Source organism: Neobacillus sp. GCM10023253, from assembly GCF_042653105.1.
Taxonomy (GTDB): domain Bacteria; phylum Bacillota; class Bacilli; order Bacillales; family Cytobacillaceae; genus Neobacillus; species Neobacillus citreus.
In genome coordinates, this window is the sequence record NZ_JBHSHV010000026.1 from 1 (window position 1) to 57,671 (window position 57,671).

Consider the following 57,671-nt stretch of genomic DNA (forward strand, 5'->3'; position numbering starts at 1 on the left):
CCCCTTTCCAGGTTATTTCCCTTGTCACTAGTGTAAATAATTTACCATTTTCGTGTCCAATGGATTAAGGGGTCCTAAAAGCAACTCTTCAGTTTATCCGCCATTTTCTCGATATATCCGCCAAACTTCATAAAATATCCGCCGACTTTAAGATGTTATCCGCCAAACCCCTTTAGACAGGTATTATTTTTTCAAAAAAAATGCCTGCTACCGCACAAAAAGCTGGTACCAGGCACTTTACTAAAATATTATCCAATATAAAACCCAATCTTGCCTAACTGCTCAGCCTTTTCCATCCGCTCGAAGGCCGAGCCGAACTCCTTTAATGAATACATCTGGTCAACCACTGGTTTAATTTCATGCTTCGTTACAAACTCAAGCATTTCCTTGTATTCCTCGCCGCTCCCCAATGTGGTTCCAAACAACTTATACTGGCCGTAGAAAAAGTCGCGCAGATTGAATTCGACAACATCACCCGCCGAAGCTCCAAAAGTCACAATCGTTCCACCCGGGCGGAGCTGCTTCAATGACTTATTAAAGGTTGCCGCACCGACGCATTCGATGACAAGATCCACTTTTTCACCGCCAAGCGCCTGTTCCCATTCTTCATTGCTGTCAAACGCCTTATCCGCACCAAGCTCTAGAGCCTTCTGACATTTTTCTAACGAACGGGAAGTCACATACACAACCGCTCCTGCCGCCTTGGCAAACTGCAGTAATAGAGTCGCAACTCCGCTGCCGATGCCGGGGATCAATACCTTCATCCCTTCGCGCACCTGGCCCTGTGTAAATAAAGCTCGGTAGGCTGTCAGCGCCGCTAATGATAGCACACCTGCCTCCTCCCAGCTTAAATAGCCAGGTTTCAAAGCAACGTTATCGGCTGGAACGACTACCTGCTCAGCAAAAGTTCCATGGAACGGGAGTCCAAGAATTTCAAACCCTGCCGGCGGTGCATCGCTCTTTTCCTTCCAGCCAAGGCTCGGGTTGATCAGCACCTCATCGCCCACCTTGACGTCAACGACACCCTCTCCGACTGCATCAACCACTCCGGCGCCGTCCGATCCGATGATAAGCGGGGGGGCTGTCGGGCTATGGCGCACCAGCACGAACAAATCACGATGATTTAGCCCTGCTGTTTTCAGCTTGACCCGCACCTCCCCAACGCCCGGTTTCAATTCTTCCATTTCACGAACGGATAGCCCTTCAATACCTGCCTTGTCTGCATGAACAACTGCTTTCATTTCAATCACTCCATTCCTATCCATTTTAAAAATATGTACTAAATCCATAATACTCTGAAAATGGCATTTTTTAAATAAAATGACCTTTAAAAATGGTTTAATTTGTTGCGTGGACAGGCCCCCATGCCTGTGATACACTACATTGGGAAAAATGGATTTTCGCGGAAAAAGGATGATTGACTTGAACAAAAACACTATAAAACTACAAAAGAATTCCGTTCCTGACCGCGAGTTTCAACAATCAAACTACGATATCCTCTTTGAGAGATTAAAGCTCGTTTCCTATATGCTCATCTTCACCTATCCATGCTTTTTCATTGTTGACTTTTTCTTTTTGCAAAATCTCAATCAGCCTGCCTTTAAATGGACCCTGAAGGTGGTGCATTTTTTTGGTCTAGTCATCTCCCTTGTATTCATCATGCTATACCGGCGCAGTAGGCGCCACACGGTTTCCAAAAGCTTCATTGTAAATTCCTATATTTCGCTGTATCTCCTGATAGGAGCCGTGTCATCCATTAACAGCCAGTTGTACACTGGAAACATTTACGCCTATCTGATTATTTTATTTGCGGCTGCGATTATTTTCCCCATCCGGCCAAAGCACATGCTCACGATGATGCTCGGCGCTCATCTCATTTCTATCGCCGGACTGTCCTTTTTGGGAAAAATTAATTATTCTTTCGTGTTAAATCTTGTCAATTCAACCGGGGCCGCCGTAATCGCGTTTACAATTACGCTAACCTTTTACAGATTTCGAAAAAATGATTTTTTTAACAAGAGGAAGTTAACCAAAAACGAGGAAAGCTTCCGCCGCTTGTTCCAGAGGAATCCAAATCCGTTGATCCTTATTAATCTGGACAACGAAATCCAGTTGGTCAATCAGCAGGCTATCCACTACTATCAACTGGAGGGAAAAGAATTAGCGGCTCTCGATGCTGGTTTCTTGTTTGGCAATCCCGCAGAAAGACAAGATATTATGGAACGATTGTATGAGGAGAAAAGTGTCAAAAATTACGTGACTGAGCAGCAGCTTGCTCCCGATCAAAAGAAATGGTCGCTCTTGCATTTTGAGTTGGTGGATTATCATGATGAAACCTGCGTCCTCATTGACACTACCGATATTACCGATATCAAGAAAAAGGAACAGGAGCTTATGGAGCACGCCTCCATCGATGTGCTTACAGGGGTGCGGAACCGCCGCACCGGTATCGAGATGCTGCGCCAAGAGTTAAGTACCGGGACAAATACCCGCGAGTTTATCCTTTGCTTCATTGATATTAATGGATTAAAAAAGGTCAATGACCACTTAGGACATGCAATAGGTGACGATTTGATCAGGACATGCTGCGAAACGATTGAACGTCATATCCAGCGCGACGATTTCCTGTTTCGTCTTGGTGGTGACGAATTCATCATTGTATTTTTTGAAAAAGAAATAGCAAATGTCGAGCAGGTTTGGATGAATATCGAGGATGCGTTCAAGAACATTAACAATGCTGGACAGAAGCCATACAATATTTCCGCCAGCCATGGGTTTTACCACTATAAGCCGGGTACTCCGGTTACTCTGGATGAAATCTTGGAAATCGCCGATCAGGAGATGTATAAAAATAAATTCAACTATAAGGCGCAAAACGAAAGTGTATATACTTTAGAATAGAGAAAAGGAGGATCTGTGTTAATATGGTACCTGTAGGTAGGACACTCGAAAAAAAGAGTGTTCCACCTGCAGGTATTTTTATATATACTTGAATTTTAGAATATGGGGATTAGAGGACAACATGAGTAAAATAACTTTTTCAACTACAGAGATAAACTCACTTCAAAAGAATCCAAATGTACACCGTGTCAGCGAGCGGTCTATTACCTATACTGATGATTTTAAAAATAGATTTATAGATGAATACCAGGCCGGCAAACTCCCCCGACAAATCTTTGAGGAGAACGGCTTCGATACCGACGTTATTGGCATAAAACGAATTGAACAGTCAGCCCACAGGTGGAAAAAAGCCTATGAAAAGAATGGTCTAATCGGGCTAACAGATTCAAGGAAAACTTCTTCAGGCAGGCCCTTGAAACGGGAACTTACTCCAGCCGAAGTGATTGAAAGGCAAAAGGCGAGAATTGAGCTGCTGGAAGGACAGGTGGAGCTGTTAAAAAAGCTAGAAACGACAGAAAGGAGGCTGCTAAACGAAAGCGAAAATCTCAATCCGAATAAAGCCTATCGATTGATTCAAGAGACCATTGAACAATATAGTTTTAAGGGGATGACCAGGTATTTTTGTGACCTTTTAGAGGTCTCCAGGTCTGGATATTACAGCTATCTAAAAGCATCCTCTATCAGGGAAGCACGGGAGAAATTGGATCTCGAAGCGAAGGAAATCATTTTAAATGCATTTGACCGGCGAGGTTATAAGAAGGGCTCGCGCTCCATTAAAATGATATTGGAGAATGATTTCAACATTGTCTTTAGCCGTAAAAAGATTCAACGAATCATGAGGAAATATGGGATCGTCTGTCCTCACAGGAGGCCAAATCCTTATAAAAAGATCGCTAAAGCCACAAAGGAGCATCAGGTTGTCTCGAACAAATTAAACAGGGAATTTAAGCAAGGAATCCCAGGAAAAGTGTTACTGACGGATATCACTTATTTGCCATATAACGGTAATTGTATGGCCTATTTGTCGACCGTAAAAGACGCTTCTACCAATGAAATCCTGGCTTACCATGTGTCTGACCGCATCACTATGGACATCGCCACCCAGACGATCCATAAGTTGATGAACAACAAGAAAGTTACGCTCCATGAAGATGCCTTCATCCATTCGGACCAGGGAAGCCATTACACAAGCCCACGATATCAGAAGCTATTAAAAAAATTTGGCTTGGGCCAGTCCATGTCACGGAGAGGCAACTGTTGGGATAATGCCCCTCAGGAGTCATTCTTTGGCCACCTAAAGGATGAGGTCGATTACCAATCGGCTAGGACACTGAAGGAATTAAAGTCGAAAATAAATCATTACATGGTTTACTACAACAATTACCGCTATCAGTGGAATTTAAAAAAGATGACCCCTGTTCAATATTAAGCCGTTCTCTTTTGAGGTACCCGCACCTATAAAAACACATATAAAAGCAACTGTAATAGCAGAGTAATTCGCTAATGAATTTGCTCTGCCTTTTTATTGTTATTTCACGGTTTATTAAAGGTATTAGGTTTAAAACCGCAATATAAATCCCATACTGTTTAGCAACTGAATAATAAAAATTATGCTCTTGCTATTTGGTGTGCGATTTTGTATGCTAAAAGAGTTTTTGAGGAAGGAGTGTTAATTTTGAATTTTCTGAAACCTAAAAACCTTAATTCTGAAAGAGTGGACTGGTTGGTGTCTGAGAAATCAAGGACAATTGTTAAGCAGTATGCTGAGTATTCAGAACGCACTGAGAATGAAGTTATTGACTTTTTCTTAACCAACATTCTATTGGATGAAGACTTCATAACTTGGATTAAGAAAAAACGCAATAATAAACGCCTTTTAACCCAGCTCGGAATTGAAGACCCTTCGGAGGATTAAAATGACGAAAATCAAGCGTCTTTCTGCCAAAACAGACAATATTGTCAATGTATTGTCCCCAGTTTCCCAAGAGGAAATTTTGGATAGAATCAAGAACTATCCCTTGATGGAGCCGAAGAAGTTTGCGAAAAGATATCATCATCACGTTTACCTCCCTACGAGTTTTATCTGGAACGGCAAACAATATGACATTGAATATAATTTTTGTATCAATCCTTTTTGCAAGTGGTTTGGTTTACCTCAAAAGAGATTTGAAAATGTTAAGAACAAACCAAGTAGATACAAATTAGGTGGTGCAGGGGATGAAAAGGATTTAGTATGTAACCCTGACCCTGATAAAAATGGTCGAGGAATTTCTTTAGGATGTACATGTAAAACTGTATCGAACTGGTCTGTAGTTGAAGAGATAAAAAGGCTAATTACATTAGAGACATTGCAAGACGTGGAGCCGGATTACGAATTCCATAAAAGCGGCTGCATTTATATAAATGAAACCCCATTTACTAATACGGAGTGTTTCAAGAAAAAAGGAGTAAATAAAGCCAAAGCACAGAGATATCAATGTAAACACTGCTTAAAAATTACATCTGTAATGCCAAAAAGAAAGAATTCGACTACTTACCATCAAAAGCGAAATGATATTCTGTTGGATTTGGCAAAAGCAGTTGTAAACAAGGTTGCGATTAATAGAACTATAGAGGTGTTAGATATCGGTGTGAAGACCTATTATGAAAAACTTGAATTGGTCTACAAGAGATGTCTTGAATTTTTAGAGAGGCATGAACAGAAACCTTTGGGCAAATTGAGCATTGGTGAGTGCTGGTTGAATACGGATAAAATGACCTACCATCTAAGCAATGTAAGAAAAAAAGGACATGGTAGGAAGTCTCCGGCAGAAAGAAGTGAGGAGTCGAAATTTCCAACACACATTGTCATCACATCGGAAATGCAGAGTAGATATGTCTTCCGGGCTGATATAGCTTATGATTGGAATTTCTCTCTTGATGACCTGGCACTGGACACTATACTCTATAAAGATGACTATCTTCATGAATTGGCTAAAAAGAATGCAAGATTTAGAAGAGGCTTTACCTCCTATCCAATGCCACCCACTACCAATGACATTCAAAGTATGGCAGAATACGAAAATGACCTTGCTAGGTTTGAAATCAGAAGCAAGTACGTAGATGGCATTCATGTCAACGCAACTTATACGACTCTTGCTCATTATTGGTTGATTAAGAATGCTTTGAATGTTAAGGAATGGAGAATTGTTACTGATGAGGATTATTCCATTTTAGCGGCAGCTTACAGAGTCTTTGCAGAAGAAATTAAAAGGTACGATGGTCATGTTTTTTTATCAAAGGTTGATAAAGATAAATCATTAAGTCAAGCAATGACAGAATATCATGATGCCAAAGAAGTGTTGTTGGAGTGGGCAGACGTAAATGGTATGAAAACCAAAAACCTTAGAACGATTGCAGTTGAGTATATGTCCGAGAGGCTTAAATACCATAAGTTCCATGAATTATTACCAGATGGTAAGAATTACAAAAGAGCTAATAATCCATTGATACATCCACTTGCTTCAAATGATTCAGGCTATCGTACTGTCGAATGTGTGACAGATGTATCTACATACGAAACAAAAGAATTGGCTAGGATGTTGTTAGATGTAAATCACAATGCAACTGACGCTTTTATACAACTGATTAGGAGAAGGATATCTCCTTTAGAAAGACCTCTCGTTACTGCGAGAGGGGACGGCAAAAGTTATATTTATGCCAATTTTAATCCGGAATATGCCCAGTATGCATTGACAATCTTAAGGGTGTACTTTAATTTCTGTTTGCCTTATAAAACAAAAGATGGGGAAAATCTAACAACGGCACAGAGATTGGGAATAACAGATAGGATATTTGAGTTAAAAGATATTATCTATATGCAATAAAAAAATAGCGGTATTGATGATTTACCGCTGTTTTTTATTGCACTAATGGTGTTGTTTAAGTGCCATTGTTTCATAAACTTAATAAAATATATTTATGTTTTGTATAGCATTCTCTAAAGACAGTATCCTCTTTTTTAACACTTGTTTAGTCTGTAATTTAACAAGAAAATTAATAAAATCGGATTTTGATGGAAGACCTGAGATAACAAAAGAAAAATTATTAGCAGAGTCCTTCTCATGGACATACTTTTCTAAAGCGTGAATCGCAGTTACTTCATGCCTTTCTTCTAATGAGGTCCACCTTTCTATGTTGTCCCACGAAAAATTTGACCTTACGAATAGTTCATCCCAACCTTCTGTCACAGGAAATTTAACATGATTCTCCATCCATAAAATAACATCCCTTGAATAAAAATCGCCTAGATGAGAAAGTGCGTCGTACCCAGTTATCTTTTTATTAGATTCATGTTCAAGGAAATTACATACTAAAGTAAGTCCTTCATTCTTACTTAAACACATTGAAGTTAAAAAGGAACGTAATCTAGTATCCATAGTATCTTGCTTTGCTTCCCACAAACTTCTAACCCATGTCTCGGCGTAATTTCCTAAGACTTTTCCAATAACCTCACATATTATCTTCTGGTCTTTAAATGACTCTTTTTTATCTAGTTCTTGTAAAAGGTAATCAAATAATTCATTTCTATTGAATTTCCGGAAATAGTCGATTGATTCTTCATCTAATTTCTCTCGATAAACAACAAAAGCCATTAGCTGTTCCATGTTATTTTTCACATCATCTATGGTTGTCTCTGAAAATGACTCAAACCAACGCTTCCACTTAGCTGCTGCTGTGCTTGTAGTGTCTAACCCCGTATCGCTAAGAAAATATTCAAACTGCCATTTTTCACTGCCAATACACCCTAGTTCAGTTATCCGAAATAAATAATCGATAAATGAATCTGCAATATAAGTAACCGTGTCTTCTTCATGTTCCCAATAAACAACTGGTTTTTCAGCACCCTCAACAGACATATCAAACGCATATATATCTCCGTTTCCAGCATGTGAAAACTCTAATTTCCCTCTAAGTGTCGCTCCGTAATCTTCCCCATCTTCCATAAGTTCATCAGCTAACATATTTAAATTCTGAAGGGAGTCAATATCCCAATTTATCTCTCCGGAAAATATTTCATTAAATTCACTTGGAATAATTGTATCATCAGAAAATGAGTAATAAAACGCAAGTGACTTTCCTAAGTTACTTAAAATGTATTTATACGAAGGCGGAAATTGATAACCTATCTCTTTTTCTTTAGCTTCAATCTCCTGTATTGTTGCTTTTTTTTCAATTTCAATTTGATGAACTATGCCGTTATTGTTCTCTATTTTTTGTAGTATTTGCCCCCATTTTGACAAAAGGAATGTAATATCCTTCATTCACTTCAACCCCGCCTCGATAACTTAATTTTTATTATAATTCAATATGTATTTTACCATATATTTACTCAGGAAATGCTAAAAGCAGTGCGATTTCTTTTGTGAAATCCACTGCTTTTATACTTGTTTTTATATTCGCGTTTTCCTATGCGGGTACTCCAAAAGAGAACGGCTTAGTTCAATATAGGAATCATCTTCTAGCTGCTTAACCTCTTTTTTTAATGTGTCCTTGACATAGGTGCCAGTTTAGTGTAAGGTCCTCCTTTTTTCAAATTAATTCCCGACAACGTTCGCTTTTTCCACATTCCCATTTAACACATGAATTAAATTGTCAGCCGCCATATGGGCCATCCCCAGTCGCGTTTGGACGCTGGCGCTGCCAATGTGCGGGAGCACTACTACATTTGGTAGGGTTAATAAAGGATTATCAAGCGAAACCGGCTCCTGCTCAAAGACATCGAGCCCGGCACCCCAGATGACTCCTTCTTTCAGGGCATGATACAAGGCGTCCTCATCAACAATTCCACCCCTAGCTGTGTTTATTAGAATCGCGTTCTTTTTCATTAGGGCTAATTCTTCCTTGCTAATGAGATGATGCACCTCGAAGCTGTATGGAAGCATGAGACAGACATAGTCAGATTTCTGCAGCAGGCCTTTGAGGTCTGTGTACTCGATACCAAGTTCCTCCTCTTTCTTCGGCTTGCGCGTCCGGCTATGGTAAAGAACCTTCATATCAAACCCCTTCGCCCGTTTCACGAGGGCTTCGCCAATCCGTCCCAGACCGATAATGCCGAGGGTAGCGCCGAAAATGTCCTGTCCGGTCATTTGCATGAGGGACCATGAACCCCACTTGCCGTTATGTAACACGTCAGATGCTTCCACAACTCTCCGTGCTGTGGCCATCAATAAAGCAAACGTCAAATCGGCAGTCGTTTCCGTAAGAACGCCGGGTGTATAACCCACCTTGACACCCTTTTCAGCTGCAGCCTGGACATCAATGTGGTTATAGCCAACCGAGCAGGTGCTGACCATCTTAAGCTTTTTTGCCCGCTCGAAAACCTCTCTGTCTATTGTGTCAGTGATAAAACAATAAAGGCCATCAACTTCTGCTACTTCCTTCAATAAGATTTCCCTTGGGACAGGGGTTTCTTCTTCTCCCCACATTCTTACCTCAAACTGACTTGAAAGCCTCCTATAGAGTTCTTCCGGCAGTTTCTTCGTCACATAAACCGTTTGCTTCAACCTTCACGCCACCTTTCAAGAGAATCGTATTTACTCCATTCTACTTCAAAATAAAATAATAGAACAAATGTGGGTTTTCGACCCTCATCCGCTGAAATGTTAATTCTTACAAAAAATTAATCTAGTACAAATAGCTTATTTTGGCGAAATATGTTATTATTTATCATAATGTTTTGTAAAGGAATGATAGGATAATGGTACATAATGTTTGGAAAAAAGGAGCAATTGTTGCGGCTTTAGGACTCTCTTTATCTGCATTTAGCCCTATTGCATTGACCGAAGCATCTGCTGCTACAACAGACTCCGCTCAAAAATTGGTAGATTCATTGAAGGCATTAGGTTTGAATCAAGTAGACTATTTATATGCTTATCTGCAATCTGTTAATCTTACAGACAGCGAATTCAATGATATTGTGAAGAATGCTGAGCAAGCTGCAGCAAAATTACAGTCGGTTTCATCACCTGAAAATCTTTCAGATGCTGACCGTGCAGAGGTCGGCCGCTTATTTTTAGACAGCGCCCAAAAAGCCCATTTACAAGTTGCATTTGTTGATAAAAACGGCAAAGCCATTGACCTCAGCAAGCTTAGCCTGGAAAATGCAAAGACATTAAACATTCAGGTTAAAGACCTTAATGGCAACCTATTAGCCGTTATTGATCCAAAATTATCTGATTTCACTGCATCTGCTTTAAACACCAAACTGGTTGCTTTAAAAACAGCGGTTGAAGCAAAGAAGAATCTTGAGGCATCCGGAAAGTTCGTTCCAATGCCGGCTTCTCAATTACCAAACACAGCTACCGACCTTCCACTTGGGATGGCAATTGGCGGCCTCTTGATCGTTTTAGGTGGAATTGCTTTTGTACCTGCTATGAGAACGATCCGCAGAATGGAGAGTCAAGCTTAATCTATGAAATCCTCCAGGAAAAAAAAGAAAAATAGAGTGAAATGGATTTTACTTGGAATTCCCGCATTACTCATCATCACAGGGGCAGCAACGATTGGATTCTTCGGCTGGGAAATGACAAAGGAAACGGCTCTATTAGCGAAAACCGTCATCAAGCCTTACAAGCCTGAGCAAAGCGCCAGGAAATTTAACACCGAGGCATGGCCAACCCTGCCGGAACCGGGCTCAAAATTAGGAGAACTATCCATTTCTTCTCTTAATTTAAGTTATCCTGTTGTTCAAGGAACACATGATAACGAACTGAAAATGGGGGTTGGTCATATGGCGGGGAGTACGCTTCCTGGCCAGGGCGGCCACGTGATTTTAAGCGGCCACCGGGACACTGTTTTTAGAAAACTGGAAAACTTAAAGGTCGGGGATGACATTACGTTCACGACCCCATACGGCGATTTTATCTACGAAACGACCGAGTTTAAAATCGTCGACGCGGCAGATGAAACCATAGCGGTTCCAACCGATTACGAAACACTAACGTTAACGACGTGCTATCCATTTCATTTTATCGGGAACGCACCACAGCGCTTCATCGTTTTTACGAAATTAAAAACGAATCCACTTTTACAAAGTGCACATTCATAAAGAAAAGGACCGTTTCAGCTAAACTGGCACCTATGTCAAGGACACTATAAAAAAAGAGATTAAGCAGCTAGAAGGTGATCCCTATATTGAATGGGGGTCATCTTCTTTAAATTCCACTGATAGCGGTAATTATTATAGTAAACCATATAATGATTTATTTTTGACTTCAATTCCTTCAATGTTCTTGCCGATTTAAAATCTACTTCATCCTTAAGGTGGCCAAAGAATGATTCCTGTGGGGCATTATCCCAACAGTTACCTCTTCTTGACATGGACTGGCCCAGTCCGTATTTCTTTATAAGCTTTTGGTATCTCGGGCTTGTGTAATGACTCCCTTGGTCCGAGTGGATAAAGGCATCCTCATGGAGTTTAACTTTCTTATTGGTCATCAATTTATGGACCGTCTGCGTTGCGATGTCCAACGTGATTCGGTCGGACACATGGTAAGCTAGGATTTCGTTGGTGGAAGCGTCTTTTACGGTCGACAAATAAGCCATACAATTACCGTTATATGGCAAATAGGTGATATCCGTAAGTAACACTTTTCCTGGTATGCCTTGCTTGAATTCCCTGTTTAATTTATTCGGGACAACCTGATGCTCCATTGTTGCTTTTGCGATTTTTTTATATGGATTAGGCTTTCTGTGAGGACAGACGATTCCATATTTCCTCATGATTCTCTGTATCTTTTTACGGCTAAAGATAATGTTAAAATCATTCTCCAATATCATTTTTATGGAGCGTGAACCCTTCTTATATCCACGACGGTCAAAGGCCTTTAGTATAATTTCCTTCGCTTCGAGGTCAAGTTTTTCCTTTGCTTCCCGTACTGAAGAAGCCTTCAGATAGCTGTAATATCCCGAACGGGATACCTCCAGGAGGTCACAAAAATAACTGGTCATCCCCTTAAATCCATTTTGTTCAATGGTTTCTCGGATCAATTGGTACGCCTTATTCGGATTTAGATTTTCGTTTGTGTTTAACAGCCTCCTTTCTGTCGTTTCTAGCTTTTTTAACAGTTCCACTTGTCCTTCCAACAGCTCGATTCTTGCCTTTTGCCGTTCAATTATTTCAGCTGCTGTAAGCTCTCGTTTTAAGGGCCTGCCGGAAGCTGTTTTCCTCGAATCTGTAAGCCCGATTAAGCCATTCTTTTCATATGCTTTTTTCCACCTGCAGGCTGACTGATCGATTCGTTTAATTCCTATAACATCCACATCGAAGCCGTTCTCCGCAAAGATCTGACGTGGTAATTTGCCGGATAGGTATTCATCAATAAATCTATTTTTAAAATCATCGGTATAGGTAATTGACCGCTCACTGACACGGTGTACATTTGGATTCTTTTGAAGTGTGTTTATCTCTGTAGTTGAAAATGTTATTTTACTCATACTTTCCCCTAATCCCCAATTCTGAAATTCAAGTATATAAAAAATACCTGCAAGTTGAACACTCTTTTTTTCGAGTGTCCTACCTACAGGTACCATTTTAAGCTGAACGGTCCTTTTCTTTTCTCCAGTTTAACAACTCTATGAAACTAAAATTAACGAACCTCAACATACTTATCATTTTGAACCCGTTCAATCTCTTCCTCTGTTAATTGAAAATAGGAAGCAATCTCATGATTATGGGCAGGCTCAGGAAAAGTCCTCCTATTGAGGGAACCATATTTCCATTTATTATAGGTACTCCACCATAGTAATGACAACGTTATTAATACACTGTACAAAATGGTAAAGTTCACAATAGCGTTAGCATTGGAAATACTCAACCAATAAAATCTTAGACTAAATTCCGAACCAAAGTGGATTATAAAATAATAAAGAAATATTAAAAGAAAAAGCCAGCCCAAAATGGTTAATAGAATATCCAAGCACTTTCTTGCTTTAGACCTATTAAAATGAATAATCATGCGCTTCTCCTTTCTTTTTTATAAGTGCAACCCGCGATCTGGACTCTCCCAGGTGGCATACTCGGTTTTATTTTCCTTTAAAATTCTGATTGCTTTAGGCAATGCCATGATGACTAACAGTGCATTAATATGCCAGTAAATGATTGGATACCAAATGCCCCATACTAAATAGAATAAAATCCCTTTCTCGTACCTGCTTTCAATAAAGAGAGCAACCAGAAATTGCAGCAAACAAATAATGGAAAGATAATTTCCAATCCACATGATAGGGATTAAATTATTTTGAAGAAAAATAGCTCGGTATAAGAAAATAATAGCCGAAATAAACCAAATAACTGACCATAGGATACTTAACACTTGTTCAATATAGATTGGATAAAGCCTTCTCTGCCGCCAGTCTAAAAAGATGTCCCGATGACGCAAAATAACTTCAATCCCACCCTGTGTCCATCTTAGACGCTGTTTACATATTCCCTTGATTGTCTCGGGGACCAGCATCCAACAAAGTGCCCTTGGTTCATAGCGTACATCCCAAAACCTTCTTTGCAACTTCCAGGTTACACCTATATCATCAGTAATTAAATCGGTATCCCACATTCCAGAGTCCAACAATGCTTTTTTGCGAAAAACAACGAAAACACCGGACACGGTCATCACTTTTCCAATTATTCTTTGGGTCCTTTTGATCAACCCAATAATACTGGAATATTCAACTAGTTGAATTTTAGAAAGCAAGCTTGTCCGATTTCTGATTCGAGGATTACCGGTTACAGCACCGACCCTTTCCCCATTATGCGGGGTGATAAAATGAGGGATAATATATCTTAGGGAATCCTTATCCAGGATAGCATCACTATCAATGGTTGCAATGAGTTCCCCTTTCGAAGCTAAAACGCCCTGTTTTAAGGCATTAGCCTTTCCTTTATTGTCGACAACATTTACGACACGTAGTTTTGGATTCATATGCAATAATGATTTTAAAATTTCAAGTGTTCGATCTTTACTGCCATCATTGATGACGATTACCTCGTAATGGGGATAATTCAAATGTGAAGCATAGTTTATGGTTTCTTCAATTGTTTTTTCCTCGTTATAAGCAGGGATTAATAAAGATACAAATGGTAATTCCTCATCACGATAATTTGGAAAATCCTGATTTCGCTCTTTTTTTACAAAATATATTAAACTGCCAATAATCCACACTACTCCCATAGCTAATGGATAATAAAATAGGAAAAGAACTAGTACTGTTTTCAACGTATCACGCCCTAAAAGTAGGTAATATTTAATAGATATAGTACCATGGATATGGATAAAGACCCTTTCGTATAGTTCTATCGACATATTTCTACTTATTATTATAGAAAATTACCTATATAAGAGCAATTCACAACTTTCGACACGTTTCTACGTCATTTCTTATTTTTTAGCAAGTTTAGCGCAATAAAGCGCCGGGTTCCTGACCGGGCGCTTTATTGCGTTGATGGCGTGGGAGTTAGGCCCCTAACAGTTTGTTCAGGTAGGAACGTGTGGTTTCAGGTGTGTTGAAGTGGACGCCGTATTGGTATAGCTCGTTTGACAGTTCTTCTTTCCAGATGACAGTTCCCGGGAGGAGGATTTTGTCTTCTAATACATCTGAGTTAAGGGAGTAAATGACTTCTTGGTCATTCCTTAAGTTTAAGTTTGAAATAAATCTTAACCCTCCTGGGCCTACGTTCTCAACGATGACGATGACATTTTCCAAATTTGCTTCAACATTAATAAGAGTCAGTTCAGATTCCAACGGAAAATGGATGTTGACCCTGAAATCCTTCTCTTTCGTTTTTAAAGCCATTGTAACCTAATCCCCTTACTTACGATTTTTATATGAAATGAATAATACTATTAACGACCGTTTTTCATCCGGCGTTGAGTCTTTTATCCTATTTTTTATATAAAAATCGATGCATGGGGACGGTTCTAGTGCCTCACTGAGGCACTAGAACCGTCCCCATGCATCAGTTATACTCCTTTTCAAAAGCTAGTTTTAGCTTTTTTATGATTCTTAAGTGGAGTTGGGAGATTCGTGATTTGTGTAGGCCGAGGATTCTGCCAACTTCGCTCATGCTTAAGTTTTCTTCGTAAATAAGGGACATGATTATTTTTTCCTTTTCTGGCAGCTCATCGATGAGGGAGGAGAGGATTTGGCTGCGCTCTTTCTCTTCTACCTGCTTTGCCTGGTCAACAACGGAATCATCGGAAAGAAAATCCCTTTTGAGAACAGTTTCCTCCCCACTCTCGACCGGCTCATCCAAAGAGGCTTGTTTTTCAAAAGAAGCCTGCGTAAGTATATCCTTGCACTCTTTCACACTCATCTTTAGAAATTCGCTTACTTCTTTTAGGGTTGGCTGCCTGAACAGCGTTTGTTCTAATGTTTCGAAGGCTTTCATAACTTCTCTTTCTTTTTTCCGCAATGTTCGTGACAGCGGGTCGTTTCGGCGCAGTCCGTCATAAATTTCGCCGCGAATCCGCTGGGTCGCATAGGTTTCAAACTTGATATTGTCACGCTGGCTGTATTTCCGGAAAGCATCTAATAGACCCATCATTCCAAACGAAACAAGCTCGTCTTCCTCAACATGGCGGGGCAGGCTTCTTTTCATAGCTTTGACGATTTTATAAACTAATGGCAGATAGCGATTAAATAACTCTTCTTCATGCTGCTGCTTCAACGGTACCTCCTCCTCTCCCCAAGATACTGTTTATTTTTTCACCACAAATTGAGACATCTTTTGGATAAACCCTTTGATTCCGGTGGCGCCCTGGCATTTGCCTGCGTCTCCATGCAAATAAATATTTACCATTTCCTTCATCCACTTAGCCGCCTGGGACTTCGGATAGTTAAGGTAAAATGGCGTCTGCTCAAGAACGGATTGAAATACAAGGGAATCATTCGGCATAAACCCAAGAATCTCAATCTCTTTATTTAAAAATCGTTTCGTCACCGTCCGCACCCTGCCGGCAATTGCAATTCCTTCCTTGGAATTGGCGACACGGTTAACCACTAACCGAACGTTCAAGCTCGAATCCTGGTGATGGAGAATTTTTATCACCGAATAAGCATCTGTAATGGCTGTCGGTTCCGGCGTCGTCACTAAAATAATTTCATCCGCCGCCAGATGGCAGCGCTGCGACTCCTTGGAAAGACCCGCTCCTGTATCAAACAGGATAATGTCGGCATACCCCTGCAGCCTTCCAAGTTCGGCAAATAAATAATCAGCATTATCATGGCTTAAATCCAAAATTCCCTCAAAACCGCTCCCGCCGGAAATCAGTTCTAGTCCGTTCGGGCCTTCTTCAAGGACCTCCCAGATGCTTTTTTTCTCCTTCACCATATCGATGAGATGGTGTCTCGGAGTCATGCCCAGTAAAATTTCCAGGTTGGCCATACCAATATCAAAATCAATTAGGACCACCTTTTGTCCGGATTCGCTCAGGCTGAGGGCAAAGTTTAGTACAAAATTGGATTTGCCAACCCCGCCTTTGCCGCTGGTGACGGATATGACCTTTGTTGCTTTTTCGTGTTGTGGAACTGCATCGGTTATTGGTGTTATTTCGCGCCGGGCAAGAATTGCCGCTTCTGATGCTGCTCCACTACGGGCCTTTATCGCCGCTTCAGCAGCTGGTTCCTGCTCCCTGCCATTAAAACGCTGATACAATTCTCTCAGTCTCTGCGCCTGATCTTGCACGTTCATCTACTCCCATTATCTTTTTCGCCATATATTGCGCCTCTGCCAGCATGATGTCCTCGGGAACCCCCTGACCCAAACAAAGGAAAGATAAAGGGTAGGGGTAGTGATAAACCAAATTTAAGGCCGACCCGAAACAAGTACTTTCATCCCACTTCGTCAGGATGACTTTGTCGATTTGCAGCGATTTCATCTTTTTCACAATCTGCTTCATATCTTTCCACCTAGTGGTCATGCTGAGCACAAGGTGGTTTTCCTGCGTTGACGCTTTGGAGAGAAGCTCATTCATTTCCTCAATATATTGCTCCTCCAGATAATTTCTGCCTGCCGAGTCCATAAAAATCATCTGGCAATGCTCTAGGCGCTCCATCGCAAGCTTTACCTGTTCTGGACTATCAGCGACCTCAATCGGTACATTTAAGATATTTGCGTAGGTCCGCAGCTGCTCCACTGCTGCAATTCGAAACGTATCCGCGGTTAAAAGGCCGACTTTTTTGCGTTGATATAACACCTGCCTGGAAGCGAGCTTCGCAATCGTTGTCGTTTTGCCAACCCCTGTTGGACCGATCAGCGTAATCATGTTGATCTCAGAATCCAACCCTTCCGATGCGATACCGTCCTGAAACAGTCCCGTTATGGCATCTTGGACCATTTCCCCCACTTGTTGTTCGCTTAGTTCCTCTAACGAAGAGGATTGTGTGGTGATTTTCTTTTCAATAAAACGGATGACTTCCTCGTCAACCTCCTGCTCCTCTAACCGCTCCCGCCATTTCTGAAGCTTTTGGCCCGATTGTTTAGACTCCACAAGTGCTTCATTTTTCGAAAAATTCTCCAGCAGCTTCTCCACATTCTCCAACCGTTTCAGCACTTCCGATTCTTCCGCTTGCGGCTGTTTTGTCACCGGAAGCTCCTCAGCCTTCTTCTCCGCTACCTCCGAAGCCGCAATCACTTCTAACTGCTTTCGTTGAAAAAGACCGAAAATCCCGCCCGTTTTGATTTCCTTTGTGTTTAGAATGACGGCATTCTCGCCCAGCTCCTGGCGAATCAGCTGGATCGCCTGCGGCAGGGAATCGACTATATATCTCTTAATCTTCATTAGGCAACCACTCCTGCATGTTGAAAATGAACGACACCAATATTTTGCACTTCAACATCAGATTCCAGCTCGTTAAACGATATAACGGGCATATCGGCATTAATCCGCTCGACAATTTGTTTGAGATACATCCGGATCGCCGGGGAAGTCAAGATGATTGGCTGAATTCCCACGTTAACCACCTGTTGTACAGTATCATTAATGGCATGAACAAGCTGCTGAATCGTTTGCGGATCCAGCGTCAAATACACGCCTTGCTCCGTTTCCTGAACATTCTCGGAAATCACCTTTTCCACATTGGCATTCACCGTAATGACTTGAATCATTTTATTGACGGCCAATTGGCTGGTAATTTGCCGTGCGAGTCCTTGTCTCACATATTCGGCCAAATAGTCCGGATTTTTTGTAAAAACAGCCCAGTCGGCAAGCGTCTCAAGAATAACCGGCAGGTTCCGGATGGAGATTTTTTCTTTTAACAGCTTTTGCAAAACCTTTTGAACTTGCCCGACCGATAACAGCTGCGGAACCAATTCCTCCACCAAGGATGGGTAATGTTCCTTGGCCTTATCAAGCAACTGCTTTGTCTCTTCTCTTCCCAAAATTTCATGGGAATACCGCTTGATCGTTTCCGCGAGATGGGTAGTAATAACGGATGAAGCATCGACAACAGTAAATCCGAAAATCTCCGCTTTCTTCTTCATCTCCTCCTGAATCCATAAAGCCGGCAGACCAAACGTCGGCTCGGTCGTTTCAATTCCCATAATGCCATGGTCCTCATCCTCAGGCGACAGCATCAGGTAATGGTTTAGAAAAATTTCTCCTCTAGCAATCTCGTTTCCTTTTAATTTGATGACATACTCATTGGACTCCAAATTGACATTATCGCGAATCCGAATAATCGGAATGACCAACCCCAATTCCAACGCGACCTGCTTACGGATGGCAATCACCCGGTCCAATATATCCCCGCCTTGGGATGTGTCGGCCAACGGAATCAGCCCTAAACCAAACTCAAATTCAAGTGAATCGACATGAAGAAGGTTAAGCACATTCTCCGGACTATTTTCTTCCGCAGGAGGAGTATCACTGATCTCCTCCTGCGCTTCTTCCTCTTTTTCCTTCGCTTTTTGCATTTTATAAGCAGCAAACGCAAGCAAACCAGCAATGCTCCAGGTCAACAAGATGCCGATTGGCGTCACCAGTCCGAATAAAGCGATACAGCCGGCTACCACATAAATCAGCTTCGGATAAGCAAATAGCTGGCGGGTCAAGTCATCGCCGAGGTTTCCATCTGAGGCTGCGCGGGTCACGATAATACCGGTTGCTGTTGAAATGAGCAGGGCCGGAATTTGGCTGACAAGACCGTCCCCGACAGAAAGCAGGGTAAACGTGCTTGCGGCCTGAGCAAAATCCATCCCCATCATCGTCATCCCGATGATGAAGCCACCAATAACGTTTATAAACAGAATAATGATACCGGCGATCGCATCACCTTTAACGAATTTACTGGCACCGTCCATGGCCCCGTAGAAATCCGCTTCCTGCCCGACCTTTTCCCGTCTCGCCCGGGCATCCTTCTCGCTGATGAGTCCGGCGTTTAAATCGGCATCAATGCTCATCTGCTTTCCCGGCATCGCATCCAAGGTAAAGCGCGCCGCTACCTCTGCGACCCGCTCGGAGCCTTTCGTAATAACGAGGAACTGGATAATAATCAGAATTAAAAAGATGATAAAACCGATCACAGGATTCCCGCCGATGACAAACTCCCCGAAGGTAGCCACAACTTGGCCTGCATGCCCATGTGACAAGATAGCCCTGGTTGTCGATACATTCAACGCCAAGCGAAAAAGAGTCGTGATCAGTAAGAGAGAAGGAAAAATAGAGAAATCTAAAGGCTCTTTGGTATTCATTCCTACTAATAAAATCGTGATCGATAACGAGATATTGATAATAAGCAAAATATCTAAGAGAAATGGCGGCAATGGAATGACCATCATAACGACAATCAGCAATACCGCAAGCAGCACGGAAATATCTTTAAATTTCATCTCTTCACCTTCTTTCTTCAGAATTTTCTTTTTAACCGATACACATAGGCGAGAATCTCCGCCACCGCTTTAAATAAGTCTTCCGGGATTTCCTCGCCGATTTCCACGTTTGCATATAACGCCCGCGCCAACGGCCTGTTCTCTGTCATGATAACGCCATTTTCTTTAGCGATTTCTTTGATTTTTTGCGCCATGAAATCGACACCCTTAGCCACGACTATCGGGGCCGATGCTTTTGCAGCATCATAGGAAATCGCAATCGCATAGTGAGTCGGGTTGGTGATGACAACATCCGCAGTTGGTACGTCTTGAATCATCCGGTTCATCGACATCTCCCGCTGCAACTCTCTGATTTTCCCTTTTACTAACGGGTCCCCTTCACTCTTTTTATGCTCATCCTTGATTTCCTTGATCGACATTCGCAGCTTCTTTTCATGGTCATATTTTTGAAAAATAAAATCGGCCACTCCGATTACGACATATAAAGTGGAAGTAATCAGCCCCAGTTTGATGATGAAGGTAAACAGATAGGAAATCATTTGTGCGGCTCCCATTTGCGAAAGCTGCAGGATGGTTCCTATTTCTTTTTTTAAAAGCCAGTAGGAAACCCCACCAATCAAGGTGATTTTCAGGATATTTTTCAGCAACTCCACCAACGAGCGCATCGAAAAGATGCGTTTCGCCCCTTCGACGGGGTTTAATTTTTTCAAATTAAATTTAAGGTTTTCCGTTGTAAACAAAAAGCCGATTTGGATGTAGTTTGAAAATAACGCCGCTACGAACGAGACGAGCAACACCGGCAAGACGATTTTAAAACAAAGCATGGTCAGGTCTGCGAATAGCTTATGGATGCCAGCCGGTGACAGCTCTCCTATTAAATAGGAGGAAAAAAGTTCGCGGAACAGAAAAAGCAGCTGAGTCCCTAGATATTTTCCGTAAATAAGAAGAAATAAGAAAAAGGCAGCAAGCATCAAAGACGAAGAAAGCTCCATACTTTTGGCCACTTGACCTTTATTTCTCGCTTCCCTTCTTTTTTGCGGGGTCGCTTTTTCCGTTTTTTCCTCAGAGAAAAATTGCAAATCTAATGTCAGGTAAAATGAACCCTTGACCTTCATGATGACGCCCCCATGATGCGAATCATCTGGCTGAGTGATTCCACCATTTCTGAAAACAACATATTTAATAATAAGAAAAAGCTCGGCAATGCGATAAGCAGAACAAGAAAATGAACCCCTATTTTCACGGAAAATCCGACCACCATTAGATTGATTTGCGGGGACGTTTTCCCGATGATCCCTAACACCAAATCCACCAAAAATAACGTAAACACGATGGGCGCTGCCAGTAAAAAGGCAATCACAAACGAGCTTTTGAAAGTTTCCAGCATAAACGTTGAGATTCTTCCGTCCGTAAAGGCAGGCACAAGCGCATTAACCGGAATCCAGCGGTAGCTTTCCAATACTCCTTGGAGCAGCAGATGATGGCCGTTCATCGACATGAGAAACAGGGTCGCCATTACATTTTTCAGCCTGCCTGTTAAATTGGCATTTGTACCCGATTGCGGATCAAAGACCGCGCCCATTGAAAAGCCCGCCTGCAGGTCAATCAGGGTGCCTGCCAATTGGATGGCGTAAAAGAGAATCGATGCGATAAAGCCGAGTCCCAAACCTACTAAACTTTCTTTAATAAGGAGCACGATATAGCCGCCTGAAAAAGCCAGTGGTGCATGTGACGGTTCCACTGAAATGAATACAATGACGGCCATGAAAAACGACAGTCCAATCTTAAAGGGTGCCGGAATTGTTCTCATCATAAACACCGGTACAGTGATGAAAAAACAGCTAATCCGCGCCAGGATAAGCAGGAAGTCGGGAATTTGATTCAACAATTCCATATTGCACTACCCTGTAAAATGGGACAGATTGCCCAAGATATTTTGCGTAAAGTCCAATAGATGCTGGAGCATCCACGGACCGAACAGCAGCAACCCGACAAACACTGCGATGATTTTTGGAACAAACACTAGAGTTTGCTCCTGAATCTGGGTTACCGACTGAAAAATGCTGATGACAAGGCCGACCACCAACGCGATTCCCAAAACCGGTGCAGCAACTAATAGAGTGGTATAAACGCTTTGTCTGGATACTTCAAAGACCATTTCCGGTGTCATGATGAAGAAAACCTCCGTTACTTGAGGGGGTCAGACCCCCGGTACTTTAATGCGGTGAACCAGCGGGGGGCTGACCCCCTAAAAGCTAGTAAGCAAGGATTTGACAATCAGATGCCAGCCGTCCACCAGGATAAATAATAGAATTTTAAATGGCAGTGAGATCAGGACGGGCGGGAGCATCATCATGCCCATCGCCATTAAAATGCTGGATACGATCATATCAATGATTAAAAAAGGCAGAAAGATCATGAAGCCCATTTGAAAGGCTGTTTTTAACTCGCTGATGGCGAACGCCGGCACTAGTACATGCAAGGGAATGTCCTGGATTGTTTTTGGTTTTTCTGATTTTGTATAGTCCAAAAAGAGATTCAAATCCTTTTCTCTCGTTTGTTTTGCCATAAATTCCTTTAGCGGTTTGCTGGCGGTATCAAATGCCTGCTCCTGTGTGATCTTTCCATCCATAAACGGCTGCAAAGCATGCTGGTTGATGTCCGAAAAAATAGGCCCCATTACAAACATTGTCAGAAACAGTGCCAGACCAACGATGACTTGATTGGGCGGCATTTGCTGCGTACCAAGGGAAGTGCGGACAAACGACAGCACAATCACAATCCTCGTAAACGACGTCATCAGCAGCAAAATGGCCGGGGCCACCGAAAGAACCGTTAATAAGAGAATGATTTTAATCGACGAGGCCACTGCCTGGGGCTCGGATGATGTATTAATCCCAGGAATAGGGGAATTGAGAGCAGCAAAGCTGACATCTTGAAAAAGAAATAAGAATATTGGTATGAAAATGAGAATTTTTTTTGCCAACTGAATCTCCGCCATTTTGTCTAGTCTTTTAGTTTGTTAATTGGAATACTCGTTTGGTTCACTTGATTGATTTGCGAAAGAAGGGTTTGCTCCCAGTCTTCCGTCTGTTGGGATTGTTTCTCAGCCCCTTTTTTAAAAAACTTTCTAATGTTAATGGGCTGTTTTTTTTGCTCAGTCTGTTCTACAAGCGATTGCATGATAAGGTCCTGTTCCTCACCTGGTTCGATTGTCTGCAGGAGGCGGACCTCGTTTCCGATGCCTAAAATGTACAAGGTTTTGCCAATCATGACCATTTGTACGGACTTACTGCCCCCTAATGGGTATCCGCCCAGCGAATGGATGGGACCTTGCGATAATATTGGTTTCGATTTCGATTTTAAAAATTTCAAGCATAACAGCAGCAGAATGATGATGGCTGCAAACGAAAATATAAATTTAATAAAGGATGGGACAAGGGACGGCTGCTGCGGCACTGTGGCAGATGGTGTCCCTTGTACGGTTTTGGTTTGCTGATCCTTGGAATAGGCATCGTACACTGTACGGTTGCCCTGTCCGAACACGACTTGATGATTATTAAATGAAGAAAAGAGGAATACAATTGCAAAGGCAAGGCTGATTTTTTTAAAAAAAGGAACTATCCGCAACTGGTTCACCTCTAATCGTTCATTCTTTCTTCACGTTCCTGCTTGGAAACAATATCGGTTATCCGGATGGCAAATTTTTCATCGACGACGACAACCTCTGCCTCCGCAACAGCCGAACCGTTAATGACGACATCCACATGTTCCCCAGCAAGCTTGTCTACCGGAATGATCACGCCCGGTTTAATCTTCAGGATGTCCTTCACCTTCATATGGGTCTTGCCTAGTTCAACGATGAGCTGTAGGTTTACATCTTCAATCGAATTTAGTTCATTTCCTACTCCGGAGGACTTTGCTTCATCAAAAAGAGGGGCAAATTGGACTGCTTTGATCTGTTTGATTTGTTTATCGTTCATTGGATTGCACTCCCTCTTGGTTTTTAGACTGTTTTCGTGATTTAAGCCCATTACAGGTCGGTTTCTTCATGTTAAATTCACTCTATCGGCGAATTTTTGAGTTCTATCAGCGAATTTCCGCATTCTATCGGCGAATTGAACAGTTCTATCGGCGAATCGAAATCATCTGTTGTGAAAATACCGAATAACCGCCATCTCATCTAACATATTTTGCTCGTCCCGTTTCACTTTCTCAGAATATTCATCAAAGGACTTTTCCCGCCAGGTTGACCAAACCTTTTCTTCCTGATTTTTCGATAGCAGCAGCTGGTTTTTTAGATTGAAATCCCTCGTCAAATCCGCTACCTTTCTCTTAACCCTCTCGATTTGCTTATCCAAAAAATAAAGGTATTGGTCTCTTTCCAGCATTTCCGTCACTCGAAGTGATGTCTTCTGCTCGAAATCTCGTAAATAACTTTCTTTCCGTTCCACAAGCTCAAGCAGTTCCCTCTCGGCTACTTCCTTCTTTTTTCGTGCGACATTCATCTCATTTAGAGCCGATTCTTTTTCTTTTTCCTTCATATTTAAGATCTTTTCAAACCGGAACTGAAAACTCATCTAGCCATTCCTCCAAATTGTTGAATCATCGCTGCAACCGCATCATCTAAATGAGAGGTTTCATTGACGCCCTGCTTCAAAAAGCTGTCTATCCAAACCTTGTACTTAATGGACAAATCAATTTCGGCATTCGTTCCTTGTTTATAGGCACCAATTTTAATTAGATCCTCTGCTTCTTTGTAAATAGCCATATGCTGCTTCAGAATTTCCGCGCTCCGCAGATGCTCCGGGTCCCCGATATCCTTCATCACCCGGCTGACACTGTTTAGCACATTAATCGACGGGAAGTGTCCCTGTTGCGCAAGCTTTCGGTCTAACACAATATGTCCGTCGAGGATTCCTCTAGCCGTATCAGCAATCGGCTCATTCATGTCATCGCCGTCCACCAGCACTGTGTAAAAAGCAGTGATTTCCCCGCGCGGTCCGGTACCGGCCCGTTCGAGCAGCTTCGGCAGCATCGCAAAAACGGAAGGGGTATATCCTTTCGTTGTCGGAGGCTCTCCGATTGCCAGCCCAATTTCCCGCTGCGCCATCGCATAGCGGGTGACCGAATCGAGCATCAGGTTGACACTCAACCCCTGGTCCCGAAAAAATTCCGCAATCGTTGTGGCGATGATGGCGCCCTTTATTCTCACCAAGGCAGGCTGGTCGCTCGTTGCCACAACCACGACCGATTTTTCCAAACCTTCCTTACCAAGGTCCCGTTCGATAAAATCAAGCACCTCCCGGCCGCGTTCACCGATTAGGCCGATGACATTGACATCCGCGCTGGTGTTCCGGGCAATCATCCCGAGCAAGGTACTTTTTCCAACGCCGCTCCCGGCAAAAATGCCGACTCGCTGGCCTTTCCCAACTGTGAGCAGCCCGTCAATCGCGCGGACCCCGACATTCAAAGGCGTATGTATTCTCGGCCGCTTTAACGGATTTGGAGGATTATTGTTGGTGTCGACCTCGACCAAACCGGACGGAAGCGGACTTTCATCCATTGGCTTGCCTAAACCGTCCAACACCTTTCCTAATAATTCCATGCCCACTTTGACGGTAAGCGGCTTCCCTGTTGAGACTACTTCACAACCAGGACCGATGGAAACAAGTTCCCCCAATGGCATTAGCAGAACCCGGTTTCCTTTGAAGCCTACGACTTCTGCTTCTAACGGCTTCTCTGATGAAGACGGATAAATAAGGCAGACATCGCCCAGCTTTACATCAGGCCCCTGCGATTCAATCGTCAAGCCGATGACTTGGGTGACTTTTCCGTTAAACTTAATCGGGTTGATGGTCTGCAGCGTTTGCAAGTATTTATCAATTTTCAAGAGCTTGTTCATACGTATCATCCCTCAGCGTCTTCAGGAGTGCCTGTTTGATTTCCTTCAACTGAACATCAATCCGGGCATCGATGCTTCCGTATGATGTGCGGATCACGCAGCCGCCTTCTTCAATCGAATGTTCCGGCAAGATTTTCACCTCTACCTGCCCTTCCACAGATTCGAGGATTTGCTGGCGCTGGTTTTGCACAAACTCATAATCATCTGGACTGACACAAATCGAAATCGTCGACCGCTCATTCGAATACAGTAGGCTCTGCTTGATCAGATGAAGAAGCACCTCCGGGTTTGCTGCCAATTCCTTATGGATTACCTTGGCCGCAGTTTGAATGGATAAATCAATGACAAACGGCTCGGACTCCTTAATAATGGCCTTTTTCTCTTCATACGCTTTTTCGAGCACTTCCTGGGCCAGCTCGATTCTACCGGAATAGTCGTGATGAGCTTGCTGTAAGCCTTCTTCATAGCCCTGCTGGAATCCCTGCTGCTTGATTTCTTCCAGCTGTGCTATCACTTTTTCCTGCTCTAATAGCTTCCACTTCTCCAGCTCTTCGGCCGCTTGTTCTTTTTCCATTGCCGCCTTCATTTGGGCTTGGAGGACAATTTCCGCCGCCTGCTGTTCCGCTTCCTGGATAATTTCCTCGGCGCTTTGATCCGCAAGAGGGAAATAAGCGTCCTTTCCTTTATGCAAAGACAAATATTTCGTCTCAATAACAGGCGAGATGAATGTAGCTTTAAAAAGATTAGATGACAATTTCCTCCACCCCTCGCTCTATGATGATGGAGCCTTCTTCTTCGAGCCTGCGAATGATGCGGACAATCCGTCCCTGCGCTTCCTCCGCTTCCTTTAAGCGGACAGGACGGTCGAATTGACTTTGTTCCTCGAGCGCCTCGGCACGTCGTTTGGAGATATTTTTAAAAATAGCTTCTTTGAGGTCTTCGCTGGCAATTTTCAATGCCAAGTATAAGTCTTCACCGTCCACATCCCGTAAAATCCGTTGAATCGAATGATTGTCGAGTAGAGCGATATCTTCAAATACAAACATTTTCCCTTTGATTTCTTCGGCTAGACCCGCATTTTGCCTGCTCAACGATTCTAAAATATGCTTTTCCGTGCTTCGGTCCACCCCGGTCAGGATATTGACAATATTGTCAATCCCGTTATTGACTGAATAATCCTGCGAGGTCGTCGTGGACAGCTTTTCCTGCAGCACTTCCTCGACCTGCCTGACCACCTCAGGCGAAACTGTGTCCATCAAAGCAATTTTTGTGGCGATTTCCGCCTGCTTTTCCGGTGAAAAAGAAGACAGAATCGCGGAGGCCTTTTTCGGCTCCAAATAAGAAAGAACGAGTGCGATGGTTTGGGAATTTTCATATTGCAAAAGGTTGAGTATTTGAACTGGCTCCGCCTTTTGCGCAAAGTAAAAAGGCTTCTTTCGATTCTTTTCGGAGGAGCGGTTCAGCATCTCCTTCGCCTTTTCTTCGCCAAAGGAGAGTGCGAGCACATCCTTGGCAAAGTGCTCACCGCCTGTCGACACGACCTTCCGCTCAGATGCCATTTGGTAAAATTCTCTGAGCACATCTTCCTTCACCTTGGCATCGATCCATTGAAGATGGGCAATCTCCTTTGTAATCAATTCCACTTCGTCTTCCTTCAGCTGTTTCAAAATTGCTGAAGACCCCTCTTTCCCCAAAGCAACCAAAAGAATCGCAACTTTTTGAATTCCCGTTAACTTCCGCATGTTATCCCTCCTTTTCTTCCTTTAACCAGTACCGTAACAGGTCGACAAATTCATCCGTATTTTTACCAGCCAATTGATTTAATTCGTTTTGCACTGATTCCTTTTTGTTAATGATAGGCTCAAATTCGGTAAGCTTTTTCATTTCTAAAAATTCTGAGGCTGACTCCATGTCCTCTTTCTTTCTCCTTCTAAGCAGGGAGGCAAGAATTAAACCACCGACCAAAAGGAGACCTAATGCTGCTGCTCCAATCCAGATATAATTCATATAAGTTGCCTTTTGACTTAAATCCGTCTTGGCAGGTGTCAAATCCTTTTTACCGGCAAATTCTCTCGGGAATACGGTGATGCGATTGTTGATATCGGCATCCGTTAGCCCTTTATTGTCCTTAATCGCTGTCCGTACTACGTTGGCAATAATATTTCGGATATTATCCTGCGTATCCGCTGTTAAGGATGCAGGATTTTTCGGATTCGGCGGTTCCACTCCGACGTTAATGGTCAAATCGTCAATCGTATACGGACTTTCGACCATTTCCTTTGTAATCCGGTTGAATTCATAGTTGACGCGATTAACTTTTTCCTGGTAGTCATTTTTTCCGCCGCTTCCTTCAGCAGCATAGGCAGGCACATCGCCTTCACCGGTGCCGTCTACACCGCTCGGAACGGCCCCCTCGCCGCTGTAGGATTTCGTGACCTCTTCAACACTAACGGCCATTCCCTTATCGGAATTCGGGAGCGGTTCGACTAAGTTTTGCTGCGTCTTCACCTGGTCGAAATTCAGCTTCACAAAGGTCTGGACCAGCACCTTATCCTGCCCAAGCATCGTGCCGAGCATCTGCTGGATGCTGCGCTGAATGTCTGCCTCTACCTTTTGCTTGATTTCCCGTTGGCTTTCATAGCTATCTACCCCGGCAAAGGCATTATCGCCTGACTGCGGCAAGGAAAGAAGCTGGCCATTTTCATCGGTGATGACGATGTTTTCTTCAGGCAGATTCGGAATGCTCTTCGATGCCAAATGGTATAGAGCTTTAATCTGCTGTTTTTCCAATTGATAGCCGGGCTCGAGGTCAACAATAATCGATGCACTGGCTTTCCCTTCTTCCTCGGGCCGAATAAACACGCTGTCCTTTGGAAGAGTAATCATGACCTCCGCATTTTTGACGCCGTTGATTTTCGTCATCAAATTGGCCAGCTGCCCTTGAATGACCTCTCTCTCGATGGCATCAAGTTCGCGATCAGTGACGCCGAATTTCAAATCCTTGGTCTGTTCTGAAAAACTGATCGGACCGCTTTTTGGAAACCCTTCTGCCGCCAAGTTGACGATCAGATCTGCAGATTGCTCTTTTGGAACGAGAATTTGCGTGCCATTGTTGGTCACTTCTATGTCCGTGACCCCCTGCTTTTCCAAGACGGCCTTAATCTCGCCAATTTCTTTTTGACTCAAACTATTGGCATACAAAGGAACAAGGCTGGGCTTGGAAAAATAAAAAATACCAAAGCTGAGCAGGGCCACTAGTAAAATAAACGTCCCGATATATAATGTTTTATTTTTCTTGCTCGCGTTTTTCCAAAACTGCGAGAGTTTTTCCTTGAAATCATTTAATTTCTGATTCATAAGCCCTCCGCTATGCTAGCCAAGAATCGACTGCACCTTTAAAACCTGCATTCTCATGACTTCCTGATAAGGTTGTGCAAAGGAACCAACCCTTTGCTTCTGAAAAGTGATGCACAAGAACCGTCCCCATGCCTCAAACTTGCATTCTCATGATTTCTTGGTAGGCTTCGACTACTTTGTCCCTTACTTGGGTTGTCAGCTGCAGGGCGATTTGTGCTTTTTGTGCAGCTATGGTGACGTCATGGATATTTTTTATTTCACCTATGGCTATTTTTTCGGACATGTTTTCCGATTGGACAATCGTTTCATTTGCTTTCTGTAAGGCCTCGCTTAACGAGTTCGAAAAAGAGGTGCCTGACACGGAAGCGGGCTGCGTATTTTGCGCTTTTCCCACCAAAGAGGTTTGCGCCGGAAACAGCTGATCAATTCTCATTTTTTAACACTCCTTATCTGCCAATATCTAAAGCTTTCAGTGACATACTTTTTCCGACATTAAAGGCTGTGATGTTCGCCTCATAAGTACGGGAGGCAGTCATCAGGTCGACCATTTCTTTTGTAATGTCAACGTTTGGCATCATCACGTAGCCTTCATTATTGGCATCGGGATGGGTCGGGTCATAAACCGTCCGAAACGGAGTCTTGTCTTCTACGATTCTTGTAACCTTGACCCCATTTGAATTCATTTCATTTTGCAAGAATTGGCTGAACGGAGTTCCTCCCGTCCCATTCGCTTGCACCTCGACCATCTTCCGCCGGTAAGGCATCCAGACCCCATCCACCAATTGGCCCCGAGTGGTCGTCGCATTGGCGATATTGGAGGAGATTGTATCCATTTTTAACCGCTGGGCGGTTAGGGCTGAAGAACTAATATTTAAGGGTTGGAACATCGACATTATGAATCACCTACCTGCTCTTAATTGCTGTTTTGAGTAAATTGAATTCTTCGCTTATCTGGTACGATAATGTTTGGTACCAAATCGAGTTTTTGGTCAACTCCGTCATCTCACTATCCATATCCACCCCATTGCCGCTATTTTGCAACACAGTAGGTTCCTGGGTAATCAAAGGCTGGCTTGAAGCAGCTATGCCGATTGGGATATGCTTGGCATTGGTTCTCTTCCCGTCAAAGCCAGTACCGGAAAGTTCTTGTTTTAAAATGTCTTCAAAAATAACTTTTTGGGGTTTATAGTTTGGGGTGTTCACATTGGCGATATTGTTGGAAATGGCATTATGTCTTAACACAGAGGCATTTAAAGCACGTTGCACTAGATTGATGTTTTGAAGTATCGACATGGGTCAGCTCTCCTATAAAAATTCAGAATATTTAAATTTTAATTTTTAGGACATAAAAAAGACCATTCCGAAGAATAGTCTAATAGGGTAAACTATGAGTCTCTTCGGCAACTGGCTGGCGTAATCCATTAGGATCCTTAGCCCCTATAGCTTTGCGTCGCTGGGTTTCCCCAGGTTTGCTATTATCGGATTGTATTTGTCGATTTTTGGAAAATCATATTGTCGAATTTTTCCTACAAAAATAATAATACAATGGTTTTAGTCAGTTGACAACAAATTTAATTAAAAAGGCCTACTTAACTAAAATTAGTTAAGCAGGCCGTACTATTTTCAGCGCTTCTTTCCAGGTATCCTGCAGTTCTGTAAACATTTTTTCCACTTCGATTAACAGCTGCTCGTCCTTTTTGATATTCGCCTCTATTAACTTTTCCTTCATGTAATCGTAAAGTACTACAAAAGATTTTGAGATTTCGATATCCATATTCAGGGTTACCATTAATTCGGAAACAATTTTTTGAGCCCGCTGGATTCGGTCATTCGCCCTTTGCCAGTCTTTTTTCTCCATCGCTATTCTGGCCTGAAGGATAAATTTAATCGCCCCGGTATATAACAAAAGGGGCAACTCTTCTTTTTTCGCATATAGTACTTGATTATTTTCGTAAGATTGATAGGCATTGTTCAGAGCCAAAAGTCTCACACCTTCCCTTTATTTTCGCTTATCGTAAAAAATCCCGCTTACCGAAGCAGCAACCGGTTCTCCGTACTGCTGTTTAATGGTTTTCTCTTTTTGGAGAGAACCAATCACCGCAAGAATCGTTTGCTTGGCCCTAGTTAATTTTTCCTGAAGCTTTCGTTCTAACGGGTGAATGCGCCGGAGCTCTTCCTTGATGGCTTCGCTCATGAGGATGGCTCCGTTACGTTGATCTAGCTCGTTTACTTTCTCAATGCACTGGTCCCGTTCTTGGAGCAGCTGTTCAATAAGTTCTACTTCATCCGTTTCTAGTAGATTGCTTGTCAGCTGATAGTACTCTTTTAAAAACTGCTCTTTTTGTTTCTCCATCGATTACATTCCACCACCCATTTGCTGCATCAGCCAGCTGCTTTGCGTATTCGATTTCTGGATGGCCTGCTCCATCGCAGTGAACTGCTTCCAGTAATAGCTTTCCTTTGTCTGCAGGCGTTTCTCCCAGGAATCAATCTGATCATCCAGCCGCTTTAATGCCTTGGAAAGGTAAGTGTCACTCGAATAACCGGCCGTCTTCGTTATGTCCTTCATCGTCTCATTTAGCTGGTCATACAACCGCCAGGCGACCCCGCTGTTTTGAAACTCTTCGGCATTGTTTACCGTGTTGTTGGTGGAAGCCCCTATGTCGTATTTTTTTGAAAAAAGCTGGGCGACTTGGTCTAGATTATTTTCCAGTGCCGCTTTCAATTTCGTTTCATCGATGACGAGCTTGCCATTATCCCGGTAGTTAGTACTTGAGGTGATGCCGATTTCCGCCAGCGTATCGAAGTCACTGTTCATTATGGCAGGGTCTTTGTCACTGACTTTGGAATAGAGGATGGACCGCATTTTGTCGAGAGCGGAGGCAATCATCTGGTCATTTGATAGTAGGCCGCTCTTTGCTTTTTCCTCCCACAGCTCGATTTCTTTGTCCTTCATATCCTTCTTCTGGTCATCTAACAAAGGGGTATAGTCTTTATAGCGCTTTTCGCCCAATTTGTCGTGAAGGGTTTTGATTGTTTCGTTGTATTTGTCGACGAAGCCTTTGATGCTGTCAAAAATCGCATCAACGTCCGGTTTCTTCGTAACAGTGACATTGCTTCCGGCCGGCAGTTCGGTTTTTAGGTTAAACTGGATGCCGTCGTAGGTAAATTGGTTGCTTTTGATCGTGATGATCGTTCCGTTAATGGTGACCTCGCCGGGTGTTGATGAGACGGGCGAGGTACCGACGGCCCCGCTGGCGTTTCCTGCTGGGAAGTCATTCTGCTGGCTGCCCACCGTACCCGCTGCAATCTTAAGCACGTTTGAGCTGTCGGATACATTGGCAATGCTGATACCCATCTGGTCATCCTTTGAGGTGAAAATAATCGCGTTATCGCCGCTGGAATACGTGGCCGTCACCCCTGTTTTCGCGGATAAGGCATTGATTTTTGTAATCGAGCTTTGGATTGTATCCTGTGCAGTAAAGCTGATAGGTTCGTTGTTTAGGGTAAAACTAAATCCCGAACCTAGTTCGGCTTTATCATTGGCTACTCCTGCCTGTGCGAATTTGACAGAGGAAGGTGTACCCGGCTGATAGAGTTTTGCCGAGGAAATCACATATTCGCTTCTGCTTGGGGTGCCTGTTAGGGACGCGTCGACCCTGGCCGAGTCAGAAGATGACAGCTTGCTTTTTTGAAAAGTGGACTCCAGCCTTAGTGCTTCCATCGAAGACCGCAAATCCAGAAATTTGGTATTCAAATCGCGGTACGCATCCATTTTCCATTCCGTCATCGTTTTATTTTGGATTACTTTGTTTAAGGGGATTTTTTCTGCGTTCATTAATTTGGTCACAAGCGCCTCGGTATCCATCCCGGACGCAAGACCGGATAAGCGAAGATCATTTGAAATCATTTGGAAATCCTCCGTACCATCATTTCTTTGCTTTTAATAAAAATAACGGCAGGTTTTGGGGGAACGTTTAGTTTTTTTGAAAACTTTGGGGAGTGGAGGGGCCGGATATAGGATTCGCGGATAAATTTTAGAATTCGCCGATATATTCGGAAATCCGCGGATATATTTAAAAATTCGCTGATATATTCGGAAATTCGCAGATATCGGTAAAAAATCCGCGGATATATTTAGAATACAGAAAAATAGAAAGGCCGCGACAGCCTTTCTGGAGGTTAATTGATTGTTTTATTTAAAATTTCCGTGATTCTAATCCCAAAATAATCGTCGATGACGACCACTTCGCCTTTTGCGACAATTTTTCCGTTGATCAGGACATCGACTGGCTCGCCGGAGACACGGTCCAGTTCGATAATTGAGCCTTGTGTGAGTTCGAGGATTTCGTTAATTTTCTTTTTCGTCCGGCCCAGCTCCACAACCAGCTCCAACGAAATATCCATGAGCAAATCCAAATTAACGGAGTCATCCGTTTCCCGCTTTTGCGGTTCATCCGGCAAGTCTTGAAAAATAAACGGCTTCGTTTCCTTTTCGGTATCGCCTAATAGAGCTTCCAATTCTTCTCTTGAAATTTTCCCCTCGTTACTCATCTTATTTTCCCTCTTTTTCTAAAACAGTTTCGATTTCGGCTGCCAGCCGTGTCTTCTTCACACCCGGTTTGACAAAGAATTTCACTTCTTTTCCGACCTTCGCCTTTAACGGTTCATCATACAACTGATTCAACTGGATGACATCCCCGACGTTTAACGATAAAAACTCTTCAATCGAAATCTTCGAGCGCCCCAGTTCAACGCTTAACGGGATCTCAAGTTCTTCAATTTTGGACTTTAACAGCTTGGATTCCTGCGTGCTTTTGGCATGGCTTCGGGTCGAGAACAATTGATAGGATGATAGCTTTGGCAAAAACGGCTCCAAAATGATATACGGAATGCAAATGTGCATTTTTTCCGTCACATCACCGATTTTAATCGTAAAGGCAATCACAATCACGGTTTCATTCGGGATCGCGACCTGTAAAAACTGTGGATTCGTTTCTATCTCAAACACCTTCAAATCGACGTTCATGAGATCTTTCCACGATTTCTGCAAGTTTTCTACAAAGCCCTCGAACAGCTTATGAAGAATTTTATTCTCAATTTGCGTTAACGTTGTTTTATCCCCGGAGGCTGCCGAAAGCTCCCGGCCGCCGAGCAGACGATTGAGGATGGCATATGCCATTTGCGGCTTTAATTCCATAATCATGCGCCCTTTTTCGGACGTTTCAAAAACGTTTAAAATTGTATAAGCCGGCAGCTCCTTGATGAATTCCTCGTAAAGCATTTGATTGACCGACACCACATCCACTTGCACGATCGTTCTTAATTGCGTCGAAATCGAGGAAGCCAGTTGATAAGCGAAATTATCATGGATTCTTGTTAACACGCGAACCTGCTCCATCGATAGACGAAGCGCTTTTTTAAAATCATAGACTTTGACATCTTGGCTGTTTTGAATGATTTTTTCTTTCATTGCGTAGGTTCCACCACCATAAAAATGATGCGAAGGGAAAGCAGAAATACTTTCCCTCCCTTATAAAAATTCGAAACTATTAACGCTTTAAATTTACCAATTCTTCCAAAATCGAATCGGACACGGTAATCACCTTGGCATTCGCCTGGAAACCGCGCTGTGCGGTAATCATTTCGGTAATCTCTTCGGATAGGTCCACGTTTGACATTTCCAGCTGGCCGGAAACAATTTGCCCGGCATGGTTATCTGAACGCTTCGCAATCAGATTATCGATATTGGTTTCTGTATCGGAATTTCCTGTTAATTCATACAGGGAACCGCCCACTTTTTTCAAGCCGCCTGGATTGGAAACAACAACCGTGCCTAAAGTGGCAATCTCATCGGCGGTGCCAGCAGGAGTGACCCCTTTAATAACCCCATTATAATCAATGGTGTAGGAAACATAAACATCTGAATTAACTTGGATAGGATTTCCAACAGAATCCAGCACTTTATATCCTTGTGGATTCACGAGGTTGCCGGCGCCATCCCGGTCAAAGTTGCCGGCCCGTGTTAAGTACTTTGCCCCGCTGTCGCTTTGCACCACGAAAAATCCATCCCCATCCATGTACAAGTCGGATGATAGATTCGTAGTCGTTGGACTTCCAGCCATGTGAATCGTGTCAATTGATGCCGTTTTTACACCTAACCCAATTTGCACAGGATTTGTTCCGCCCGATCCCCCGACCGGATCCGGTGATGAACTGCCGCGGACAGTCTGGCTTAACACATCTTGAAACATGATACGGCTTTTCTTATAACCAACCGTATTCACGTTGGCGATATTGTTACCAATGACATCTAATTTGTTTTGGAACGCCTTCATACCAGATACACTTGAATTTAAAGAACGAAGCATGTTACCTACCTCCAGAGTTTGTTAGTTTTGGTTTTTTGCAGAAATGATTGATTCGATCGGAATCTCTTGGTCATTTATTTTATAAAAAAATTGATTGTCTTTTTTGATGACCCCATTTATGATGCCGCTCGCCTGAAGACCTGTTTCGGCATCCAGCCAGGACGCTTCCTTGCTGATCATTTGGGAATAGTAGCTGATATCTTTCGTGTTTGAGTTGGCGAATTGGGCAAAGGCCTGATTTAAATTGGACATCTGTTCAAGGGTGCTAAATTGGGCCAGCTGAGAAATAAATTCCCGGTCCTCCATTGGCTGGGTCGGGTCCTGATTCCGCAATTGGGTAGTCAGCAGTTTCAGGAAAGCATCCTTGCCTAATGAATTTGTGGCTTGGTTTGTCTGTTTCGTACTGAACGTATTCGAGAATGGTGTTGTTGTATTTACCGATGTCATGTTCTTCATCTCCTTTTATGCAAGAATATTAATCGTCGTATCGGACTCTCTATGCATATATGTGTCAATCGTGTTATGGCTTTGATAAAACTCATCACGATTCACTTTCTTTTTGGGCTGGCGCTGCTGCGATTGGTCCTGCTGCGACCGACTCTCCTGCTGGGATAAATTATGTAACATCTGGCCGCTTTGGGCGACTTCAATTTTATCCACTTGAAAGCCTTGCTGCTGCAAGGAAGCCTTCAAAAGTGACATTTGCGAATCTAGCATTTCTTTTCCATGAGCGGTGTCCGCCAGAAATTGCGCCGTTACCTGCCCCTTTTGAATAACAATTTTTATATCAATCTCCCCAAGGTGCTCCGGCGTCAGTGAAAATTTCGCTTCGATGATGTCAGAGCTCTTTTGTAGATTGGTATGGTTCTTTAATAAGCCCATCACCTCTGCTGCCAGTTGTTCCTTAGAAACCTTTGTTAAGTGGGTAGGTTCATTCTTAGCAACTGGCTGGTCTGCACCTCCCGGGCGAGTTAGGGATTGAAAAATAACTTCTTTTCCGTCGAATTGCTGCTGTTTGAAATCAGAATCGGGTTCAATTTTAGAACCAGGTGGATTTTGCTGTGTCTCGACCGCATTCTGTGGCAGGCGAACTTGCTCCCGCACAAATTGGATTGGTTGTTGAAGCGGGTTTTGCACCTGAACAGTGTTTTGATTTGATTTAAGCTGTTCCTGAAATGACTTTATTAATTCTTGAGCTTGCTTCTGGCCCAATATTCCTTCTAGCTCCGTTTGCAGCGCCGGTAATGCTTGCTTCCCTTCGTTGTGGGCAGCCCCCGCAATCGTAGTTTGAAGAGGAGCAAGTGCAGGATTCGTCTTTTCAAAAAATGAACTGATAAAAGCAAGAAAATCATCTCGAGTTTGTTGCTCGTTGTCTTGGTCCTGTTCCTGATTTGATGCGTCAGGCTGCTCTAAGACCTGGTCAACCATCGAGATAAGATTCTGAGGTGAACCTGTCCCATTTTTCAATGCATTCAACAGCTCCATAAATGAACCTGGCTGTTGATTTTCCGGCTTACTGCTGCTAGTTTTCTCTGATAATTTGTGGCTTGTGGAACTCATCGAAGTGGATGGAATCACAAATTATTCTCCTTTCCGGCGAAAGTAGTTTAATCATAAACAAAAAAATTTGTATTTTCTATCATTTAAATTTTTAAAAAAATAGAGTAATATATATTAAAAACGGTTATTGTTTCCAATTACCAATTAATTCGCAGAGGTATTTATCATGAGTTATAGTCCAGTTTCTTCTGAGTGGTTTAAAAATATGGCCCTGCTTTCGATTTCAAAAAGCCTTAGTGGAAAGGGCATCAGCAGTGAAGCGAGCCTTTTTCCGACAGGTAATATGTTTACGAATTTGCTGCAGGCTGTTTTGAGTGGGCAAGACCAGCAAAATACGTTTGTCCCTAAGAATTCGAGTGGGTCCTTTATTACGAACAACTCTCCTATTCTGAATGGGATGAAAGATTACTCACATTTACTTGATGATAATATGACATTAGGTTTTACTGATGTTTCAACTGATAAATTAAATAGTGCCCTTAAAGGCAAATTGAGCAATATGGGCGAATTTTTTGTTGAAGCCGGACGAAGATATAATATCAATCCTAATCTGCTGGCATCCATCGCCGTTCATGAATCTGGCAACGGCAAGTCCCATGCGGCCAATGTAAAAAATAATATCGCCGGCATGATGGGCAAAAATGGCCTGTGCCAATACGAATCTGTTGCGGACAGCATTGCTGACATGGCCCGTAACCTAAGACAAAATTATTTGGACAAGGGCTACGATACGATTGCCAAAATCGGTGCCAAATACGCTCCCGTCGGCGCCGCGAACGACCCAACCGGGTTGAATAACAACTGGGTCAAGGGTGTTAACAACTTTTTCTATTCGTTTACAGCGTAATCTATAAAGAGGCTGCCCCTTTCTAGGCTTTGGGGCAGCCTCTTTTTTAATTATTTAATAACCTTTACAGTTGTGCTGCCAACGACAAGATAGCCGTCAACCATCGCCCGGAATTCTAAAAATTCTTCTTTGTCATCCCAAACAAAATCTTCACGATTAAATTTGAATTGACCCTTTTTGGCTTGGTTTTCTAAGCCTTTGCTGTCGTTATTAGCTTGAACGCCATTCAGTTTTGCTGTTGATAAATCAACATTTGCGAAGCTATATGGCTTCGGCAGTGACACCTGAACCGTGAAAACGCCTTTGTTGCCGTTCATGACTTTTGGTAGAACTTCAATCGTTGCCGGGATATAAACGGAAACCGTCTTTGTAACTGTCGTTTTTAGGCCGGCATTATCAATGGCAGTGATTTTGAGCGTATAAGTGCCTGGTTTATCGAGTGTAACTTTACCAGTCGTGTTCACTACACCATTGACTTCCACAGATGTCTCTTTAATGCCAGAGAGATTGTCTGTTGCTTGGTAGCTTAGGTCTAGAACTGTACCAAGGGCATATTCCTTTGAAAAATCAGCCGTAATCGTTGGTGCTGTTTTATCGATTTTAACCGCTGCTGTCTTCGTTTCTTCAACATTGCCTGCTTGATCGACGCTGTAGAAGGAAACCGTATGGAGGCCTTCGTTTGCAACAGTGAAGCTTGTGCCTTCAGCGATTTCAGAACCATCGATAGAATAATAGGTTGACTTGACGCCGCTTAAATTGTCGGTTGCAGTTAACCCTACATTCACTGTGTCTGTATACCATTTATCCTCAATATTGCTTACAGTTGTTGGAGCAGTTTTATCTGTTTTCACTTCAACCGTCTGACTTTCTTCAACATTTCCAGCATTGTCGATGCTATAGAAAGTAATCGTGTTGAGACCTTCTTGATCAAGAACAAAGCCGGTACCTTCTGTAAAATCAGAGCCATTGATAGAGTAGTAGGTGGCTTTCACTCCGCTTAGGTTATCGTTGGCAGTAAGCTCCACATTTACTCCGTCTGTGTACCACTTGTCCTCTACATTGCTTACTGTTGTTGGAGCGGTTTTATCCACCTTAACCTCAACAGTTTGTTTTTCCTCTACGTTTCCGGCGTTGTCCACGCTATAGAAAACAATCTTGTTGACGCCTTCTTTTTCGACCTCAAAGCTGGTACCTTCAGCTAACTCAGAACCATTGATAGAGTAATAGGTTGCTTTCACTCCGCTTACATCATCGGTCGCTGTTAACCCTACGTTCACAGTATCTGTGTACCACTTGTCCTCAACATCGCTTACTGTCGTTGGAGCAGTTTTATCCACTTTAACCTCGACTGTTTGTTTTTCCTCGATGTTTCCGGCATTGTCTACGCTGTAATAAGTAACCGTGTTTACACCTTCGTTATCAAGCACAAAATTATTGCCTTCGGCAAACTCAGAACCATTGATTGAGTAGTAGGTTACTTTCACGCCGCTTAAATCATCGGTGGCTGTAAGCTCTACGTTCACTGCCTCTGTATACCATTTGTCCTCGACATTACTTACTGTTATTGGAGCGGTTTTATCTACTTTAACCTCAATGGTTTGTTTTCCCTCGATGTTTCCAGCATTATCGACGCTGTAAAAAGTAATCTTGTTGACGCCTTCTTTATCGAGTACGATATTGCTGCCCTCTTGGAAGTCAGAACCATTTACGGAATAGTAAGTAGAATGAACGCCTGATAGATTGTCAGTTGCTGTTAGTTCAATCGCAACATCCTGGCTGTACCAGTTTCCAGTTGTATTAGCAATAGTTTGCGGTGCCGTTTTGTCGATTTTTACTTCAACTGTTCTTACTGCCTCAACGTTGCCTACATTGTCAACGCTGTAAAAAGAAACGGTGTGGACGCCTTCTTTTTCAAGAGGAAAGCTGGTTCCTTCCGTAAATTCAGAGCCATCAACAGAATAATAAGTTGCTTTCACGCCGGACAGATTGTCGGTGGCGGTTAACTCAGCTTGTACGTCCTTGTTGTACCAATAAGCACTAGTATTGATCACGGTTTGCGGTGCCTCTTTATCGACCTTAACTTTTACCGTTTTCACTTCTTCCACGTTGCCAGCGTTATCTACGCTAAAGAAAGAAACAGTGTGGACACCTTCTTTATCAAGAACAGCATTGGTACCTTCTACAAATTCTCCAAGATCAATAGAATAGTAGGTTGTCTTGACTCCACTTAGGTCGTCCGTTGCAGTTAACGTGACGCTGACATCATCTTTTGACCATTCTAGGTTGGTTACAGCGGTTGTTACAGGCGGTGTGACATCGGAAGGTTTGTCGATGTCTACTGTAACGGTTGCATAGTCGATAGATTCTGTGCCGTCTGCTGTTACTGGGACGATTTGGTACTCGTGGGTGCCTGCATCTTGAGGAGTTTCCACTGTATAATTTACATCAGTAGTTGTTCCTACAAGGATACGTTCACCGTTTACCACTTCATAAACGTTATATTTGTCCGCTTCTGGAACTGCTTCCCATGATAGGTTTAATGAATCTCCATTAACTTCGGGTTGGCTTGCTTGAGGTGCCGGTAATACAGGAAACACTTCTACTACAACAACATTTGAAAAGGCTGATTTACCGAAACGGTCCGATTTGGCAATGACGGTGTATTCGTGTTTGCCTTGAGCTAAATCAGTTGCATAATAAGAATTTTTTGTTGTTGTTTGGATTAATACAGGTTCACCATCTACTAATTTATAAACTTCGTATTCAGTTACATAAGGAGCAGTAGACCAGCTAATAAATGCGCTGTTTGGAGTATCCTTCTCAATGGAGGCTTTTGGTGCCTGCATTTCCGGGAATACAACTGATACATTGTAAATTTTCGGGACAGATTCGCCAAAACGATCGCTCACTGATACGATCTCAAATGTATAGTCACCTTCCGGCAGATTACTAAAGTAATACGAACGATTAGAGGTGGTTGTTATCAATTGTTTTTGGCCATTGATTACTTGATAAAGTTTATATGTGTCGGCATATGCCGCAGAAGACCACATAAGCAAAAGATCGTTCCCATTATAGAAATATGGGTAAACTTGATTAGGCGGAAGCATTTCCGGGTAGGCAATAGTAACCGTAATTGTGCTTACAACGGTTGATTCACCATATTTGGAACTATAAGAGGTGACTTCATAAACATTTACACCTTCTGGAACGTTAGTTACATATTGTTTTGTATCAGTTGTAGTGGTTATTAACTTTCTTTCACCATCGACAATTTGATATATACGATAGGAATCAGCATATGTTACATCATTCCATCTTAAAATAACATTACTAAAATCATTGATATAAGAAGTTAAACCGCTCGGTGCGGCCATATCTGGAAAAACAACATTAACAACTAAGGAAGTTGGGGCTGATTCTCCATACTGTGTATTAAAAGACGTGATCTCATAAACGTGTTCACCTTCAGAAACATTAGTAAAATATTGATACCCTTTTGATGGTGAAGCCAGTAATTCCCTTTGGCCATTTTTAACTTCATAGACTTTGTAGTTTGTAGCAAACTCAACTAGGTTCCACTTTAATGAAACATCATTGCCGTTCATAATATTTGAAGTTACGCCGCTAGGTGCTTGCATATCAGGATAGTTAATTTCAACATTTAATAATGTTGAATACGGAGACTCTCCTGTGCTATTATAAGCCGTTACCGTATACGAGTGAGTTCCTTCTGATACACTTGCCACGTACAAATAAAGGTTTGTTGTTTGTTTCTTTAAGACATATTCTTCCCCTACTTTTTCATATACGCGGTATCCACTTGCGCCGGTTATCCCGTCCCATCTTAAAATGATATTATCTATACCATCGAGAGAGTAGCGCAAATTTGCTGGAGCCGTAGTTAGATTACTCGCTGCAAATGCCGATGTAATCGGTGAAAATAATTGCAAAAACAATGCAAATAATACAAGGAAAGATAATTTCCTTCTTACTTTTCCCATACCTTTTCCTCCCAAAAAAAATGTGAAAACATATGCGAAAAAGGCACTATAATGCGGCAACCCGGCTGACATACTTTTGGCAAAAGGTTAGTCCCGCAGCTTTGCGTCCTACAGTTTCCTGTAATTTGCCCTTTTTCACGAAAGAAAATATATATACCCGTAGCTTAAAAAGAAGTCCCTTCAAACAAGAGACTTCTTTTTAATTGGAATAATCAGCTATTAACCACGAAGAAGCTGTAAAACGCCTTGAGGCTGTTGGTTAGCCTGTGCAAGCATAGATTGAGCTGCTTGAGAAAGGATATTATTTTTCGTAAATTGCATCATTTCATTCGCCATATCAACATCACGTAAACGCGACTCAGCCGCTGTTAAGTTTTCGGAAGAGGTTCCAAGACTGTTGATTGTGTGTTCTAATCGGTTCTGAATTGCCCCAAGTTTAGAACGTTCAGAAGAAACTTTGCTGATTGCACCATCTAAAACTTTTAATGCATCCTCAGCACTTACTTCACTCATTAGTGAGATATTTACACCATCTTTCTTAAGACCTAATGCGACTGAGTCCATTGCATTTATACCAATTTCCAAAGTTTGACCAGAATTTGCTCCTACATGAATTGAAACTGTGTTGTTAGCTGACCCCACTGTAATGGTAGATTGATCAGCAGCATTAATAGTATCCTTAAATGATAATTGCAGATTGGAAACTTGAACAACAGAGTTGGAACGAACCGCAATTCTTCCATCTCCAGTACCCGCAGCGTTATCTCCATTAATATCTACCTGAGCGATGAAGTCATCTTTATTCCCCGCAACTTGAAGCTGTTGTAGTCCACCATTTAGGCCGCCATTCATTTCATCATTGAAAGATGAGCGTGAGATTCCTTCTGAAGAAGTCGCAGTTATTTTTAAGGAACTAATATCATTGGCAGCACCGGATTGGCCAGAAATAACCAAAGAGTTTGCAGCAGATTTACTATCGTCCAGACCTTCAGCACCAGTATCAGCTAGGAAATCCCCAACACCTGCACTCATTGATACATCGGCAGCACCTAATGTATTTTTAACAGATGACATAAAATCATCTAATGTACTTTCTGCTGTTACAACATATACAGAAGTTTTTACTTCACCACCAACAACAGCTGAAAGAGTGATTTCATCTCCCACTTGTAGACCATAGTTGTTTGTACCATCACCAATGTCTGTCAATTTTGTTTTTCCATCTACTGGCGCAGCTGTTGCACCACTTTGATTCATTAATACACCCGTTTGCCAAATGGCTTCTGTGGCATCGAGTAAAGGACCACTTGTTGTGACAGTAGTTGTTCCAGCGGCTGCAGTTGATGAAGCAACTACATTAGCCACTGAACCACCTGTTGATTGTGCAAATTTAGCAGTTTTAGAGATATCACCGTTTAAGATTTTAAAGCTATTGAATTCTGTATCGCTAGCAACACGATCAATCTCATCAATCAGTTGATTGACCTCTGTTTGGATGTTTTCCTTATCTTGAGTTGTTGAAGTTCCGTTTGCTGCCTGGTTTGCCAGTTCACGAACACGTTGCAGAATACTGTGTGTTTCGTTCATTGCACCCTCAGCAGTTTGGATTAAGGAAATACCATCTTGAGCGTTGCGGGAAGCTTGGTCTAAGCCGCGGATTTGCGCTCTCATTTTTTCAGAAATTGCAAGACCTGTAGCATCGTCTGCCGCACGGTTGATACGTAAACCTGAAGATAACTTTTCTAAGTTCTTAGAAGCCGCGCTTGAGTTTGCACTTAATTGATGATAAGCATTTAGTGCTGAAATGTTATGGTTAATTCTCATCTCTTTTTTCCTCCTAGTGTAGGTAAATTGGTTTATTGCCTTTCTACTATTCTTTAACGACATTTTTTGTGGAGTGGAGAGAGGATGAGGATTATTTTTTATTATTTTTTACTTATTTGGAGAAATTTTCGCAAAAAAAGGATGCTCCCGGCCCCCGGGAACACCTCTAAAAATATTATCTTAAAAAATCCACTAGCGTAGGCTGGATTGACTTTGCACCGGACGACAGCGCTGCATTTAGAATCGTTTGCTGATTGGTCAAATCAGTTATCACCTTAGCCATGTCAGCATCTTCATTTTTAGAAAGAATGCTCTTAGTGGTTATTTCTGTTTCGTCCAAACGGTTGACCATCATTTCTAAACGGTTCACATTGGTACCGACTAAGGAACGATGGGCCAAAAGATTGCTTAACTGCTTATCCAAAGTGCCTAGCAGTTGTTCAGGATTGTTGCCCATATCCAGTTCACCGGCAATTTTTTCAATAGTTTCAGATAAATTAAGTCCATCGGCTTGAAAATTAAAAATTTCCGTCCCGTTGACATTGACGTTCATATAGATGCCTTGGCCGACGTTCCAAGACAGAGAGTTCTGATTGGTATTCACAAACTTTCCATCCTGAAACGGCGCCGTGTCCGTATCGGTTCCAGCAAACAGATAGCGGTCGCCGATTTTAGCATTGGCGATATCGCCGATTTCACCGATAAGCTCCTTTAAACCGATTGCGATGGATTGCCTGGCTTCCTGGTTATTAACGCCATTTGCGCCTTGGACCGTCAACTCGCGCGCTTTTTGCATCACCTGCGTCAAGTCGTCCAAGGATTTATCCGTGGCCTCCAACCAGTCCAGCCCGTCTTCAGCATTCCGTTTAAACTGTCCTGTTTCTGCCAGCGCTGAGCGGTAGGACATGATTTGAATAGATTTTACCGGATCATCTGAAGTCTTGTTGACCGCCTTGCCCGAAGCAATCTGCTCCTGATACTGACTCAAGGAGCGGTAATTCTGTTGAATATTCCGGATCATTTGCGTACTTAACATCTTTTGTGTAACACGCACTTTACTCACCTCCGCCTATGACTAAACCCCTACACGACCCGTTCCGTTTATTAATTTATCTAATACCTCGTCCATGACCGATATGTATCGTGATGCCGCATTATAGGATTGCTGGAACCGGACCATGTTCGTCATTTCTTCATCAATCGAAACGCCTGATACTGACTGGCGGCGGTTTTCTGCCTGCTGCACTAACATGTCTGCGTTATTTTCCATCTGCAGTGCCTCTTGCGTTTTTATGCCAATCTCTCCTGCCAGCGTCCGGTAAAATTGATTCAAAGTAGTAGACTGATTGGAAAAAGAAAGAACCTTAAATTTTAAGTCATTTAACTGATTGGCGTTTTGTGCGTCCCCTGCGCTGGCCTCTTGTGCCGCCGCGATTTTATTCAAGGAAGCTGTAATCAGTGGGTTAACCATAATGTCACCTGCCGTAGTCGGAGAGGTACCAGCCTTCGTCACAAAAAACGGGATTTGCTCCAGAGTGGCGTTTGGATCTATTTTTCGATTTTGAATATCATCCAGATTCATGGCATTGGCACCGGCATGGATGCTGTTTACTTGTGAACTGAATACCGTCACCATTTCATTGATTTTTGCCATATAAGAAGGAATATCCTGCGTTAAAGAATCCACCATGCCGGCCAACTCCCCAGATTTCAAGGAAATGTTCTGCCCGTTCAGCAATGGTTGGTTATTCGAGCTATCAAAGGATACTGTGCTGCTTTGATCACCATTGACCAAATACTCTTGGCCTATAAAAATATCAACCATTCCGCCCGCCGCAGGCTTCACTTCAATGTCAGCCAATTTCGAAAGCTGGTCAATCATCAAATCGCGCTTGTCCATTAAATCGTTAGGCTCTTGTCCGGAAGCCACCATCTTTGCAATTTGCGTATTTAGTCCGCTGACCTGCTTGGTAAGGTTATTCATTTCCGTCATTTTCGTCGAAATATTATTTTTTAAATCTTGGCTTAAATGATCGATAGAATTGGAGATTTGATTGAAACGGTCCGCCAGCGCGGTGCCGTTGGAAAGAACCACAGCGCGTGCTGATAAGCTGTCCGGCTCCTTCGACAAATCCTCCCATGATTGCCAAAAGCGATCGAAGACTGCCTGCAATCCATTATCGGAAGGTTCGTTTAAAGTCTGTTCGATTTTTGACAGTGTATCCTGTTTCACGTTCCAATACCCAAGCTGCTCGTTTTGTGTCCGGAACTGTCCGTCCAAAAATGAATCCCGGATCCGGGTGATTTCTGTCGTATCTACACCTGTTCCCAACTGATAGGGGCCTTTTCCCGCACTCATGGCCGGATATGTAAGCGGATTGGAGGCTGCGGTGACGGCCTTTTGCCTGGTGTAACCCTCTGTATTGGCATTGGAGATATTGTGCCCGGTTACGCTGAGGGCTGTGGATGAAGCAAAAATAGCCCGCTTTCCGATTTCAATTCCATGAAATGTTGAAGTCATCTCGCACCCTCCCCTTACACTTTTGCATCGAAAAAGCTTCTCGATGTGTTGGCCTGCATGTAATTTTTCGCCGAATAAGTCAGTGGCTGTTCTTGTTTTTGTGTAAATAATGAAAGCATGCTGTTAATGTATTCTAGTGAAGACTGCACTAACTGGCTGTTCAGCTCATGCTGCTTCTCTAATTCTGTTAATTTTGCTTTAAGTTCGGTTTGATAGGTTGAAAGCTCCATGGATGAATATTTTTCGATTAACTCACTTAAAGTCTCCGACTGAAGGGAAGCCGTTTCCTGCTGGCGCCGGTCCTCTAGGTGGCTGATTTCTTTGATTAAAGCAGATTCCTTTGGAAAAATAGCAAGCAGCAGCTCCGGGTCACCTTTAATCAGAGCCGCCTGCTTTTCCCTCCCAACTGCGAGCAGTTTTTCATAGACGGTAATCATTTCTATGAGGACTGTTTTTAACGGCTCAACCGATTTCATTGATCCGTCCCTCTGTCCCAAGAATCCAATAATTTCTCAGCAATTTTTTTGCTGTCCACCTTGTAGGTGCCGCTTTCAACTTGCTTTTTTAATTCTTCAATTCTCTTTTCTCGTTCCGCGCTTATTTTTTCCTGTGCTGTAGGTGAAAACTCCACCTTATCTACCTGAACTTTTTTATTCACATCCTGCTGCGGCGTCTTATTAACCTGATTTTTATACGACTGATAAACCTGCAAACGGCTAAAATCATTAATCTTCATACGACCGGCTCCTTTCCGGGTGAAGCATGGGGACGGTTCTCGTGCATCATTGAGGCACGAGAACCGTCCCCATGCCTCATTCTTTATAATTTATTAACGGCCATTTCTTCAAAAGTGTTTAGCCCCTTTTCAGATTTGGTTTTGAATGGTAAATTTTTATTATTGAGAAAATATTAAGGGGAATCATAGTTGAGTACGACACATATTATCCTTAGCCTAAGTATAGTGGTATTGATTATTATTTTATATGCAGGGAGAAACTTTTTTCAAAAAGAAAAACATGTTGTTCCGAAAAAACCGAATCGCCGGACTGCGTTCCGGCTTAGCTTGCTGGATCAGGATTGCTGGTTCTATCCTTCTTCTTCAGGGGAACCGGAATACAAAGGGCTGATTCGCGATATCAGCATCACCGGAATGAAGCTACATTCTTTGGTCGATATTGGTAAAATCGATGAAATAACGATCGAGTTTGCCTTCTTGCGGGAATCCTTCACGCTGACCGGTCAGATCCGCAGAAGAAAGATTTTGGAAAATGATTTTTATGAATACGGGGTTCATTTTCATCCGCTAGATGAAAAAACAGAACAAAAGCTATTTAAGGTCCTCTGGGAGAAAAGTAAAGAAAAAATCGTGATTTAACTCGAAAAGAGCCGCGGAAAACGGCTCTTTTTTTGTAAAGATTAACTTCTAATAATCCCATTAGCAATCCCCATCATTTGGTCGGCAAAGGAAATCGACCGGGAATTAAACTGGAAGCCGCGCTGTGTTGTCAGCATGTCCGTAATTTCTTTGCTCAAGTCGACATTGGATGCTTCAAGATAGCCCTGACGAATTTGCGCAGCCGGATTACCTAGCACTTCATTCGCTCCACCTGTAAACCGATAGACATTTCCACCTTGTTGGATTAATTGCTGAGGATTCACAAAGTCCACAAGCGAGATTTGCTGGTTCGTTGGTGAAATGACGCCATTTTCATTAACGGCAAACGCCGCTCCTTCTGGGATTTCCACCGGGGCCCCGTTTCTGTCCATAAGGTAACAGCCGTCTGCGTTTACCAACCGGTATGTGCCATTGCCTGTCGGGCTCTGCTGGAATGACCCGTTACGGGTATAGAACACATCGTTCCCTTTCCCCACTTGAAAAAATCCTTTTCCATCGATCATAAAATCCAAAGGGTTGTTGGTGGCTTTGGCTGCCCCCTGTTCCAAATTCAACTGTGCAGCAGTGATGTGCACCCCGAAGCCTGTGCGGATCCCATTCGGAGTCAATCTGCCGACTTCACGACTTGCGTTCTTCTGATTATCGATGGAGATCGCCAAATTTTCTTCAAAGGATGCCTCTCTTTTCTTGAACCCTGTAGTTTCGGAATTCGCCATATTATTGGCGATTGTATCTAACTTTTTCTGATAGGCATTTAAGCCACTTGTGGCGATATATAGCGATGTATTCATGAGATTCATCTCCTTTGCTTGTGTGTCCATGAGGGGCAAGGATGAAGGACATTTTTTTGATTGCCACGGCCCCATTTGTCCTTCATAACCTCGATGAAGAACATTTTCTTGATTGCCACGGCCCCGTTTGTCCTTCATAGCCTCGATGAAGGACATTTCCCTACTTGCCGCGACATGCTTTGTCCTACATCAAAAAAACGCCACATCCCCATAAGAAACCAGTGTAAATTATACTCTACCAATCGAATTCAACAGCTCCAGAGACTTGTCATAAGCCTGCAAGACCTTCTGATTAGCTTCGTAAATACGGACGTTTTCCATCATGTTCGTCATTGTCATCGTAGGGTCAACATTCGATTTTTCAATCATCTTATGGCGCAGTTGCACACCGGCCGGCAATTCGGTCAATAACGGCGGCGGGTTTCCGCCTCCCTGCAGCTTGAACAGACCGTTTCCTTCCTTGATCAGGTCATTAGGATTTTGGATCAAAACAAGCCCCATCCGATCCAGAACCGTACTCCTAGAAAGGTCATCCGGATAAAGAATAATCTCCCCGTCCGCACTAATAGAAACATCACCGCCGGCCAATTCCGCACTCGTCCGAACTGGCTGGCCATTAGGGTTTAGCACCGTATATCCCTCCGTCGTTCGAAGCTGTCCCGCCTCATCCACCGTGAACCTGCCATTTCGGGTATAGCGGACTTCACCAGCACCGTTCATAACAGCGAAAAACGCACCAGGCTTTTGCCCATTTTGCACCGCCAAAGCCCTGTCATCAATGGCCACATCCAAGGGATTATCAGTGGTCACAAGGTCCCCTTGCGCAAAGCTTGAGATATTTTCCTGCGCATAGACCCCCTGCTGCAGCGACCCGACTAAGGAGAAACCTGTCGGATTCGAGCCATTGCCATTCCCAGAGTCATGAATCCGTTCAAGCAAAACCTCCGGGAAAGAACGTAAGGTTGTATCCACTTTTTTATAGCCTGGCGTTTCAATATTGGCTAAGTTATTCGTCAATGCCTCCTGCCTTCTTTGCAAGGCAATCATGCCGGACGCCGCCGTGTCTATCCCTCTAAGCATCGTCATTCTCCTTTTTTAAAAATTTTACTGAATCAACAGTTCCGTTGTATAAACGTTCATAATTTTTCCATCAGAGAACCGCTCGTTAAGCTTGTCTTTGATTTTTCCCTCGAAGGCCGTGATATCTTTAAAATCGTCTTTATTTGATTTAGACAGAATCTTGATAATGTCGCTTTCAATGATTGGCTTTATTTTTTCTGATTGCTTCAACGTTTTCTTGGAATCCATTTCAATCGAAAACTGAACTTGAATTAAGTTTTCCGAATTAAGGTTGGTGCTGATTTGCTTCGTTTGAATGGTCTGATTAGCGAGCTGATCAAGCGTCTTATCCTGTGAGCTTACAGGGTTATTTTTTTGATATTGATAGTAAAAAAGACCGCCCGCGATGATTAACACGAGAACTACACTTAGCGTTAGGATTTTTTTCATCATTTTCATCCTTTTGGTGTCAAAATTACAGATAGAGGTCGATTAACAGGCCTTTGATTTCCCCTATCTTATCAAGCAATTGAATATTTGCATCCTCTTTTTCTAAAATTTCCTTCGACAGCTCCAACAAATTTCTATCAATCTCTTTAATAATTTTTAGCCTCCTCCCCCTATTCATCGACGTGAAAGAATCCGTTATTTCTAAAGAGAGGCCATTTTTTACAACTTCCTGCAAAAAAGATTGAATTAATTTTTTATATTTTTGAAGATCAGCGGCCGTTCGTGACTGAACCAATCGCTCCCCTTGCTTTTGAATCCCGTCTAAAAGGGAGTTGAGCTGCTCTTTTACCAAATTAGTTTTTGAATCTGTCAAAATCTGTTGAAATGAGGATGATTCAGCTTGCTTCGTTTCTTTTTGAAAAAATATTTTATCGTTCGTGACACCAAATCCGTGACTAACTTTCAAGGGAAAACACCTTCCAAACGCTTAAGTTTGTGATTGTCGATATTTGTAAAACTAAATTACAATAAATTATTAATTTTAGCAATCATTAGAAAAGGAGAAATTTATGACGACATTTATCGGTTTGATTCTGGCTATCGTTTCTATCGGTGTAGGGATGGTATTAAAAGGCGCGTCGTTTGAAGCACTGGCGAACCCTGCTGCCTTTTTAATTATTTTTGGCGGAACGATCTCTGCCTTGTTTATCGCATTTCCCTTGAGTGAAATAAAAAAAATTCCGATGCTGTTGAAAATTGCTTTTGTCGAACCAAAGCAGCCCAGCCAAGATGAAGTCATCGAGATGATGGTGGATTGGTCGATGGTGGCGAGGCGTGAAGGCGTACTCGCATTAGAGGAAATTGCCGAGTCCGTCGAGGATCCTTTTTTAAAAAATGGTCTAGAAATGATTATTGATGGCAGTGACCGGGACCAAATGGAGGAAATCTTGTTCAGTGAACTGGAAGCAGCGGCCGATCGGCACAAGGCCGGCAGCCTCGTCTTCAGCCAGGCGGGGACGTACGCGCCGACACTAGGCGTTTTGGGTGCTGTGGTTGGTTTAATTGCGGCGCTCGGAAATCTTCAGGATATGGACAAACTCGGACACTCGATTGCCGCCGCCTTTATCGCGACGCTGTTAGGGATTTTTTCCGGATATGTCCTTTGGCATCCGATCTCCAATAAGCTAAAGCGCATTGCGAAAAAAGAGCAGGACCTGAAGCTGATGATGATGGAGGGACTTCTTGCCATCCAGGAAGGGTTAACACCTAAATTGATCGAACGAAAGCTGGCTGTTTATTTGCCAACAAAGGCACGTTTGAAACAGGAGGAAATGGTTGTGAAAGAGGTTGAAAGTCTGTAAGACTGTGAGTTCAAGCTGGAAAAATAGAGGCTGCGTTTTAACTAGGCCATCTTGTAAGAAAGGAGGAATAGAACGGTGAGGAGGCGGAAACTGCAAGACCCTGAAGAGCATATGGACGAAAGCTGGTTAATTCCTTACGCGGACCTTTTGACCCTGCTGCTTGCCCTGTTTATCGTCCTATTTGCTTCGAGCAGTATCAATTCCGAAAAGCTGCAGCAAATCATGGTTTCGATGAATTCAGCTTTGAGCGGCAAAGGAAGCAGTTTGATTTTAAAAGAAAATGCCAGCTCTCCTGCGGTGAAGCCGCTCGAAAAAACTGCCGGCGAGGAAGAGAAACAGGAAGAGAATGAAAAATTGCACAGCCTGATGGAGAATATTCAAAGCTATATAAAGGCACGCGGCTTGGAGAAGGTCATAACCGTTCAAGACGAGCCTAAGGGAATCAAGCTTTCCCTAAAGGATGTCATTTTGTTTGAGTCCGGCAGCGACGAATTGAAGGGAAATTCCCCTGCAATTTTGGGTGACTTGCTGGATTTGATTAAAGGAGTGCAAAACCCTATCAGCATTGAGGGCCACACGGATAATGTCCCGATTACCGGGGGCAGATTCAGGTCGAACTGGGAATTGTCGTCTGCCCGTGCTTTGTCCGTTCTTTACTTTTTCGAGCAAAATAGCATCTCTTCTGATAAATTGCAATTTGCCGGCTTTGGCGAGCAAAAGCCGCTGTATCCGAATGATACGGTGGAGCACCGCCAAGCTAACCGAAGGGTAGATATCATGATTCTGAAAGTCCAGGAATAATTTTTTCCCAATATAAAAAACGCGAAAACACTTGCTGAGACAAGTTGTTCATCGTCAAAATAGTAGTAATTCCATAAATCGTACGATAAAGGCAAACCCATTGAAAAATGGCGACGCAAAGCTACAGGGGCTAAGGTCATTGGTCATTCCGATCATCATGCTAGCCAGCTTCCGAATACGGACTCCTGCGATTTATGACAATAGAAGAGGGGTTGAAAATGGAATGAATACATTATTAGCTAAATTCAAAAAAGAGTGGCACTTGTTTAGGGTGAATTACCATGAGCTGTTGCTTGCAGACTGTCTTGACTATGAGTTGCAGTGCAAGCTCGAACAAAAGATTACTTACCATAAAATGAGATTAAATAGTTATTGTTGAGAATTAATTCCCTCCCTTGATTGGTTTCGGACATGGAAAATAAAGGTCTTCGAATTTTGAACAATATCTGCGATAATAGTAATAGATTCGTGAGAGTTCAATCAAAACACCATCAAGGAAGGAAGCAGCAATGAAACAATCCATAAGTTCAAAGTCTATCAGCCTGGCGCTTACTATATCTATTATCGCCATTTCGTTTTCGGCCATCTTTGTAAAATGGTCCGATGCGCCAGCTTCAATTTTAAGTATGTACCGAATGTTGTTTGCTAGTTTGTTATTGGCACCGATGGTTTGGGTGAAACGCAAGGAGTTTAAAAAAGTGAGTCCAAAGAATGGCGCCATGCTCTTTTTTTCCGGAGTCTTTCTGGCCCTGCATTTTGCTCTTTGGTTCGGCTCGTTAAAGTTAACCACGGTTGCAAGCTCGACCATCATTCTCGCCCTACAGCCGCTCATTTCACTTGTTGGCGGATTTTTTCTTTTTAAAGAAAGAACCACAGCTTCCGCACTGGCTACAATGGGGATTGCAATCATCGGAGCGATGATGATTGGCTGGGGAGACTTCGGTTTAAGCGCTGATGCCATCCGTGGCGATCTTCTCTCCTTTTTCAGCGTTATCGCGGTGGTCGGTTATTTATTTATTGGGCAAACCGTCGTGAAAAATATATCCCACTGGATATACAGCTTTAGCGTGTTCCTTTGTGCGGGGATTGTGCTTGTTGTTTATAATCTGTGGGCCGGAGTGCCGTTTCTCGATTATCCGCCTAAAGAATGGGGGATTTTCCTGCTGCTAGCCATCGTTCCGAGCCTTAGCCATGTAATTAATAACTGGTTGCTAAACTATGTGAACGCCACGACCATTTCAATGAGTATTCTCGGCGAACCGGTCGGCAGCACGATTTTAGCTGTCATTTTACTCGGAGAACGATTATCAGGCTGGCAAATCGCCGGCGGCCTCCTCGTCCTGCTCGGCGTCTTCTTCTTCATGAGCAAAAAACAAAAAGCCGCCCCGCCAATGCAGAAAGCAGCTGTGTGATGCATGCGAAGCACGGGGACGGTTCTTGTGCCTCAAAATTTTGAGGCATGAGAACCGTCCCCATGCTTCATGTTTATTTAAAGGAAAAGCCGTTTTGTTCAAGAATTTGTTTTAGGTTTTCTCGTAAGCTTGCTGAGGCCGCGATGGTTTCCGGTCTTGTGCATCTTCGTGCCGTGTGTTCGCACCATCCGTAATCCATCCCGTGCTTTTCAGGTTCTCCCGCCAAAGAGACCCTTCTTCCATCATACGTTCTCCTTGAAATCATAATTTGATCATATTCATTCAAATAAGTATCAACTTCTTCTATTGAATAAGTTTCAGCATGAACCGTGACTTGTTCAGGAAGCCGTGGTTTTACACCCCTTCTCATCCCCTCTTTCTCGAAACCAATCGCTAAACCCGCGACTGCATAAACACCCTCCGGCAAACCTAGTTCCGCCATAACTTCCTTTGGATTGTTCCGAATAGACCCTACCGGGACACTACCGAGTCCCATAGATTCAGCCGCTACTAAAGCATTTTGCAGTGCTAAAGCAGCGTCTACGGATGAAAGCAAAAACATTTCTAGCGTCTTGGCAGAAAACGTATAGCCCTGTCTTTCAGTAACATATTTTAATCGGAAGATATCTGCACAAAAGATGAGAAAAACGGGTGCTTCCTTGATGAAACTTTGGTTTCCCGATAATGCAGCTAACCTGCTCTTTCTTTGCTCATCCTTTACCACGATTATGCTGTATGCCTGAAGATTGGAAGAGGTTGGGGCGCTTCGTGCGGCAGTAGTAATAGCCTGCAAAGCCCCCTCCGGAAGCGGATTCGGAAGAAAACCTCGTACAGATTCATGGGCTGTAAGTACTTCAATCGTTTCGTTGATCAAATCTTTTGAAAGTTTAATTCCCTCTAATGCCAACCTACTTGAAATCTTCTCTTTCAGCATGAAAATATACCCCCTATTGAAAAAATAGCAGAGAGAAATGAAAAATCCCCCTGCCTTACTTTAATGAATTACTGTTTTATCAGAATGGGGCTCAGACCCCCATTCATTGCCCCCGATTACTGCGAAATGATGCACGAGAACCGTCCCCATGCATCACTTTATATTATGATTTGTTTGCCGTCGATGTAGAAGGCTGGGTTTTTGACGACGCCGTCGATGTGGACGCCGGCTGAGATGGTGCCGCCGAAGGTGTTGTTGCTGCCGAAGGCGACGTGGATGGTGCCATAGACTTTTTCGTCTTCCAGTACAACTCCTGTGATCCGGGCTTTGTCGTTGGTACCGATTCCGAATTCGGCCAAACATCTTCCATCTCCGTCTCCCAGAATCTCCAATAATCTGCCAGCGTCATCCCCTTCAGCATTCACAATCCGCCCTTCTTCAAGGGTTAATAAGACCGGCGTTTCCAAACGGCCGATTCCCGCCAACGAACCATCAATCAGAATTTGACCACGCGCACTTCCTTCAACAGGTGCAATATAGGCTTCTCCCGATGGAAGGTTCCCGGACTCACCTTTATTCAAATACATGCCTGTGCTCGGAACCCCATTACGCCCTTCAATAGAGAAAGATAAGCTATACCCGTCCTTCTCAATCAGGACCTCGCGCCCTTCCGTCAAAAGCTCCGTAACCTCTTCAGTAAGCTCTTTAACCTTTGTATAGTCAGCAGAAATGGCGCCTTCTAAAAACATATCCTCCGTAATCCCCGGCATCGTAGCGATTCTTGTACCAGCTGCTGCCGCTTGTTTGCGTGCCTGGGTATGGGTTAAGGAATGCTGCGTAATGCAGACCGCCACATCCGCTTCCACCATCGCGGCCGCAATCGAGACAGGAGGCTCTTCCCCTGACTTCTGCCGTTCCTTCATCACGACAATCATTGCTTCTGCGCCTAGCTTTTTACCTGCTTCATATAACGCCTCTCCAAGCTCTTTCTTGACATCGTCAGTGACAACAAGAAACAATTCCCCCTCTTGCAGTCCTAAACATTTTTCCAATACACTTTGGCTAACTTCTACTAACTGCTCTTTCATTTATGATCATCCTTTTTTTATTTAAATCATTTCTGATACTAATTTTGCCATAATTGCGTTTGAAAGGATAACTGGCAAGCCTGAAGCCTTCACCGCCAGTTCCCGCGCTTCCTCTGTATAGCCCATGCAGTCAAGCAAAATGATATCCACTTTACCTTTTAGTTCAATTGCCGCTGCCTCGTAGCCCGCAGGATCATTTTTATAAGGAGAAGCTACCGCAAATACTGGATCAAGCCCGAATGGAGTATATTTTGGTTTCAAGTTCGCCTTTTGTTCAGGAAGCGGCACGATGACACCAAACCGGCGGCCGCCAACCATCGCTTTTACCGCAGGCGGAATAATATGGTCCGGCTCAATCAAATAAGAAGCCTTCGTTGTTAGGCCGGGAAACACACCTGTACATAACAGAAGAATTTGCTTGATACCCATTTCCTCAAGCTCATCAATTTTCCTTTGTAAAATCGGTTGTATTTTTTCCCGAGACATCACAACAGATTCACCTGTCACTAATCGCGATGTCAGCACATAATCATCCGCTTCCGGAAATAAATGCTCTTCCACATACTCCTTGGTCATTCCGTCTAAGACGCCAACCTGGACGAGTTCTGCCCGATTCTCTAAATATCGTTCAATGATTGGGGCTACATCAGTCCTTGGTGCCTGCCCAATCGTAATCATACCCAATCTCTCCATCTCTTCACCCCTAAAGTAAAAATAAAGGAGGGCACTCGCCCCCCTTCTCTAACTTAAACCTGAGAAGCCTTCTGCCCCATGGTCTGCAGTTGTTTCATTGAACCATACAACTCTGTGATTTTTGCAAATTCATCCTTGCTGTACAGCTCACAGGTTCCGTTTGTAGCTTCCTTGGCCACTTCTACAGCAAAGCGAACGGCATCGGCAATGTCCGTTTCGTGGCTTGCGCCTGTACCGCAGCCAGGCACGATGGATTGAGCCGTAATCGCCACACCGACAACCGGAGCTTCTGTTGCGACAGCTGGCTGCAGGATAGAATTAATATGGTATAAATCATTGCCATATGGCGTAATATCCTGGGTCGTAATTGGGAATGTCACAGCCAATTGACCTGTTGCCATCTCCATTATGCGTAATAGATCATCGCTCACCCGCAGGATATAACCCTCTTTAACTGTTGGAGAAATAGCAATCCCCTTATGATTAATAACGCGATTACCCTTTGTTGTATCAATGGATAAAATAGCTTCCATTTCCGGTACCACTTCATATCTGTTCATGGTTAAAATATCAACCGGTGAATCCATAAAATCAACCGGTGTATGCGGGCGTGTCGGCGCATTTGGGCAAATATGTGTGGTGACAATCACGTCACCGACCAAGGTGTCCCCTTTTACCTGCATGTCCGCAAGCTTTAATGCAGAGGCAACCGCTGATACCGCTCCGTCCGCATCAGATACAAGACCAATTCGGTTCGGACGGGCGCCGATTCCGCCGAGGCGTCCAACGATACCAAAGGTTAGTGCGTCTCCACCATTGCTTTTTCCATTTGATCCTGGAATCACAATTTTAATAAAATCAGTGCTGCCCTTTTCACCAGTCACCGTTTGAACCGTAACGGTAACGTTTGGATACGGCTGGAATAACTCCTTTACCGTTTCTCCTGTCACATATGCATTATCCATTACATCAATCGCTGTTAAAGTTTGTTTTAGTACCACTCTTGTAACCTCCCAATCTATTAAAAGCAATATTGCAGAATTGATTTTTTCAGCACGTCCTCAACCGGCTTCATTAGCTTCTCGTTTCGCATCGTGCTGCTTAAAATTAAGTTTTCTTTAGGAACGGCAATAACCGCTATTTGCTTCCCTTTGGCCATTGCGGCAGAAACAATCGGCTCCGCTGTTCTTGCATCAAGGGTCATGATTAAATCAGGGAATGTCGCAAAACGCTCACCATTTTTCTCAATCGTCATGTACTCATTCCAAAAGGTTAACTCATAGGAATCATTGATGATGACAGTCCCGACATCAAACCCGCCTGTTGTTTCGAGTGTGAAATCCGTGACAATCCCTTCAGTGACAACCCTGCCTCCAAGCTTTCTGACCACAGCATCGATCGCTGATTCGCCTATATGGCTTAACAATGCTTCACCCACCTCGATAGCTTGGCGAATCGCACCAGGTGCCCCGTTCGCCTTTGCATAGGCAACTGTTACCGGGTTTCTGGCAACAGCTACCAAGCCGCCA

60 protein-coding genes and 3 riboswitches (1 of these 63 running past the window's edge) are annotated in these 57,671 nt (G+C 43.1%); of the genes, 12 read left to right on the top strand and 48 right to left on the bottom strand.

Annotated elements, in window-relative coordinates; all coding sequences use genetic code 11:
* Window positions 1–248 precede the first annotated feature (248 nt).
* Entirely contained in the window at window positions 249–1,241 is a 993-nt protein-coding gene (locus tag ACFPA1_RS22680; RefSeq protein WP_378585844.1) for a zinc-binding dehydrogenase, read from the bottom strand.
* 181 nt (window positions 1,242–1,422) lie between these two features.
* Here ACFPA1_RS22680 and ACFPA1_RS22685 point away from each other — a divergent pair, with 181 nt between their 5' ends.
* The 4 genes from ACFPA1_RS22685 to ACFPA1_RS22700 all read left to right on the top strand — a co-directional run bounded on the left by ACFPA1_RS22685 (window position 1,423) and on the right by ACFPA1_RS22700 (window position 6,767).
* Window positions 1,423–2,901, top strand: coding sequence for a GGDEF domain-containing protein (locus tag ACFPA1_RS22685; protein ID WP_378585847.1), 1,479 nt, complete (start codon window positions 1,423–1,425; stop codon window positions 2,899–2,901).
* Between the two features lie 121 nt (window positions 2,902–3,022).
* Window positions 3,023–4,330 (top strand): IS3 family transposase, encoded by a 1,308-nt coding sequence (locus ACFPA1_RS22690; protein WP_378585849.1) that lies wholly within the window; start codon window positions 3,023–3,025, stop codon window positions 4,328–4,330.
* A gap of 246 nt (window positions 4,331–4,576) precedes the next feature.
* Window positions 4,577–4,816 (top strand): hypothetical protein, encoded by a 240-nt coding sequence (locus ACFPA1_RS22695; RefSeq protein ID WP_378585852.1) that lies wholly within the window; start codon window positions 4,577–4,579, stop codon window positions 4,814–4,816.
* Window position 4,817: 1 nt separating this feature from the next.
* Window positions 4,818–6,767, top strand: a complete 1,950-nt coding sequence (locus tag ACFPA1_RS22700) for an insertion element protein (RefSeq protein ID WP_378585854.1) — start codon at window positions 4,818–4,820, stop codon at window positions 6,765–6,767.
* A 78-nt stretch (window positions 6,768–6,845) separates the two neighbouring features.
* Here ACFPA1_RS22700 and ACFPA1_RS22705 read toward each other — a convergent pair whose 3' ends face one another.
* Both ACFPA1_RS22705 and ACFPA1_RS22710 read right to left on the bottom strand, forming a co-directional pair.
* Window positions 6,846–8,204: an SMI1/KNR4 family protein gene (locus ACFPA1_RS22705; RefSeq protein ID WP_378585857.1), complete on the bottom strand. Its 1,359-nt coding sequence runs from the start codon at window positions 8,202–8,204 to the stop codon at window positions 6,846–6,848.
* Between the two features lie 273 nt (window positions 8,205–8,477).
* Window positions 8,478–9,446, bottom strand: a complete 969-nt coding sequence (locus ACFPA1_RS22710; RefSeq protein WP_378585859.1) for a 2-hydroxyacid dehydrogenase — start codon at window positions 9,444–9,446, stop codon at window positions 8,478–8,480.
* A gap of 194 nt (window positions 9,447–9,640) precedes the next feature.
* On the opposite strand from ACFPA1_RS22710, the gene ACFPA1_RS22715 reads away from it, so the two are divergent.
* Both ACFPA1_RS22715 and ACFPA1_RS22720 read left to right on the top strand, forming a co-directional pair.
* On the top strand, window positions 9,641–10,351 hold the full coding sequence (locus tag ACFPA1_RS22715; RefSeq protein ID WP_378585861.1) for a cell wall anchor protein: 711 nt from the start codon (window positions 9,641–9,643) through the stop codon (window positions 10,349–10,351).
* Window positions 10,352–10,354: 3 nt separating this feature from the next.
* Window positions 10,355–10,990 carry a class D sortase gene (locus ACFPA1_RS22720; RefSeq protein ID WP_378585863.1) on the top strand — a complete coding sequence of 212 codons (636 nt, stop codon included), beginning with the start codon at window positions 10,355–10,357 and terminating at the stop codon, window positions 10,988–10,990.
* 59 nt (window positions 10,991–11,049) lie between these two features.
* Here the strand turns inward: ACFPA1_RS22720 and ACFPA1_RS22725 are convergent, their stop codons facing one another.
* The 30 genes from ACFPA1_RS22725 to ACFPA1_RS22870 form a co-directional block, all read right to left on the bottom strand.
* The gene (locus tag ACFPA1_RS22725; protein ID WP_378585866.1) at window positions 11,050–12,378 is read right to left on the bottom strand and encodes an IS3 family transposase; all 1,329 of its coding nucleotides are present in this window, start codon (window positions 12,376–12,378) and stop codon (window positions 11,050–11,052) included.
* 152 nt (window positions 12,379–12,530) lie between these two features.
* Window positions 12,531–12,899, bottom strand: a complete 369-nt coding sequence (pgaD, locus tag ACFPA1_RS22730) for a poly-beta-1,6-N-acetyl-D-glucosamine biosynthesis protein PgaD (protein ID WP_378585868.1) — start codon at window positions 12,897–12,899, stop codon at window positions 12,531–12,533.
* Between the two features lie 18 nt (window positions 12,900–12,917).
* Entirely contained in the window at window positions 12,918–14,156 is a 1,239-nt protein-coding gene (gene pgaC / locus ACFPA1_RS22735) for a poly-beta-1,6-N-acetyl-D-glucosamine synthase (protein ID WP_378585871.1), read from the bottom strand.
* 238 nt (window positions 14,157–14,394) lie between these two features.
* Complete coding sequence (locus ACFPA1_RS22740; RefSeq protein WP_378585874.1) at window positions 14,395–14,733, bottom strand: PilZ domain-containing protein; 339 nt, start codon at window positions 14,731–14,733, stop codon at window positions 14,395–14,397.
* Between the two features lie 163 nt (window positions 14,734–14,896).
* Window positions 14,897–15,607 (bottom strand): FliA/WhiG family RNA polymerase sigma factor, encoded by a 711-nt coding sequence (locus ACFPA1_RS22745; protein ID WP_378585877.1) that lies wholly within the window; start codon window positions 15,605–15,607, stop codon window positions 14,897–14,899.
* 30 nt (window positions 15,608–15,637) lie between these two features.
* On the bottom strand, window positions 15,638–16,624 hold the full coding sequence (locus tag ACFPA1_RS22750) for a MinD/ParA family protein (RefSeq protein WP_378585879.1): 987 nt from the start codon (window positions 16,622–16,624) through the stop codon (window positions 15,638–15,640).
* Entirely contained in the window at window positions 16,578–17,720 is a 1,143-nt protein-coding gene (flhF, locus tag ACFPA1_RS22755) for a flagellar biosynthesis protein FlhF (RefSeq protein ID WP_378585881.1), read from the bottom strand. The genes ACFPA1_RS22750 and flhF overlap by 47 nt, the downstream gene beginning before the upstream one ends.
* Window positions 17,720–19,768 carry a flagellar biosynthesis protein FlhA gene (gene flhA / locus ACFPA1_RS22760; protein WP_378585883.1) on the bottom strand — a complete coding sequence of 683 codons (2,049 nt, stop codon included), beginning with the start codon at window positions 19,766–19,768 and terminating at the stop codon, window positions 17,720–17,722. Before flhA ends, flhF begins: the two co-directional genes overlap by 1 nt.
* Before the next feature lie 17 nt (window positions 19,769–19,785).
* Window positions 19,786–20,883, bottom strand: coding sequence for a flagellar biosynthesis protein FlhB (gene flhB, locus ACFPA1_RS22765; RefSeq protein WP_378585886.1), 1,098 nt, complete (start codon window positions 20,881–20,883; stop codon window positions 19,786–19,788).
* Window positions 20,880–21,662: a flagellar biosynthetic protein FliR gene (gene fliR, locus ACFPA1_RS22770; protein ID WP_378585888.1), complete on the bottom strand. Its 783-nt coding sequence runs from the start codon at window positions 21,660–21,662 to the stop codon at window positions 20,880–20,882. Before fliR ends, flhB begins: the two co-directional genes overlap by 4 nt.
* A 6-nt stretch (window positions 21,663–21,668) precedes the next feature.
* Window positions 21,669–21,938, bottom strand: a complete 270-nt coding sequence (gene fliQ, locus ACFPA1_RS22775; RefSeq protein ID WP_213117565.1) for a flagellar biosynthesis protein FliQ — start codon at window positions 21,936–21,938, stop codon at window positions 21,669–21,671.
* A 78-nt stretch (window positions 21,939–22,016) separates the two neighbouring features.
* Window positions 22,017–22,769 (bottom strand): flagellar type III secretion system pore protein FliP, encoded by a 753-nt coding sequence (gene fliP, locus ACFPA1_RS22780; protein WP_378585891.1) that lies wholly within the window; start codon window positions 22,767–22,769, stop codon window positions 22,017–22,019.
* 5 nt (window positions 22,770–22,774) lie between these two features.
* Window positions 22,775–23,398, bottom strand: a complete 624-nt coding sequence (locus tag ACFPA1_RS22785; RefSeq protein ID WP_378585893.1) for a flagellar biosynthetic protein FliO — start codon at window positions 23,396–23,398, stop codon at window positions 22,775–22,777.
* Window positions 23,399–23,409: 11 nt separating this feature from the next.
* Window positions 23,410–23,751 (bottom strand): flagellar motor switch protein FliN, encoded by a 342-nt coding sequence (gene fliN / locus ACFPA1_RS22790; RefSeq protein WP_378585896.1) that lies wholly within the window; start codon window positions 23,749–23,751, stop codon window positions 23,410–23,412.
* 162 nt (window positions 23,752–23,913) lie between these two features.
* Window positions 23,914–24,348 (bottom strand): flagellar export protein FliJ, encoded by a 435-nt coding sequence (fliJ, locus tag ACFPA1_RS22795; RefSeq protein WP_378585898.1) that lies wholly within the window; start codon window positions 24,346–24,348, stop codon window positions 23,914–23,916.
* Complete coding sequence (gene fliI, locus ACFPA1_RS22800; protein ID WP_378585900.1) at window positions 24,345–25,673, bottom strand: flagellar protein export ATPase FliI; 1,329 nt, start codon at window positions 25,671–25,673, stop codon at window positions 24,345–24,347. Before fliI ends, fliJ begins: the two co-directional genes overlap by 4 nt.
* Entirely contained in the window at window positions 25,651–26,427 is a 777-nt protein-coding gene (locus ACFPA1_RS22805; RefSeq protein ID WP_378585903.1) for a FliH/SctL family protein, read from the bottom strand. Before ACFPA1_RS22805 ends, fliI begins: the two co-directional genes overlap by 23 nt.
* On the bottom strand, window positions 26,417–27,415 hold the full coding sequence (fliG, locus tag ACFPA1_RS22810; RefSeq protein WP_378585906.1) for a flagellar motor switch protein FliG: 999 nt from the start codon (window positions 27,413–27,415) through the stop codon (window positions 26,417–26,419). The genes ACFPA1_RS22805 and fliG overlap by 11 nt, the downstream gene beginning before the upstream one ends.
* A gap of 1 nt (window position 27,416) precedes the next feature.
* Entirely contained in the window at window positions 27,417–29,030 is a 1,614-nt protein-coding gene (gene fliF, locus ACFPA1_RS22815; protein WP_378585909.1) for a flagellar basal-body MS-ring/collar protein FliF, read from the bottom strand.
* 133 nt (window positions 29,031–29,163) lie between these two features.
* Complete coding sequence (fliE, locus tag ACFPA1_RS22820; protein WP_378585912.1) at window positions 29,164–29,463, bottom strand: flagellar hook-basal body complex protein FliE; 300 nt, start codon at window positions 29,461–29,463, stop codon at window positions 29,164–29,166.
* 13 nt (window positions 29,464–29,476) lie between these two features.
* Window positions 29,477–29,923, bottom strand: a complete 447-nt coding sequence (flgC, locus tag ACFPA1_RS22825; RefSeq protein ID WP_378585915.1) for a flagellar basal body rod protein FlgC — start codon at window positions 29,921–29,923, stop codon at window positions 29,477–29,479.
* A gap of 10 nt (window positions 29,924–29,933) precedes the next feature.
* Complete coding sequence (gene flgB / locus ACFPA1_RS22830) at window positions 29,934–30,323, bottom strand: flagellar basal body rod protein FlgB (RefSeq protein ID WP_378585918.1); 390 nt, start codon at window positions 30,321–30,323, stop codon at window positions 29,934–29,936.
* 103 nt (window positions 30,324–30,426) lie between these two features.
* Window positions 30,427–30,514, bottom strand: a riboswitch (cyclic di-GMP riboswitch).
* Between the two features lie 119 nt (window positions 30,515–30,633).
* Window positions 30,634–31,020: a flagellar export chaperone FliS gene (gene fliS / locus ACFPA1_RS22835; protein ID WP_378585921.1), complete on the bottom strand. Its 387-nt coding sequence runs from the start codon at window positions 31,018–31,020 to the stop codon at window positions 30,634–30,636.
* Between the two features lie 9 nt (window positions 31,021–31,029).
* Complete coding sequence (locus ACFPA1_RS22840) at window positions 31,030–31,383, bottom strand: hypothetical protein (protein ID WP_378585924.1); 354 nt, start codon at window positions 31,381–31,383, stop codon at window positions 31,030–31,032.
* Between the two features lie 3 nt (window positions 31,384–31,386).
* Complete coding sequence (gene fliD, locus ACFPA1_RS22845; RefSeq protein WP_378585927.1) at window positions 31,387–32,940, bottom strand: flagellar filament capping protein FliD; 1,554 nt, start codon at window positions 32,938–32,940, stop codon at window positions 31,387–31,389.
* A 272-nt stretch (window positions 32,941–33,212) separates the two neighbouring features.
* Window positions 33,213–33,584 carry a flagellar motor switch protein FliN gene (gene fliN, locus ACFPA1_RS22850; RefSeq protein WP_213117551.1) on the bottom strand — a complete coding sequence of 124 codons (372 nt, stop codon included), beginning with the start codon at window positions 33,582–33,584 and terminating at the stop codon, window positions 33,213–33,215.
* 1 nt (window position 33,585) lies between these two features.
* A complete protein-coding gene (fliM, locus tag ACFPA1_RS22855; RefSeq protein WP_378585930.1) occupies window positions 33,586–34,503 on the bottom strand; it encodes a flagellar motor switch protein FliM in 918 nt (305 codons plus the stop codon).
* Window positions 34,504–34,582: 79 nt separating this feature from the next.
* Window positions 34,583–35,401, bottom strand: a complete 819-nt coding sequence (locus ACFPA1_RS22860; RefSeq protein ID WP_378585933.1) for a flagellar hook-basal body complex protein — start codon at window positions 35,399–35,401, stop codon at window positions 34,583–34,585.
* Window positions 35,402–35,422: 21 nt separating this feature from the next.
* On the bottom strand, window positions 35,423–35,848 hold the full coding sequence (locus ACFPA1_RS22865; protein WP_378585936.1) for a flagellar hook capping FlgD N-terminal domain-containing protein: 426 nt from the start codon (window positions 35,846–35,848) through the stop codon (window positions 35,423–35,425).
* Window positions 35,849–35,863: 15 nt separating this feature from the next.
* Window positions 35,864–36,979, bottom strand: coding sequence for a flagellar hook-length control protein FliK (locus ACFPA1_RS22870; protein WP_378585939.1), 1,116 nt, complete (start codon window positions 36,977–36,979; stop codon window positions 35,864–35,866).
* 148 nt (window positions 36,980–37,127) lie between these two features.
* On the opposite strand from ACFPA1_RS22870, the gene ACFPA1_RS22875 reads away from it, so the two are divergent.
* The gene (locus ACFPA1_RS22875) at window positions 37,128–37,808 is read left to right on the top strand and encodes a glucosaminidase domain-containing protein (RefSeq protein ID WP_378585941.1); all 681 of its coding nucleotides are present in this window, start codon (window positions 37,128–37,130) and stop codon (window positions 37,806–37,808) included.
* 50 nt (window positions 37,809–37,858) lie between these two features.
* On the opposite strand, the gene ACFPA1_RS22880 is transcribed toward ACFPA1_RS22875, so the two are convergent.
* The 6 genes from ACFPA1_RS22880 to flgM form a co-directional block, all read right to left on the bottom strand.
* Entirely contained in the window at window positions 37,859–41,812 is a 3,954-nt protein-coding gene (locus tag ACFPA1_RS22880) for an OmpL47-type beta-barrel domain-containing protein (protein ID WP_378585943.1), read from the bottom strand.
* A 52-nt stretch (window positions 41,813–41,864) separates the two neighbouring features.
* A riboswitch (cyclic di-GMP riboswitch) is annotated at window positions 41,865–41,952 on the bottom strand.
* A gap of 79 nt (window positions 41,953–42,031) precedes the next feature.
* A complete protein-coding gene (locus ACFPA1_RS22885) occupies window positions 42,032–43,636 on the bottom strand; it encodes a flagellin (RefSeq protein ID WP_378585945.1) in 1,605 nt (534 codons plus the stop codon).
* Window positions 43,637–43,811: 175 nt separating this feature from the next.
* On the bottom strand, window positions 43,812–44,690 hold the full coding sequence (gene flgL, locus ACFPA1_RS22890; protein WP_378585948.1) for a flagellar hook-associated protein FlgL: 879 nt from the start codon (window positions 44,688–44,690) through the stop codon (window positions 43,812–43,814).
* A 21-nt stretch (window positions 44,691–44,711) separates the two neighbouring features.
* Entirely contained in the window at window positions 44,712–46,157 is a 1,446-nt protein-coding gene (flgK, locus tag ACFPA1_RS22895) for a flagellar hook-associated protein FlgK (RefSeq protein WP_378585950.1), read from the bottom strand.
* 14 nt (window positions 46,158–46,171) lie between these two features.
* Window positions 46,172–46,633 (bottom strand): flagellar protein FlgN, encoded by a 462-nt coding sequence (locus ACFPA1_RS22900; RefSeq protein WP_378585953.1) that lies wholly within the window; start codon window positions 46,631–46,633, stop codon window positions 46,172–46,174.
* Window positions 46,630–46,893 (bottom strand): flagellar biosynthesis anti-sigma factor FlgM, encoded by a 264-nt coding sequence (gene flgM, locus ACFPA1_RS22905; RefSeq protein WP_378585955.1) that lies wholly within the window; start codon window positions 46,891–46,893, stop codon window positions 46,630–46,632. The genes ACFPA1_RS22900 and flgM overlap by 4 nt, the downstream gene beginning before the upstream one ends.
* Before the next feature lie 189 nt (window positions 46,894–47,082).
* Between flgM and ACFPA1_RS22910 the strand changes: the two genes are divergently transcribed.
* A complete protein-coding gene (locus ACFPA1_RS22910) occupies window positions 47,083–47,532 on the top strand; it encodes a PilZ domain-containing protein (protein WP_378585956.1) in 450 nt (149 codons plus the stop codon).
* 41 nt (window positions 47,533–47,573) lie between these two features.
* Here ACFPA1_RS22910 and ACFPA1_RS22915 read toward each other — a convergent pair whose 3' ends face one another.
* The 4 genes from ACFPA1_RS22915 to ACFPA1_RS22930 all read right to left on the bottom strand — a co-directional run bounded on the left by ACFPA1_RS22915 (window position 47,574) and on the right by ACFPA1_RS22930 (window position 50,319).
* The gene (locus tag ACFPA1_RS22915; RefSeq protein WP_378585959.1) at window positions 47,574–48,344 is read right to left on the bottom strand and encodes a flagellar hook-basal body protein; all 771 of its coding nucleotides are present in this window, start codon (window positions 48,342–48,344) and stop codon (window positions 47,574–47,576) included.
* Between the two features lie 228 nt (window positions 48,345–48,572).
* Window positions 48,573–49,424 carry a flagellar hook-basal body protein gene (locus ACFPA1_RS22920; RefSeq protein ID WP_378585962.1) on the bottom strand — a complete coding sequence of 284 codons (852 nt, stop codon included), beginning with the start codon at window positions 49,422–49,424 and terminating at the stop codon, window positions 48,573–48,575.
* 24 nt (window positions 49,425–49,448) lie between these two features.
* Window positions 49,449–49,856, bottom strand: coding sequence for a flagellar basal body-associated FliL family protein (locus ACFPA1_RS22925; RefSeq protein WP_378585965.1), 408 nt, complete (start codon window positions 49,854–49,856; stop codon window positions 49,449–49,451).
* 22 nt (window positions 49,857–49,878) lie between these two features.
* A complete protein-coding gene (locus ACFPA1_RS22930) occupies window positions 49,879–50,319 on the bottom strand; it encodes a YaaR family protein (protein WP_378585968.1) in 441 nt (146 codons plus the stop codon).
* Between the two features lie 103 nt (window positions 50,320–50,422).
* On the opposite strand from ACFPA1_RS22930, the gene motA reads away from it, so the two are divergent.
* The 4 genes from motA (at window position 50,423) to ACFPA1_RS22950 (ending at window position 53,427) form a co-directional block, all read left to right on the top strand.
* Window positions 50,423–51,214, top strand: coding sequence for a flagellar motor stator protein MotA (gene motA / locus ACFPA1_RS22935; RefSeq protein WP_378585971.1), 792 nt, complete (start codon window positions 50,423–50,425; stop codon window positions 51,212–51,214).
* A 75-nt stretch (window positions 51,215–51,289) separates the two neighbouring features.
* On the top strand, window positions 51,290–52,015 hold the full coding sequence (locus ACFPA1_RS22940) for a flagellar motor protein MotB (RefSeq protein WP_378585974.1): 726 nt from the start codon (window positions 51,290–51,292) through the stop codon (window positions 52,013–52,015).
* Window positions 52,016–52,095: 80 nt separating this feature from the next.
* Window positions 52,096–52,191: riboswitch (cyclic di-GMP riboswitch) on the top strand.
* A complete protein-coding gene (locus ACFPA1_RS22945; RefSeq protein WP_378585977.1) occupies window positions 52,155–52,394 on the top strand; it encodes a hypothetical protein in 240 nt (79 codons plus the stop codon). (Overlaps the previous riboswitch by 37 nt.)
* Window positions 52,395–52,524: 130 nt before the next feature.
* Window positions 52,525–53,427, top strand: coding sequence for a DMT family transporter (locus ACFPA1_RS22950; protein ID WP_378585980.1), 903 nt, complete (start codon window positions 52,525–52,527; stop codon window positions 53,425–53,427).
* A 73-nt stretch (window positions 53,428–53,500) separates the two neighbouring features.
* Here the strand turns inward: ACFPA1_RS22950 and ACFPA1_RS22955 are convergent, their stop codons facing one another.
* The 5 genes from ACFPA1_RS22955 to ACFPA1_RS22975 form a co-directional block, all read right to left on the bottom strand.
* The gene (locus tag ACFPA1_RS22955) at window positions 53,501–54,361 is read right to left on the bottom strand and encodes an NADPH-dependent oxidoreductase (protein ID WP_378585982.1); all 861 of its coding nucleotides are present in this window, start codon (window positions 54,359–54,361) and stop codon (window positions 53,501–53,503) included.
* A gap of 158 nt (window positions 54,362–54,519) precedes the next feature.
* Window positions 54,520–55,449 carry an aminopeptidase gene (locus tag ACFPA1_RS22960; protein ID WP_378585985.1) on the bottom strand — a complete coding sequence of 310 codons (930 nt, stop codon included), beginning with the start codon at window positions 55,447–55,449 and terminating at the stop codon, window positions 54,520–54,522.
* 21 nt (window positions 55,450–55,470) lie between these two features.
* Window positions 55,471–56,142 (bottom strand): AroM family protein, encoded by a 672-nt coding sequence (locus ACFPA1_RS22965; RefSeq protein ID WP_378585988.1) that lies wholly within the window; start codon window positions 56,140–56,142, stop codon window positions 55,471–55,473.
* Between the two features lie 53 nt (window positions 56,143–56,195).
* On the bottom strand, window positions 56,196–57,143 hold the full coding sequence (locus tag ACFPA1_RS22970) for a DUF1177 domain-containing protein (protein ID WP_378585991.1): 948 nt from the start codon (window positions 57,141–57,143) through the stop codon (window positions 56,196–56,198).
* A 20-nt stretch (window positions 57,144–57,163) separates the two neighbouring features.
* Window positions 57,164–57,671, bottom strand: the 3' end of a protein-coding gene (locus ACFPA1_RS22975; RefSeq protein WP_378585993.1) for a DUF917 domain-containing protein. The gene runs 554 nt beyond the window's last position; only the last 508 of its 1,062 coding nucleotides appear in the window; the start codon falls outside the window, past its right edge — the gene reads right to left on this strand; the stop codon is at window positions 57,164–57,166.

Bases quoted from the DNA above. Each gene is read 5' to 3' on its own strand.
- fliJ (WP_378585898.1), bottom strand. From the start codon at position 24,348: ATGAGTTTTCAGTTCCGGTTTGAAAAGATCTTAAATATGAAGGAAAAA.
- ACFPA1_RS22875 (WP_378585941.1), top strand. From the start codon at position 37,128: ATGAGTTATAGTCCAGTTTCTTCTGAGTGGTTTAAAAATATGGCCCTG.
- fliI (WP_378585900.1), bottom strand. From the start codon at position 25,673: ATGAACAAGCTCTTGAAAATTGATAAATACTTGCAAACGCTGCAGACC.
- ACFPA1_RS22860 (WP_378585933.1), bottom strand. From the start codon at position 35,401: ATGCTTCGTTCTTTAAATTCAAGTGTATCTGGTATGAAGGCGTTCCAA.
- ACFPA1_RS22965 (WP_378585988.1), bottom strand. From the start codon at position 56,142: ATGGAGAGATTGGGTATGATTACGATTGGGCAGGCACCAAGGACTGAT.
- fliP (WP_378585891.1), bottom strand. From the start codon at position 22,769: ATGGCGGAGATTCAGTTGGCAAAAAAAATTCTCATTTTCATACCAATA.
- flgK (WP_378585950.1), bottom strand. From the start codon at position 46,157: ATGACTTCAACATTTCATGGAATTGAAATCGGAAAGCGGGCTATTTTT.
- flgC (WP_378585915.1), bottom strand. From the start codon at position 29,923: ATGTCGATGTTCCAACCCTTAAATATTAGTTCTTCAGCCCTAACCGCC.
- ACFPA1_RS22725 (WP_378585866.1), bottom strand. From the start codon at position 12,378: ATGAGTAAAATAACATTTTCAACTACAGAGATAAACACACTTCAAAAG.
- flhF (WP_378585881.1), bottom strand. From the start codon at position 17,720: ATGAAGATTAAGAGATATATAGTCGATTCCCTGCCGCAGGCGATCCAG.
- fliE (WP_378585912.1), bottom strand. From the start codon at position 29,463: ATGAGAATTGATCAGCTGTTTCCGGCGCAAACCTCTTTGGTGGGAAAA.
- ACFPA1_RS22885 (WP_378585945.1), bottom strand. From the start codon at position 43,636: ATGAGAATTAACCATAACATTTCAGCACTAAATGCTTATCATCAATTA.
- ACFPA1_RS22690 (WP_378585849.1), top strand. From the start codon at position 3,023: ATGAGTAAAATAACTTTTTCAACTACAGAGATAAACTCACTTCAAAAG.
- ACFPA1_RS22865 (WP_378585936.1), bottom strand. From the start codon at position 35,848: ATGACATCGGTAAATACAACAACACCATTCTCGAATACGTTCAGTACG.
- fliF (WP_378585909.1), bottom strand. From the start codon at position 29,030: ATGAATCAGAAATTAAATGATTTCAAGGAAAAACTCTCGCAGTTTTGG.
- ACFPA1_RS22925 (WP_378585965.1), bottom strand. From the start codon at position 49,856: ATGATGAAAAAAATCCTAACGCTAAGTGTAGTTCTCGTGTTAATCATC.
- pgaD (WP_378585868.1), bottom strand. From the start codon at position 12,899: ATGATTATTCATTTTAATAGGTCTAAAGCAAGAAAGTGCTTGGATATT.
- ACFPA1_RS22705 (WP_378585857.1), bottom strand. From the start codon at position 8,204: ATGAAGGATATTACATTCCTTTTGTCAAAATGGGGGCAAATACTACAA.
- fliG (WP_378585906.1), bottom strand. From the start codon at position 27,415: ATGCGGAAGTTAACGGGAATTCAAAAAGTTGCGATTCTTTTGGTTGCT.
- flhB (WP_378585886.1), bottom strand. From the start codon at position 20,883: ATGAAGGTCAAGGGTTCATTTTACCTGACATTAGATTTGCAATTTTTC.
- fliN (WP_378585896.1), bottom strand. From the start codon at position 23,751: ATGAACGATAAACAAATCAAACAGATCAAAGCAGTCCAATTTGCCCCT.
- fliD (WP_378585927.1), bottom strand. From the start codon at position 32,940: ATGATTTCAAATGATCTTCGCTTATCCGGTCTTGCGTCCGGGATGGAT.
- ACFPA1_RS22915 (WP_378585959.1), bottom strand. From the start codon at position 48,344: ATGAATACATCGCTATATATCGCCACAAGTGGCTTAAATGCCTATCAG.
- ACFPA1_RS22700 (WP_378585854.1), top strand. From the start codon at position 4,818: ATGACGAAAATCAAGCGTCTTTCTGCCAAAACAGACAATATTGTCAAT.
- fliQ (WP_213117565.1), bottom strand. From the start codon at position 21,938: ATGACACCGGAAATGGTCTTTGAAGTATCCAGACAAAGCGTTTATACC.
- ACFPA1_RS22960 (WP_378585985.1), bottom strand. From the start codon at position 55,449: ATGAAAGAGCAGTTAGTAGAAGTTAGCCAAAGTGTATTGGAAAAATGT.
- fliM (WP_378585930.1), bottom strand. From the start codon at position 34,503: ATGAAAGAAAAAATCATTCAAAACAGCCAAGATGTCAAAGTCTATGAT.
- flgB (WP_378585918.1), bottom strand. From the start codon at position 30,323: ATGTCGATACTTCAAAACATCAATCTAGTGCAACGTGCTTTAAATGCC.
- ACFPA1_RS22880 (WP_378585943.1), bottom strand. From the start codon at position 41,812: ATGGGAAAAGTAAGAAGGAAATTATCTTTCCTTGTATTATTTGCATTG.
- fliR (WP_378585888.1), bottom strand. From the start codon at position 21,662: ATGGAATTGTTGAATCAAATTCCCGACTTCCTGCTTATCCTGGCGCGG.
- fliN (WP_213117551.1), bottom strand. From the start codon at position 33,584: ATGAGTAACGAGGGGAAAATTTCAAGAGAAGAATTGGAAGCTCTATTA.
- ACFPA1_RS22720 (WP_378585863.1), top strand. From the start codon at position 10,355: ATGAAATCCTCCAGGAAAAAAAAGAAAAATAGAGTGAAATGGATTTTA.
- ACFPA1_RS22840 (WP_378585924.1), bottom strand. From the start codon at position 31,383: ATGGAGAAACAAAAAGAGCAGTTTTTAAAAGAGTACTATCAGCTGACA.
- flgM (WP_378585955.1), bottom strand. From the start codon at position 46,893: ATGAAGATTAATGATTTTAGCCGTTTGCAGGTTTATCAGTCGTATAAA.
- flhA (WP_378585883.1), bottom strand. From the start codon at position 19,768: ATGAAATTTAAAGATATTTCCGTGCTGCTTGCGGTATTGCTGATTGTC.
- ACFPA1_RS22900 (WP_378585953.1), bottom strand. From the start codon at position 46,633: ATGAAATCGGTTGAGCCGTTAAAAACAGTCCTCATAGAAATGATTACC.
- motA (WP_378585971.1), top strand. From the start codon at position 50,423: ATGACGACATTTATCGGTTTGATTCTGGCTATCGTTTCTATCGGTGTA.
- ACFPA1_RS22950 (WP_378585980.1), top strand. From the start codon at position 52,525: ATGAAACAATCCATAAGTTCAAAGTCTATCAGCCTGGCGCTTACTATA.
- ACFPA1_RS22920 (WP_378585962.1), bottom strand. From the start codon at position 49,424: ATGCTTAGAGGGATAGACACGGCGGCGTCCGGCATGATTGCCTTGCAA.
- ACFPA1_RS22955 (WP_378585982.1), bottom strand. From the start codon at position 54,361: ATGCTGAAAGAGAAGATTTCAAGTAGGTTGGCATTAGAGGGAATTAAA.
- ACFPA1_RS22680 (WP_378585844.1), bottom strand. From the start codon at position 1,241: ATGAAAGCAGTTGTTCATGCAGACAAGGCAGGTATTGAAGGGCTATCC.
- ACFPA1_RS22740 (WP_378585874.1), bottom strand. From the start codon at position 14,733: ATGGCTTTAAAAACGAAAGAGAAGGATTTCAGGGTCAACATCCATTTT.
- ACFPA1_RS22715 (WP_378585861.1), top strand. From the start codon at position 9,641: ATGGTACATAATGTTTGGAAAAAAGGAGCAATTGTTGCGGCTTTAGGA.